Annotated in this window: 43 protein-coding genes, 5 tRNA genes and 2 other RNA genes (2 of these 50 only partly in view); 9 read left to right on the top strand and 41 right to left on the bottom strand. The window is 57.3% G+C overall.

Going from position 1 to position 57,671, the window contains the following annotated elements:
• Positions 1-895, bottom strand: the 5' portion of a protein-coding gene (locus tag NYE85_RS05640) for a LysR family transcriptional regulator (RefSeq protein ID WP_259003617.1). The gene continues 92 nt to the left of window position 1, outside the view; 895 of the gene's 987 nt are visible here — the first part of the coding sequence; it begins with the start codon at positions 893-895; the stop codon falls past the left edge of the window.
• Positions 896-994: 99 nt separating this feature from the next.
• Between NYE85_RS05640 and NYE85_RS05635 the strand changes: the two genes are divergently transcribed.
• The 3 genes from NYE85_RS05635 to NYE85_RS05625 are packed head-to-tail and all read left to right on the top strand — an operon-like array spanning position 995 to position 3,630.
• Positions 995-1,333 carry a hypothetical protein gene (locus NYE85_RS05635; RefSeq protein WP_259003616.1) on the top strand — a complete coding sequence of 113 codons (339 nt, stop codon included), beginning with the start codon at positions 995-997 and terminating at the stop codon, positions 1,331-1,333.
• A 14-nt stretch (positions 1,334-1,347) separates the two neighbouring features.
• Positions 1,348-2,292 (top strand): alpha/beta fold hydrolase, encoded by a 945-nt coding sequence (locus tag NYE85_RS05630; RefSeq protein ID WP_259003615.1) that lies wholly within the window; start codon positions 1,348-1,350, stop codon positions 2,290-2,292.
• Positions 2,293-2,343: 51 nt separating this feature from the next.
• Positions 2,344-3,630, top strand: coding sequence for a CitMHS family transporter (locus NYE85_RS05625; RefSeq protein WP_259003614.1), 1,287 nt, complete (start codon positions 2,344-2,346; stop codon positions 3,628-3,630).
• Positions 3,631-3,771: 141 nt separating this feature from the next.
• On the opposite strand, the gene NYE85_RS05620 is transcribed toward NYE85_RS05625, so the two are convergent.
• From NYE85_RS05620 to trxA, 20 genes are all read right to left on the bottom strand, one after another.
• Positions 3,772-3,901: non-coding RNA, RtT sRNA (locus NYE85_RS05620), on the bottom strand.
• 36 nt (positions 3,902-3,937) lie between these two features.
• Positions 3,938-4,014 (bottom strand) — tRNA-Pro (locus NYE85_RS05615).
• 75 nt (positions 4,015-4,089) lie between these two features.
• A tRNA-Leu gene (locus NYE85_RS05610) sits at positions 4,090-4,176 on the bottom strand.
• A gap of 46 nt (positions 4,177-4,222) precedes the next feature.
• Positions 4,223-4,298, bottom strand: a tRNA-His gene (locus NYE85_RS05605).
• Between the two features lie 59 nt (positions 4,299-4,357).
• Positions 4,358-4,434: transfer RNA gene (locus NYE85_RS05600), tRNA-Arg, on the bottom strand.
• Between the two features lie 135 nt (positions 4,435-4,569).
• Positions 4,570-5,973: an amino acid permease gene (locus NYE85_RS05595; protein ID WP_259003613.1), complete on the bottom strand. Its 1,404-nt coding sequence runs from the start codon at positions 5,971-5,973 to the stop codon at positions 4,570-4,572.
• A 279-nt stretch (positions 5,974-6,252) separates the two neighbouring features.
• On the bottom strand, positions 6,253-6,993 hold the full coding sequence (gene wecG, locus NYE85_RS05590) for a lipopolysaccharide N-acetylmannosaminouronosyltransferase (protein WP_259003612.1): 741 nt from the start codon (positions 6,991-6,993) through the stop codon (positions 6,253-6,255).
• A gap of 14 nt (positions 6,994-7,007) precedes the next feature.
• The gene (gene wzyE, locus NYE85_RS05585) at positions 7,008-8,381 is read right to left on the bottom strand and encodes an ECA oligosaccharide polymerase (RefSeq protein WP_259003611.1); all 1,374 of its coding nucleotides are present in this window, start codon (positions 8,379-8,381) and stop codon (positions 7,008-7,010) included.
• Entirely contained in the window at positions 8,378-9,463 is a 1,086-nt protein-coding gene (locus tag NYE85_RS05580; protein WP_259003609.1) for a TDP-N-acetylfucosamine:lipid II N-acetylfucosaminyltransferase, read from the bottom strand. Before NYE85_RS05580 ends, wzyE begins: the two co-directional genes overlap by 4 nt.
• Positions 9,460-10,710, bottom strand: coding sequence for a lipid III flippase WzxE (wzxE, locus tag NYE85_RS05575; RefSeq protein WP_259003608.1), 1,251 nt, complete (start codon positions 10,708-10,710; stop codon positions 9,460-9,462). Before wzxE ends, NYE85_RS05580 begins: the two co-directional genes overlap by 4 nt.
• A 1-nt stretch (position 10,711) precedes the next feature.
• On the bottom strand, positions 10,712-11,842 hold the full coding sequence (gene rffA, locus NYE85_RS05570; RefSeq protein ID WP_259003607.1) for a dTDP-4-amino-4,6-dideoxygalactose transaminase: 1,131 nt from the start codon (positions 11,840-11,842) through the stop codon (positions 10,712-10,714).
• Complete coding sequence (rffC, locus tag NYE85_RS05565) at positions 11,829-12,551, bottom strand: dTDP-4-amino-4,6-dideoxy-D-galactose acyltransferase (RefSeq protein ID WP_259003605.1); 723 nt, start codon at positions 12,549-12,551, stop codon at positions 11,829-11,831. The genes rffA and rffC overlap by 14 nt, the downstream gene beginning before the upstream one ends.
• Entirely contained in the window at positions 12,529-13,410 is an 882-nt protein-coding gene (gene rfbA / locus NYE85_RS05560; protein ID WP_259003604.1) for a glucose-1-phosphate thymidylyltransferase RfbA, read from the bottom strand. Before rfbA ends, rffC begins: the two co-directional genes overlap by 23 nt.
• 65 nt (positions 13,411-13,475) lie before the next feature.
• Positions 13,476-14,543 (bottom strand): dTDP-glucose 4,6-dehydratase, encoded by a 1,068-nt coding sequence (rffG, locus tag NYE85_RS05555; protein ID WP_259003602.1) that lies wholly within the window; start codon positions 14,541-14,543, stop codon positions 13,476-13,478.
• Complete coding sequence (gene wecC, locus NYE85_RS05550) at positions 14,540-15,802, bottom strand: UDP-N-acetyl-D-mannosamine dehydrogenase (RefSeq protein WP_259003600.1); 1,263 nt, start codon at positions 15,800-15,802, stop codon at positions 14,540-14,542. The genes rffG and wecC overlap by 4 nt, the downstream gene beginning before the upstream one ends.
• Positions 15,799-16,929: a non-hydrolyzing UDP-N-acetylglucosamine 2-epimerase gene (gene wecB / locus NYE85_RS05545; RefSeq protein WP_259003599.1), complete on the bottom strand. Its 1,131-nt coding sequence runs from the start codon at positions 16,927-16,929 to the stop codon at positions 15,799-15,801. The genes wecC and wecB overlap by 4 nt, the downstream gene beginning before the upstream one ends.
• Positions 16,930-17,013: 84 nt before the next feature.
• Positions 17,014-18,066, bottom strand: coding sequence for an ECA polysaccharide chain length modulation protein (gene wzzE / locus NYE85_RS05540; RefSeq protein WP_259003598.1), 1,053 nt, complete (start codon positions 18,064-18,066; stop codon positions 17,014-17,016).
• 19 nt (positions 18,067-18,085) lie between these two features.
• A complete protein-coding gene (wecA, locus tag NYE85_RS05535; RefSeq protein WP_071586646.1) occupies positions 18,086-19,183 on the bottom strand; it encodes a UDP-N-acetylglucosamine--undecaprenyl-phosphate N-acetylglucosaminephosphotransferase in 1,098 nt (365 codons plus the stop codon).
• Positions 19,184-19,464: 281 nt separating this feature from the next.
• Positions 19,465-20,724 (bottom strand): transcription termination factor Rho, encoded by a 1,260-nt coding sequence (gene rho / locus NYE85_RS05530; protein WP_004957310.1) that lies wholly within the window; start codon positions 20,722-20,724, stop codon positions 19,465-19,467.
• A 548-nt stretch (positions 20,725-21,272) separates the two neighbouring features.
• Positions 21,273-21,599, bottom strand: a complete 327-nt coding sequence (trxA, locus tag NYE85_RS05525) for a thioredoxin TrxA (protein WP_259003597.1) — start codon at positions 21,597-21,599, stop codon at positions 21,273-21,275.
• 131 nt (positions 21,600-21,730) lie between these two features.
• Here trxA and rhlB point away from each other — a divergent pair, with 131 nt between their 5' ends.
• Positions 21,731-23,017, top strand: coding sequence for an ATP-dependent RNA helicase RhlB (rhlB, locus tag NYE85_RS05520; protein WP_259003596.1), 1,287 nt, complete (start codon positions 21,731-21,733; stop codon positions 23,015-23,017).
• 5 nt (positions 23,018-23,022) lie between these two features.
• Positions 23,023-24,522, top strand: coding sequence for an exopolyphosphatase (gene ppx / locus NYE85_RS05515; RefSeq protein ID WP_259003595.1), 1,500 nt, complete (start codon positions 23,023-23,025; stop codon positions 24,520-24,522).
• Between the two features lie 37 nt (positions 24,523-24,559).
• Here the strand turns inward: ppx and rep are convergent, their stop codons facing one another.
• Entirely contained in the window at positions 24,560-26,584 is a 2,025-nt protein-coding gene (gene rep / locus NYE85_RS05510) for a DNA helicase Rep (protein ID WP_259003592.1), read from the bottom strand.
• A 107-nt stretch (positions 26,585-26,691) separates the two neighbouring features.
• Between rep and ppiC the strand changes: the two genes are divergently transcribed.
• Complete coding sequence (gene ppiC, locus NYE85_RS05505) at positions 26,692-26,973, top strand: peptidylprolyl isomerase PpiC (RefSeq protein ID WP_259003590.1); 282 nt, start codon at positions 26,692-26,694, stop codon at positions 26,971-26,973.
• Here ppiC and NYE85_RS05500 read toward each other — a convergent pair whose 3' ends face one another.
• The 10 genes from NYE85_RS05500 to bcsR all read right to left on the bottom strand — a co-directional run bounded on the left by NYE85_RS05500 (position 26,974) and on the right by bcsR (position 44,551).
• The gene (locus NYE85_RS05500) at positions 26,974-28,467 is read right to left on the bottom strand and encodes a pitrilysin family protein (protein ID WP_259003588.1); all 1,494 of its coding nucleotides are present in this window, start codon (positions 28,465-28,467) and stop codon (positions 26,974-26,976) included.
• A 279-nt stretch (positions 28,468-28,746) separates the two neighbouring features.
• Positions 28,747-30,036 carry a dicarboxylate/amino acid:cation symporter gene (locus NYE85_RS05495; protein ID WP_259003586.1) on the bottom strand — a complete coding sequence of 430 codons (1,290 nt, stop codon included), beginning with the start codon at positions 30,034-30,036 and terminating at the stop codon, positions 28,747-28,749.
• Between the two features lie 290 nt (positions 30,037-30,326).
• The gene (locus NYE85_RS05490) at positions 30,327-31,706 is read right to left on the bottom strand and encodes a DASS family sodium-coupled anion symporter (protein ID WP_259003584.1); all 1,380 of its coding nucleotides are present in this window, start codon (positions 31,704-31,706) and stop codon (positions 30,327-30,329) included.
• 157 nt (positions 31,707-31,863) lie between these two features.
• Complete coding sequence (hmsP, locus tag NYE85_RS05485; RefSeq protein ID WP_259003583.1) at positions 31,864-33,867, bottom strand: biofilm formation regulator HmsP; 2,004 nt, start codon at positions 33,865-33,867, stop codon at positions 31,864-31,866.
• Between the two features lie 230 nt (positions 33,868-34,097).
• A complete protein-coding gene (bcsC, locus tag NYE85_RS05480) occupies positions 34,098-37,571 on the bottom strand; it encodes a cellulose synthase complex outer membrane protein BcsC (RefSeq protein WP_259003581.1) in 3,474 nt (1,157 codons plus the stop codon).
• Entirely contained in the window at positions 37,553-38,662 is a 1,110-nt protein-coding gene (bcsZ, locus tag NYE85_RS05475) for a cellulose synthase complex periplasmic endoglucanase BcsZ (protein WP_259003580.1), read from the bottom strand. Before bcsZ ends, bcsC begins: the two co-directional genes overlap by 19 nt.
• A gap of 4 nt (positions 38,663-38,666) precedes the next feature.
• Positions 38,667-40,967, bottom strand: coding sequence for a cellulose biosynthesis cyclic di-GMP-binding regulatory protein BcsB (bcsB, locus tag NYE85_RS05470; RefSeq protein WP_259003579.1), 2,301 nt, complete (start codon positions 40,965-40,967; stop codon positions 38,667-38,669).
• A 60-nt stretch (positions 40,968-41,027) separates the two neighbouring features.
• Complete coding sequence (gene bcsA / locus NYE85_RS05465) at positions 41,028-43,631, bottom strand: UDP-forming cellulose synthase catalytic subunit (RefSeq protein ID WP_259003578.1); 2,604 nt, start codon at positions 43,629-43,631, stop codon at positions 41,028-41,030.
• Positions 43,628-44,356: a cellulose biosynthesis protein BcsQ gene (gene bcsQ, locus NYE85_RS05460; protein WP_259003577.1), complete on the bottom strand. Its 729-nt coding sequence runs from the start codon at positions 44,354-44,356 to the stop codon at positions 43,628-43,630. The genes bcsA and bcsQ overlap by 4 nt, the downstream gene beginning before the upstream one ends.
• A gap of 3 nt (positions 44,357-44,359) precedes the next feature.
• Positions 44,360-44,551, bottom strand: a complete 192-nt coding sequence (gene bcsR / locus NYE85_RS05455; RefSeq protein WP_004957267.1) for a cellulose biosynthesis protein BcsR — start codon at positions 44,549-44,551, stop codon at positions 44,360-44,362.
• Between the two features lie 203 nt (positions 44,552-44,754).
• Between bcsR and bcsE the strand changes: the two genes are divergently transcribed.
• The 3 genes from bcsE to bcsG are packed head-to-tail and all read left to right on the top strand — an operon-like array spanning position 44,755 to position 48,166.
• Positions 44,755-46,317, top strand: coding sequence for a cellulose biosynthesis protein BcsE (gene bcsE / locus NYE85_RS05450; RefSeq protein WP_259003576.1), 1,563 nt, complete (start codon positions 44,755-44,757; stop codon positions 46,315-46,317).
• Positions 46,311-46,514 (top strand): cellulose biosynthesis protein BcsF, encoded by a 204-nt coding sequence (bcsF, locus tag NYE85_RS05445; protein ID WP_259003575.1) that lies wholly within the window; start codon positions 46,311-46,313, stop codon positions 46,512-46,514. Before bcsE ends, bcsF begins: the two co-directional genes overlap by 7 nt.
• On the top strand, positions 46,511-48,166 hold the full coding sequence (gene bcsG, locus NYE85_RS05440) for a cellulose biosynthesis protein BcsG (protein WP_259003574.1): 1,656 nt from the start codon (positions 46,511-46,513) through the stop codon (positions 48,164-48,166). Before bcsF ends, bcsG begins: the two co-directional genes overlap by 4 nt.
• A 109-nt stretch (positions 48,167-48,275) precedes the next feature.
• Here the strand turns inward: bcsG and dppF are convergent, their stop codons facing one another.
• The 9 genes from dppF to NYE85_RS05395 form a co-directional block, all read right to left on the bottom strand.
• Positions 48,276-49,271 carry a dipeptide ABC transporter ATP-binding subunit DppF gene (gene dppF, locus NYE85_RS05435; RefSeq protein ID WP_259003573.1) on the bottom strand — a complete coding sequence of 332 codons (996 nt, stop codon included), beginning with the start codon at positions 49,269-49,271 and terminating at the stop codon, positions 48,276-48,278.
• Entirely contained in the window at positions 49,268-50,248 is a 981-nt protein-coding gene (gene dppD, locus NYE85_RS05430; RefSeq protein ID WP_259003572.1) for a dipeptide ABC transporter ATP-binding protein, read from the bottom strand. Before dppD ends, dppF begins: the two co-directional genes overlap by 4 nt.
• A 14-nt stretch (positions 50,249-50,262) precedes the next feature.
• Positions 50,263-51,165: a dipeptide ABC transporter permease DppC gene (gene dppC / locus NYE85_RS05425; protein WP_259003571.1), complete on the bottom strand. Its 903-nt coding sequence runs from the start codon at positions 51,163-51,165 to the stop codon at positions 50,263-50,265.
• An 11-nt stretch (positions 51,166-51,176) separates the two neighbouring features.
• Positions 51,177-52,196, bottom strand: coding sequence for a dipeptide ABC transporter permease DppB (gene dppB, locus NYE85_RS05420; protein WP_259003570.1), 1,020 nt, complete (start codon positions 52,194-52,196; stop codon positions 51,177-51,179).
• A gap of 130 nt (positions 52,197-52,326) precedes the next feature.
• Positions 52,327-53,934, bottom strand: coding sequence for a dipeptide ABC transporter periplasmic-binding protein DppA (gene dppA, locus NYE85_RS05415; protein WP_259003763.1), 1,608 nt, complete (start codon positions 53,932-53,934; stop codon positions 52,327-52,329).
• A 1,000-nt stretch (positions 53,935-54,934) separates the two neighbouring features.
• Positions 54,935-55,064: non-coding RNA, RtT sRNA (locus tag NYE85_RS05410), on the bottom strand.
• 36 nt (positions 55,065-55,100) lie between these two features.
• Positions 55,101-55,177, bottom strand: a tRNA-Pro gene (locus NYE85_RS05405).
• Positions 55,178-55,293: 116 nt separating this feature from the next.
• Positions 55,294-57,033 carry a kdo(2)-lipid A phosphoethanolamine 7''-transferase gene (gene eptB / locus NYE85_RS05400; protein WP_259003568.1) on the bottom strand — a complete coding sequence of 580 codons (1,740 nt, stop codon included), beginning with the start codon at positions 57,031-57,033 and terminating at the stop codon, positions 55,294-55,296.
• Positions 57,034-57,253: 220 nt separating this feature from the next.
• On the bottom strand, positions 57,254-57,671 hold the 3' portion of the coding sequence (locus tag NYE85_RS05395; protein WP_259003567.1) for an organic hydroperoxide resistance protein. It continues 8 nt past the right edge of the window; the window shows 418 of its 426 coding nt (coding positions 9-426); the start codon falls outside the window, past its right edge; the stop codon is at positions 57,254-57,256.

The raw sequence follows: 57,671 nt of genomic DNA, 5'->3' as shown, positions 1-57,671 counted from the left end.
CGAGCAACGACCACAATACCTGTTCGCAGTGGGATAACACCGCTTCCTGGCGCCGTATCAAAGCGATGGTGCGCACCATACGTGGTTCCACCAGCGGCAAGCATACCAGTCCCCACTCACCGCACAGCTCAATGGCCAGACGTGGCATCACCACCACGCTTGCGCCGCTGCGTAACAACCCTAAAATCGATGATAAATGTTCGACTTCGTCGAACCATGGGGCACTGATGCCGCAGGCATGCAGCACTTCGTCAATTTGTCGGCGATTGGCGCTGCTCTGGCGTAACCCCACCAATGGCCAGCCCAATGCCGAAATAAGCGGTAATTCATGCCAGGTCACCTGAGAGCGGCTACACCAGGGGTGCTGCGGCGGCACCATAACTACGTAGGGATCGGCCAGCAGCGGTTCGGCATAAAGATCGTTACTGCTATGACATAGCGTCGTCAGGCCAAACGCGACTTTGCCCGCCAGCACTTGCTGCTGTACCCGTAGGCCAGTGTCATCATGCAAGTCAATTCGCATATTGGGGTAGCGTTGGCGGAAGAGCCTTAACGCCCGGGGAAATAAGGCGAACGCGGCACTACTGATGCACGACACCGCCAATTTTCCACCATATCCCTGTGCTTGCCATGCCACTTGTTGCGTGCAGTTGTCCAACGCCTGCAGCAGGGGTAATGCTTCCTGCTGCAAGGTGCGCCCGGCACTGGTCAACAGTACCGAACGGGTAGTTCGCGCAAACAGCGGCGCCTCCAGCTCCGCTTCCAGACTGGCAATACGCCGGCTAAGCGCCGAAGGTGACAATGAAAGACTACGCGCCGCCTGTTGGAAACTGCCATGTCGCGCAACCTCGAGAAATGCGCGTAGCTGATGGATATCGTAATTTTTGTGTTTCATGCATCAATGGTGCGAAATTTTGCGATTTTAAACAAAAATAACTCCATCTACATTGGATGCACAACCGTTTATTTTTCATCCAATGTACAAGGAGTTGCCATGCCTGTAATCACCTTTCATCTTTCGCCAAGCTGGTACCGACAACACCCCGTCGACAGACACCCTTGCTTGCAGCAGGCGTGCCGCGATCTATGCGTTGAGGTGCTCGGCGCAGAGGCCGACAAGGTACAGATCCAAATGCTGATCGCCTGCCAGCCATTACTCGGCAGTCCGCTGTACGCCGAGGTGAAATACCGTCAGCAACCGCATCGCGACCACGCGTTGATGACGAAATTCATGCAGGAACTGGAACAGATCATCGATCGGCATTACCACTTGCCGACCCCGCGTATCCGCTGTTTTCCACTGGCCAATAACGCGCTGTATGCCAAAAACTGATCGGGAGAGAAAGGATGGATCTGAAAGAAATACGCAGTTTTTTCGTCGGCGGGCACGACATCAGGTTATGTGAACAACCACGGCTCCGGCAACGATTGGCACAAGGTGCTGCCGAGCGTGAAATTGACATGAATGGTGACATCGTCAGCGGCCAAATGTATGTACAGGCTTTCATACAAAACAACCCCTGCTCCAGTATCCCGATTTTGCTATGGCATGGTGGTGGAATGACCGGCGCCAATTGGGAAAGCACGCCAGATGGCCGCCCCGGTTGGCTACAGTGGCTATTGCAGCAGGGATGGAACCTGTATCTCTGCGACGCGGTCGAACGCGGCCGCTCCGGCTGGAGCCCGGTGCCAGAGGTTTGGCCGCAGCCACCGCTATTCCGTACCAAAAATGAGGCCTGGCAGATGTTCCGCATTGGCCCCAGCGACGGTTATCACCGGGATCCACAGCAGCGCCAGGCATTCAGCGATAGTCGTTTCCCGTTGCACGCCTTTGATTATTTTGCCTGCCAATGGGTACCGCGCTGGAGCGGTCACGAAGCCATTACGCTGTCGGCCTATCATGCCCTGCTGGATAGCATCGGCGGCCCCTGTATCATCATCGGCCACAGTCAGGGCGGTGGTTTTGCGCTGCAGATGGCCGTTCAACGCCCGCAGAGTGTGCTGGCGGTGGTGGCATTGGAACCCTCCGGTGCGCCGCAGTGCACTGACTTGAACCAGGCTATTCCCCCGCACCTGGTGCTATGGGGCGATCATCTGGATCAACATGCCATATGGCAACGCTACCGCAGTACGGTGGCGACCCATTTAGCCAAGTTGCACCGCCGTGGCATTCGGGTTGATGAACTCGACCTGCCACAACGCGGTATCCGCGGTAACTCACACTTTCTGATGCTGGACAATAATGCGCAACAACTCCTGACGGAAGTCACGACCTGGTTGCATACGCTCTAACTCCGACCAGCAGAACGATCGCGAGAATAATAATGATAAGAGGGATTAATCATGATCGGCATCATCGCCGTATGTACCGTACTGCTTTGCGTCATCCTGTTGATGAGCGGGCGTGTTTCACCGGTTGTCACCCTGATCCTGGTGCCGATCATTGCAGCAATGCTCGCCGGTTTTCCCATCGGGCAAATCCAGGGATTCATTAGCAAGGGGATCGTTACACTGGCACCGGTGGTCGCACTGTTCATCTGCGCTATCTTGTATTTCAGCATCATGAACGCGCAAGGACTGTTTACCCCGCTGGTGGAGAAGTTACTGCGGCTGGCGGGCAATAGCCCGACACGCATTATGATGATCAACGTTCTGGTCACCGCGCTGGCGCATCTGGATGGTGCTGGCGCGACCACCTATCTGATTACCATCACCGCTTTTCTACCGGTTTACCAACGGCTTGGCCTTAATCTGCTGCATTTGACGCTGCTGACCGGCTGTACCGCCGGCATCATGAATATGGTGCCATGGACCGCGCCGGTGCTGCGTGCAGCAAGCGTGATCAATATCGACCCCATCACGCTATGGCAACCCCTGTGGCCAGTTCAGCTGTTTGGTCTGGTCTGTTGTCTGGTAATGGCATGGATATTGAGCAAAACGCCGCGCGTTAAGCCGGTTGTCACACCGGGCCTGACCATGGAAAACGCTGGCGCGTCCATTACCGCACCACCGCGCTGGCGCTATTGGAGCAATGCGCTGCTGACGCTGGTAATGATTGTTTTACTGTTGGCCAGCGGCCTGCCAAGCCTGTTCATTTTCCTGATCGCCCTGGCATTGGCGCTGGCGATCAACTATCCCGATGCGAAAACGCAACTGCTGAGTATTCGTCAGAATGCCGGTGAAGCATTGTTGCTGGCGACCGTTTTATTTAGCGCAGCGGTATTTCTTGGCGTGTTGACCCACAGCGGTATGCTCGAACAGGTGACCAATCAGGCAATCGCCCTACTGCCGGAAACGCTGTCCCGCTACCTTTACCTGTTGCTTGGCGTATTCGCCTTGCCGCTGGGAATGATGTTCGGTGCGGATCCCTGGTATTTCGGCATTCTGCCGGTGGTAAGATCGATCGGCGAGGCGCACGGTATCGATCCCGCCTTTGTCGCCCGCGCCATGATGCTGGGAGAAAACGTCGGTTTCTCCATCAGTCCGATGGTCGGCAGCGCCTGGCTACTGGCCAGTCTAAGCGGCATCGATCTTGGCAGGCATATCCGCCATTCGCTACTGGCTATCTGGTGCGTGGCATTATTGATGTTGGCAATGGCGGTATTGATTGGCGCTATCGGTCTACCGTAGTGGCCCAACGACCAACACCGCTATCATAGGCCGTGGTGTAAGGCTCGCCCAGGGCTCCACGCAAGATATAGCGCTACCGGCTTGGTTCAAGATAAACAACAGGCGTAAAAAAACCCGCTTAAAAGCGGGTTTCTTTGAAAGTGGTCGGCGAGAGAGGATTACGCGCATCTACGATGCTTGCCCTACGGGCCGTTGCTAAAGCAACGTGGTCTCGCTACGCTCGGCTCAAACCTCCTTCGGAGGTTCTCATCCTCTTATAAAATCCGGACGAAAAAAAACCTGCTTTAAAAGCAGGTTTTTCGAATGATGGTCGGCGAGAGAGGATTCGAACCTCCGACCCACTGGTCCCAAACCAGTTGCGCTACCAAGCTGCGCTACTCGCCGATTCTGTGTTGCTGATACTACGTAATTTCAAAGCTTATGTCTATGTAAATATTAAAATTTATCAGACATTTTGTGTGGTGCGAAGAGAGGGACTTGAACCCTCACGTCCGTAAGAACACTAACACCTGAAGCTAGCGCGTCTACCAATTCCGCCACCTTCGCACTGTCACAAAATCGCTTTTACTCTTTCTTTACCCCTTGGGTAAAGTGGGGTGGCTAATGGGACTCGAACCCACGACAACTGGAATCACAATCCAGGGCTCTACCAACTGAGCTATAGCCACCATTTCTTTACTACTTCACGCGGTAATGATACCACCGCAGCTCTTGCGCACAAACTTAATGGCGCGCCCGACAGGATTCGAACCTGAGACCTCTGCCTCCGGAGGGCAGCGCTCTATCCAGCTGAGCTACGGGCGCGTAGCGCCGTTGCGGGTGGGGATACTACGGTTTTATACCAATCCTGTCTAGTGCTTTTTCGCAGAAATGTTGTGTTTGATTACGCTTTGCGCAGTCCAACGCAGGAACGGGCCATCCATAGCCTCTTTTCATCGCTTATTGCTGGTTTTCTGGCCGAATTTCAGCCTGATGCTGTTTCTTGTGCATACCGAAAACAACGTAACACAGGCTGACCAGCGCCAGGAAAATCGTTCCGACCAGCAGTGAAATACGCGTATCCGGGTTAATTCCCATGCCAACCAGCACGCAAAGCAGGAAAGCAATGGTCAGATAGTTTATGTACGGGAACATAATCGACTTGAAGGCGTGGGTTTTGATCGCCTCCCGATGCGCACGACGAAAGTAAAGCTGGCTTATCAGCACCACGAACCACGGCACCATGCCCGGCAGCACGCTGGCGCTGTAGACATAGACGAACACCTGTTGCGGGTTCGGAATAAGGTAGTTCAACGCCGAGCCCAGCAACAGACAGGCAATGGTCACGGCGATGCAGTAGACCGGTACGCCGCTGGCGGAGAGGCGGGTCAGCGCAGCCGGCAGTTGGCGGTTCCTGGCCAACGCGTACAGCATGCGCCCGCCGCTGTACATGCCGCTATTACAGCCGGACAGCGCGGCGGTCAGCACCACGAAGTTGATAATGCCGGCGGCAGCCACAATGCCGATCTTGGCAAAGGTCAGCACGAACGGGCTGCCGGCGGTACCGATGCCGTTCCATGGGAAGATGGTGACGATAACGAAAATCGCCCCGACGTAAAAAATCAGGATCCGCCACAGAATGTTGTTGATCGCGCGCTTTAACGTCACCTGTGGATTTTTGGCTTCACCGGCGGTAATACCCACCAGCTCCACACCCTGATAAGAAGCGACCACGATACACAGCGCAAACAGGAATCCCTTCCAGCCACCGGCAAAGAAGCCGCCGTGCGCCGTCAGGTTGGCAAAACCAATCGGTTGGCCGCCGTTGCCGAAACCAAAGAAAATTACCCCCAGACCCACCAGGATCATCACGATAATGGTGGTGACCTTGATCATGGCAAACCAGAACTCCAACTCGCCGTACAAACGTACCGCCGCCAGATTGGCCAGCGCCACCATCGCCACGGCAAGCAACGCCGGCAGCCATTGCGGTATTTCCGGGAACCAGAACTGTACGTAGACGCCGATGGCGGTAATTTCCGAAATGCCGACCGCGATCCACATAAACCAGTAGCCCCAGGCGGTCAGATAGCCAAAATAGGGGCTCATGTACTTATGCGCGTAAACCGCGAACGAACCGGCTACCGGCTCCAGGAACAGCATCTCGCCCATCGAACGCATGATGAAGAACACGAACAGCCCGGCAATGATGTAAGCCAGCAGCACCGAAGGCCCCGCCCACTTCAAGGTACTGGCCGAGCCCATGAACAGGCCGACGCCAATGGTACCGCCAAGCGCAATCAGTTCGATGTGCCGGGCTTCCAGCCCACGCTGTAGCCCCTGCGGTTTTTCTTTGCTTGCCATAATTCCTCTGTCGTTACTCTTTTGCCGTGTTTGCATCTGTCGTTATAGTTTTAACTGGCCTGCTGCGGCCAAAATCGTGCCAGAGCCGTGGTTTAAGGCCGAGGGGCGCGATCGTTCCGCATTTTGCCGCTATAAGCAAACCGCAATTTAAAATGTTATGAAATAAGCAGAGGGAAAGTAGTAACGAGAGGTTATAGATGTGCTGGATGTTTAGCCAAACGGCAGCATATTTAAACACCATTGCATGCCGGAGCAGCATAACCCGCTCCGGCAACGGCATTACAATTTACCACCGTAATAGTAGCCGACGAATTTCAGCAATTTGATCTGCCGGCGGATACGACTCGGTTGACTGAGCAGTCGATACAGCCACTCCAGGCCCAGGTTCTGCCACACCTTGGGAGCGCGCTTGACGTGACCGGTAAAGACGTCGTAAGTGCCGCCTACGCCCATATACAGCGCCTGTGGATGTATCGCTCGGCAGTCACGCATCAGGACTTCCTGCTTCGGCGACCCCATCGCGACGGTGACAATCGCCGCCCCGCTGGCGTGAACGCGCGCAAACAGCTCGTCACGCTGCTCCGGCTTGAAGTACCCGTCCTGAGTACCGACGATATTCACCTGCCATTGGCGACGCAGTTTGTCTGCCGTTTCCGCCAGTATCGCCGGCTTGCCGCCAATCAAGAACACCGGCGTGCCTTCCTGACCGGCACGCTGCATCAATGCCTCCCACAGATCGGCCCCCGCCACGCGCGACACCTCAGCGCCGGGGAACTTGCGGCGCATTGCCCGCACCATGCTGATACCGTCGGCGTACTTATACTCTGCGCCATCCAGCAAGGCGCGTAACTCGGCGTCCTGTTCGGCCGCCAGCAGCTTTTCCGCATTCATCGCCACCAGGGTGCCCTGCTTCATCTTGCCGCCGTCGAACAAAAAGTCCAGGCAGTGCGCCATATTACGGAACCCCCACAGGCGAAAACCGCGCAGCGTATATTGAGGAACCGAAACCTTTTTTTCCATTGTTATTGTTACCCTTACAATAATCCGTCAGCGCGCGGGGCGGCGGCCTGTTGCAGCGTTCGGGAACGCATCACCCGCGCCTTGATCAACCCCGCCGCATCAAACAGCCAGTACAGTAATTTCGCCAGCACCAGGCAGGCGCCAAAAATAAGGCAGAAGAACACCACGCGCGAGACGAATGAATCCAGTCCTTCACGCGCCAGCACAATCATGTTGAACACCGCACCGAAACAGAAGGCTTGCAGAATAGCCGCTTTATAGCGGTTCTCTTCGCTGCGCCCCAGCTCATATAGCCAGTCGAACCATTTGATGATCAAACCGACCACCACCGCACCCAGCGGAATAAACAGCGCTCCGCCCATGACTACCAGCGAACCGATCAGCGTCGGCGAGATCGCCAACCCGGAATTGTTTTCAAGTACTTCCCAGGTAAAGTAGTTGGCGGTATTCAGCACTACGTCCGGCCGACCTGGCCACAGCCAGGAAGGGATGAACACATAAAAATCACGCACGATCGGCGCCAGCCCCTGGAAATCGATTTTGTCGTAGTTTTGCAGCAACAACGCCAGGTTTTCCCACGGCGAGAAGGTGTCGCGTGTCAGGTACAGGAAGGTATAAAACGCCTCTGCGCCGCTGACGTCGAGGCTATAGCGTTTCAGCGCCAGCCAGAACATGCCGACAATACCGAACACCCCGGCCGCCGCCAGCATCCACAGCGTAATCCAGCCGCGTACGATGCCGATAAACAGGAACAGGGCAAAGGCAATGATGATGTTGGCGCGCGTGCCGCCGACGATGACGTAAGTCAGAACGCCGAACGACACCGTGGCCGCCAGGAAGAAGAACCATGAGCGTACGTCCTGTTTGAGGAAGTACACCACCAGCATTGCCGGAATAAAGAAATAGAAAAAGCGCTTGAGCGCCACGCCGGACACGTCGCTGGAGAAAATCTGGCTGTAGGAGTTCAGCTTGAACAGCAGGAAACCGTTCTGCATGAAGAAGATGCCGACGGTACCGATGGCCACCAGCGCCAACAGTACCCAGGTCAGGTTGGTTTCCACCCGGTTCATGCTAAACACCGGCTTGCGCGCTTCGCGACTGCGCTGGCGCAAACGGGTTTTGTAACTGACATAATAAATGGCATAAAAGCAGGTGGCGGACAGCAGCGCATACAGCAGGTATTCCACCGGCACGATTTCCACGTCGAACTGGAACACCAGCAGACAGCTCAACGGGAAGCCGAAGAAAAACGTCAGCAGATACAGCAACGAAAAGAATACGTTGAAGTTAAAACGAATGCGTCGAAACTCCTGATAGGTCAGAGTGAGAATAAACACCACGCCGATCAGGTAAACGACAAACAGTCCGCCAAATTGCGCTAGCGTCATGGCGTTTCTCCCGCAGCCAGCGCCAACGCCTGCTGCCAGCCATCGACGTAGTTCGGATTGAAGAAGGCGATGTCTTGCTTGTCGACCGCCGCCAATTGACGCTGGGCTTCTCGCACCACCGCTTCATCCAGCGAGTCACCGTAAAACAGCACCGGCAAGTGTTGTTCGGCCAGATCCTGCCAGAACGGGTTCTGACGGCTGAGCACAAACGGCACGCCAAACTGGATCAGCAGGCACAGCGTGCCTATCCCCTGCTGGCGATCAAAGATAAAGTACCCCAGATCGCAGCTGCGCAGCATGTTCAGGTAATCGTCGAACGCCACCTGCCGGGTCAGCAACTGCAGATTTTTGTCGCCGAACAGCTGCACGCCCGCCGCTCGAACCTGCGCGATATAGGCGTCGTTGTTGGCCGGATAGCCCATTGGCACAATCACCCGCACGCCGGCGCCAAACTGCTGGTGGATGGCGGTCAACGCTTCAATATGGCGGTTGGTACGATCGCCGGAGTTGCCTACCAGAATGGTCATCGGGCCGGCAAGGTTTTTTTCGACCTCCACGCCGGTGAGCGCCGGATCCATACGGGTTGGGAAATACAGCAGCGACGCCGGAACCCGGGCGTGGCGTTGCTGGTAATGAATCAGATCGCCGCGCGTGGCAAACACGTGCCCGACCCGCCCTTGCGCAATACGGCGCAGCAGATAGAACAGCCGGAACTTCCAACTGGTGGCGTTTTCGTACAGATCCGCGCCCCAGATGTGCCAGCTCACCTGACGCGGCGCGATTTTACCGCTCAGCAGCGCCAGCCACAGCGTGGGGTTGAACTGCCCATGCCAAAAGAAACGGCTGTCGCGGTCGGCGCCGGCACGGGCTATCACCGCCTGCGCCAGGCTTTTCTTGTCTGGGTAGGTCTCGATCGTCAACGCTGGAAACTGCCCCAACGCCGCCACGTCTTGCGCCGCGACCATAAAATGGCTCACCTGCCGGGATGGCAGGCGGGTTGCCAGCACGTCATTGAAGAAGCGCAGCACGGTCTGATTGTGATGAGGGATATCAGATCCCAGTACGTGAATCAGTATGGTCATACTCGTCTACGATAAAGAATAAATATCAGGCTACACAGCGTGAAATACACCATGTAGGTGGCCATATAGGCTTGTGCCGCGCCCAACGCCCCGTGCAGCGGGATCAGCCAATGCGCAAACGCCGTCAGCAGGGCAAACTGGCTGACCTCGGCCAACAGATAAAAACGCAGCGACGCTTTGGCAATCACCAGATAACCAAACACGTAGGCACCGACTTTCAACACATCGCCCACCAGTTGCCAGGCGAACAGATCGCGCATGGCGATAAACCTGTCCGAAAACAGCAACCAGATGGCGAAGTCGCGCAGCAGCCAGACGGCAAAGCTCGCGGCGGCCACCGCCGGCAGCACAAACTTCAGCGAGCGGACGATTTCGCGGGTAATTGCCCCTTTGTCGGTCAAACGCGACAGGGTCGGCAGCAGATAAACGGTAAACGATGCGGTGATAAACTGCAGGTAGGCATCGGAAATGCTGCTCACCCCCTGCCAGATACCCACCTCGTCCCAGCTGTAATGCGCCGCCAGCAGGTTACGCATCATGACATACGCCACCGGCAGCGTCACGGAGGTGATCAGCGCCATGACGGTGAACTTGCCCAGATGGCTGGCCAACGCCTTATCCCAGGCCAGCGCCAGGTAGCGCAGCGGCAAGTTGTCGCGCCGCCACAGCAGTATGCCTGCCGGCAGCACCACCAGCGCCGGCACCAGCGCCAGTCCGGCCAGCGCCCCCTCGTAACCGCCCAGTTTAAAACAGATGACAAAAGCGACAACGCCAATCAGGCTGCCGCCGATCACCGCGGCGGCGTTACCCATCGCGTCGCGATAGCCCTTGAGAATGGCTAAAAACAGATTGGCGTAGGCGATGCCCATCTGAATAAACGCCACCGCACGCACCACGTTGACGTATTGTGCATGACCAAACAGCCCAATGCTGATGGGTTGTGCCGCAAACAGAAACACCAGCGCCAGCAGCGTCGAAAAGCCGAGCACAATGCTGGACGCGGTGCCGACCGCCATACGCAGGCGCTGCGGATCCTGGTGAAACTCCGCCACGTATTTGGTGACGCCATTAAAAATCCCGGCGCCGGACAGTACGCCGAGCACGGTAATCAACTGGCGGAAGTTACCCGCCTGGCCAACGCCGCTGGGGCCGAACGCCACCGCCAGCAATTTGACCACCAGCAGCCCCACGCCAATTTTGATCAGCGTAGAGCCAGCGGTCCAGACCGATGCTTTTGCCAACGACATATCAGGCGAGGTAGCTCAACACGGTGTTGATGACCGTACGCTGATTGACGTCAGACAGGTTATAGAACAACGGCAGGCGCACCAGGCGCTCGCTTTCCTTGCTGGTGAAGCGATCGTCACCGGCAAAACGGCCAAACTTTTCGCCGGCCGGGCAGGCGTGCAGCGGAATGTAGTGGAACACCGTCATGATTTCCGCTTCTTTCAGGTAGTCGATAAAGGCAGAACGGTCGTTGATGTCCTTCAGCTTGAGATAGAACATGTGCGCGTTGTGCACGCAGCCCTGCGGGATAACCGGCAAATCGATGCGCCCGGCATCGGCCAGCGGCTTGAAGGCGTCATAATAACTCTGCCACAGCCGCAGGCGACGCTGATTGATACGCTCGGCGGCTTCCAGCTGCGCCCACAGATAGGCGGCCTGCAAGTCGGACATCAGGTAGCTGGAGCCGATATCGCGCCAGGTGTACTTATCCACCTGGCCACGGAAGAACTGGCTGCGGTTGGTGCCTTTTTCACGCACGATTTCCGCCCGGTCAATCAGCGTCGGATCGTTGATCAGCGTGGCCCCGCCTTCACCGCCGGCGGTGTAGTTCTTGGTTTCATGGAAACTGAACGCACCGATGTGACCGATGGTGCCCAGCACCTTGCCCTTATAGGTCGACATCACCCCCTGGGCCGCGTCCTCCACCACGTACAGGTTATACTTGTTGGCCAGCGCCATGATGGTGTCCATTTCGCAAGCTACGCCGGCGTAATGCACCGGTACGATAACGCGGGTTTTTTCGGTGATGGCCGCTTCGATTTTGCTTTCATCGATGTTCATGGTGTCCGGGCGCACATCAACAAATACCATCTTGGCACCGCGCAGCACAAAGGCGTTGGCGGTGGACACAAAGGTGAAGCTCGGCATGATCACTTCGTCGCCCGGCTGAATGTCGAGCAGGATGGCGGCCATTTCCAGCGAGGCGGTACAGGACGGGGTCAACAGCACTTTCGGACTGGCGAAATGCTGCTCCATCCATTGCTGGCAGCGGCGGGTAAAACCGCCGTCACCGCACAGTTTTCCGCTGCTCATCGCCGCCTGCATATAGTCGAGTTCAGTGCCAACAACCGGTGGTGCGTTAAATGGGATCATGTTTTCCTCGGTATAACCAATACGCGGTGCTTTCAATAAAAGCACCGTGCCGTTGATAGAGCCGTAGCGCGGCGACGTTACTGATTTGCGTCGCCACCCACAGGCGCTGTATCCGCCGCTGTCGGCACCAGTCGATGGCTGCCGCCATCAGCTGTGCCCCAATGCCCTGCCCGCGAGTACCAGGCAGCGCCGCCAACAGGCCGATGCGCGCCTGTCCTTCGCCGATATCGCGCAGGCTGACAAAGCCGGTCGGCTGCCGCGCATCGTTTAACGTCAGCAGGCATTGATGGTCAAAGGTGCCCAGCACCGCTTTTTCGATCCAGGTGGCATAAAATCGCCCACTGTCCTGTGCGGCATACCATGGCATGCGAAAGCGGCTGGTGGTAAAGACGTTCTCTGCCGCCGCCCGCAGCACGGGGATATCCGGCGGTGTTGCGACCCGCAACAGCGGGTGCGCAATAGAAGCACATTCCGTGCCAATAGCTAGCGCAAGGTCAATCTCGCCCTCCGCCAGCTGAAAACCGTAAGCCGCCAGCGCATCGGCCAGATCCAGCCGTGCGGCAGGGATTTTGGCCTGTACCAGCGCATAGGCGTCCAGCGCGTCGCTGCTCAGCAGCGGCGCGGCGTGGTCAAAATGCAGTTTTGCGCTGCGGCGCTGGAAGTAGTCGCTCTCCCAGCTCAGCGGTTCAATACTGGCGCGGACGGACATGCAGCAAATCCAGCAGATATTTGCCGTAACCGGTCTTGGACAGCGCCTGCGCGGCACGTCTGACGCCTTCATCGTCCAGCCAGCCATTGCGCCAGGCAATCTCTTCCAGGCAGGCAATCTTGAAGCCCTGACGCTTTTCCACCGTTTGCACGAAGGTACTGGCCTCGATCAGGCTGTCGTGAGTGCCGGTGTCCAGCCAGGCGAAACCGCGTCCCAGCAGTTCAACGTTCAACTGGCCGCGCTCCATGTACATCTGATTGATGGTGGTGATTTCCAGCTCGCCTCGCGCTGACGGCTTGACCTGCCTGGCAAAATCAACCACTTGATTATCATAAAAATACAGGCCGGTTACCGCCCAGTTGGACTTCGGTTGCTGCGGTTTTTCCTCGATGGACAGCGCGCGGAAGTCCTCGTCAAACTCCACCACGCCAAAGCGTTCCGGATCCATCACCTGATAGCCGAACACCGTCGCACCCTGGTTGCGCGCCACCACGCTTTTCAGTTTTGGGCTAAAGCCCTGGCCGAAATAGATATTGTCGCCCAGCACCAGGCAGCTCGGCTCGCCGCCGATAAATTCCTCACCGATCAGGAATGCCTGCGCCAGTCCGTCCGGGCTCGGCTGCTCGGCGTAGCTAAGATTGATGCCGAACTCCGCCCCGCTGCCCAGCAGGCGGCGGAACGATGGCAGATCTTCCGGGGTGGAAATAATCAATACGTCCCGAATACCGGCCAGCATCAGTACCGATAACGGGTAGTAAATCATCGGCTTGTCGTAAATCGGCAGTAATTGCTTGGAGATGCCGCGCGTGATGGGATGCAGACGCGTTCCTGAACCACCGGCGAGAATAATACCTTTCATAATGCCCTCCTGAACTGACGACAATGGCGCCGCCGCAACGCCCGCGGCACCCTATCGATATGAGGTTACTGGCTCAGGCCCAGCCGTTCGCCGGCATAGGAACCGTCCTGCACGCGGCGCCACCAGGTTTCGTTGGCCAGATACCAGGCTACCGTTTTGCGGATACCGCTTTCGAAGGTTTCCTGTGGGCGCCAACCCAGCTCGCGCTCGATTTTACCGGCGTCGATGGCATAACGCATATCGTGGCCCGGACGATCCTTAACGTAGGTGATAAGGTCGCGGTAATGCGCCACGCCCTGCGGCTTGCTCGGGGCCAGCTGTTCCAGCAGATCGCAAATGGTCTGTACCACCTCGATATTCTTGCGCTCGTTGTGGCCGCCGATGTTGTAGGTTTCGCCCACTTTACCAGTGGTCGCCACCTGATACAGCGCCCGTGCGTGATCTTCGACGTACAGCCAGTCGCGTACCTGTGCACCGTCGCCATACACCGGCAGCGGCTTGCCGGAAATCGCGTTCAGAATCACCAGTGGGATCAGCTTTTCCGGGAAATGATACGGCCCGTAGTTATTGGAACAGTTGGTGATCAGCGTCGGCAAACCGTAGGTACGCAGCCAGGCGCGCACCAGATGGTCACTGGAGGCCTTGGAAGCGGAATACGGGCTGCTCGGCGCATATGGCGTGGTTTCGGTAAACAGATCGTCGGTGCCGTGCAGATCGCCGTACACTTCGTCAGTGGAAATGTGGTGGAAACGGAAATCCTGCTGCCGCGGCGTGGCCAGTTGCTGCCAGTAATGACGTGCCGCTTCCAGCAGGGTGTAGGTGCCCACCACGTTGGTTTCGATAAACGCCGCCGGGCCGTCGATTGAGCGATCGACATGGCTTTCCGCAGCCAGATGCATCACTGCATCCGGCTGGTACTGGGCAAACACCCGATCCAGCGCAGCGCGATCGCAGATGTCCACCTGCTCGAACGCATAGCGTTCGCTGGCGGCCGCCGGTGCCAGCGACTCAAGGTTGCCGGCATAAGTCAGTTTGTCCACCACCACCACGCTGTCCGTGGTGGCGCCAATGATATGCCTTACCACGGCGGAACCGATAAAACCTGCGCCGCCGGTGACCAGAATACGACTCAACGCCACACTCCTTTGGTATCGACAATCCAGCTTTGCTTGATGTCTTCAGGCGCAATCGCCTTGAACTCGTTGTGATCAACCAGCATCACCAGCACATCCGCCTGTTGCAGCGCACCGGCGATGTCTTTCAGCGTAACGTGGCCGGCCAGCGCCTTCGGCAATTGCTCGACGTTCGGCTCCACCACCAGCGTTTCCCCCTGATGCCATTCGGCAATCAGATGTGCCACTTCCACCGCCGGGCTTTCACGCAGATCGTCGATATTGGGTTTGAATGCCAGGCCGAAACAGGCGATTTTTACTTCGGAGGCGCGTTTGTCGGTCGCTGCCAGACAATCCGCGACTGCGGCCTTGACGCGGTCGACTACCCACAGCGGTTTGCCGTCGTTTACCAGACGGGCAGTGTGGATCAGCCGCGCCTGCTGCGGGTTCTGCGACACGATAAACCACGGGTCGACCGCGATGCAGTGCCCGCCTACGCCCGGACCAGGTTGCAGGATATTGACACGTGGGTGGCGGTTCGCCAGGCGAATCAGCTCCCAGACGTTGATCCCTTGATCGGCGCAGATCAGCGACAGTTCGTTGGCAAAGGCGATATTAACGTCGCGGAAGCTGTTTTCGGTCAGCTTGCACATCTCGGCGGTGCGCGAATTGGTGATCACGCAGTCACCTTCAAGGAAAATCTTGTACAGCGCGCTGGCGCGCTCAGAGCATTTTGGCGTCATGCCGCCAATAACCCGATCGTTTTGAATCAGTTCGACCATTACCTGCCCAGGCAGAACGCGCTCGGGGCAATAGGCAATATTCACGTCGGCTGCTTCGCCGGCGGCCTGCGGGAAGCTCAGATCGCTGCGCGCTTCGGCCAGCCACTGCGCCATCTGTTCGGTCGCGCCCACCGGCGAGGTCGATTCCAGAATCACCAGATCGCCTTTCTTCAATACCGGCGCCAGCGATCTGGCCGCCGCTTCGACATAGGCCAGATCCGGCTGATGATCGCCTTTGAACGGCGTCGGCACCGCGATCAGGAACGCGTCGGCCGGCAGCGGGCTGGTCACCGCCTGCAGGTAGCCGCCATCGACGGCAGTTTTCACCACTTTGTCCAGATCGGGCTCAACGATATGAATGGCACCGCGATTGATGGTGTCCACCGCGTGCTGGTTAACATCTACGCCCACCACTTTTTTCTTGCGCGAAGCAAACGCCGCTGCCGTTGGCAGGCCGATGTAGCCCAGGCCGATTACTGAAATAGTGTCAAAACTCATAGTGTCACCTGATGATTCTTCAAAGCTTCGAGGATACGCTGGCAGGCATGCCCGTCACCGTATGGGTTATGCGCACGGCTCATGGTGTGATATTCGTTGTCATCCGTCAGCAGACGGCTCACCGAATCGACGATCGTCGCCACGTCAGTACCGACCAGGCGTACCGTACCGGCATCAACCGCCTCCGGCCGTTCGGTAGTGTCACGCATTACCAGCACCGGCTTGCCCAACGACGGGGCCTCTTCTTGAATGCCGCCGGAGTCGGTCAAAATAATGGTGGAATGTGCCATCAGATAGACAAACGGCAGATAATCTTGCGGATCGATCAGCATGATGTTGCCGATGCCCTTCAAAATGCGGTTAACCGGTTCGCTGACGTTCGGGTTGAGGTGCACCGGGTAAACTACCTGTACCTCAGGGTGCTGGCGGGCAATTTCTGCCAATGCGCTGCAAATGCGCTCGAAGCCGCCGCCGAAGCTTTCACGCCGGTGGCCGGTCACCAGGATCAGTTTTTTACTGACGTCGAGGAACGGATAGCGTTGCTCCAGGCTGTCGCGCAGCGCCGCATCGTTCATGATGCGATCGCGCACCCAGAACAGCGCATCGATCACCGTGTTACCGGTGACAAAAATACGCTGCTCCGGCAGCGATTCACGCAGCAGGTTTTGCCGCGAATTTTCCGTTGGCGCAAAATGGTACATCGCCAGATGACCGGTAAGTTTGCGGTTGGCCTCTTCCGGCCACGGAGAATAAAGATCGCCGGTACGCAACCCGGCCTCGACGTGGCCAACCGGAATACGTTGGTAAAACGCCGCCAGACTGGTCGCCAGCGTGGTAGTGGTGTCGCCATGAACCAATACCACGTCCGGTTTGAACTCTTCCAGAACCCCTTTCAGGCCCTCCAGGATCCGGCAGGTGATTTCGCTCAGCCCCTGGCCGGGTTTCATGATGTCCAAATCGTAATCGGGAATGATTTCAAATAGCCGTAATACCTGATCCAACATCTCACGATGCTGTGCCGTTACGCAGACTCTTGATTCAAAGGCCTCGTCCTTGGCCAAGGCATGTACCAGCGGTGCCATTTTAATGGCTTCAGGCCTGGTGCCGAAAACAGTCAACACTTTCACAGCGAATCTCTTTTGGTCGGTTAATCGCAGGCGTACCTGCAAATAGGGCGCTTATGCGCCCATCAGAGAATTATTATAATGGTTTTACTTTTTCGGCCGCCGCGTCAAGGCGACGCCAGCGCCAATCAGGCCACCAATTGCGCCCCACAGGATCAACCAGAATACACGCCTTGGGCTATCACGTTTTACCGGTTCTTCCGGCGTTCGCAAATAGCGGTAAGTCTGAAACTTGTCATCCAGCGTCGGCCCGACGTTCAAGGTAGTCAACATGGCACGGTTTTGGTCGTAATCCAGATCGTAGGTTGGGCCCGAGGCCTGCAATCCTTCCAGACGCGCCTGCAACATCGGCTTGCCCAGCAGGAACAGATCGGAGTCCGGCAACTGTTCGGCCGGCGTATCGGTCTGCGTACGGCCAATACCCTGCTTTTCGGCGATTTTCAGCGCCTGCTGGACGGTATTCATCTGACGCTTGTAGACCGCATCCGCTACCGCTTCCTGCCGCTTGACCTGTGCCTTCATCGAGGTGGTACGAGCAGCCCAGGCGCCCTGTATTTCTTCATTCAAATGCAGGGCGGCGCGGTGGCTGGCAAAGGCCACGTACTGGCGCAACAGGCGATTAGCGTCCGTCGAGGTTTCAGCCGTCAGTTTGACCCCATCGTTCGGCGTTTTCTTGTCATCACGCGGCGTAAACTGGATATTGGCGATCAACTCGTCTAGCAGCGCGGCGTCGGCACGCGCATCGCCTTCCTGACGCTGCTTGTAGTAGTCACTCTGCAACCAGAAATCCCGACGGGTATCATACGCCGCCAATTGCATAATAAATTCATTATAGGCTTCGTCGGCGATGCTCGGCTGATCGGTCGTCACCGCCGGCATGGTCCGGACATCCAGGTTACGCAAAAACTGCTGCTGAGAATAATAGCCGCCCAGCGCGTTAACCGTTGGCCTGTCGGTGATGGCCGTAGCGCTCCATTCCTGTTTCACCAGATAAGAAACGATCAGCGCAACCGCGGCGAACAACACCGCAATGCCGACAATCCACGGTTTGCCGCGCCATAGGGTGCGGCACAGACCTCGAATATCAAGCTCGTTATCCATTGTCGGGGTGTTCTTGTCAGTCGTTGTCTCTGGAATCATCTCTGCCCAAAAGCCTCTTTTATAATACCTGCTTATCGCCCGTCGAGCGCCGGATGCGGCGTTTGACGCGCTTGATATAGCGAGCAACGCGCCAGGCGCGTTTGATGCAATAACCGTAGAAGAAAAAAGCAAGCAAGAACAGTGCCAACATTACCCACTCAGGGATAAATGTTAACCATTCGCCCATGACGCCGATCGCCGCCAGGATGGCCGCCGCCAGCGTGATTAACACAAATGCCTGCCGAGGCGTGAAGCCGGCTCGCATGATCAAATGGTGGATGTGCTGCCGATCCGGCGAGAACGGGCTCATACCCTTGCGCAGACGACGATACATAATGGCAATCATGTCCATCAGCGGTATGGCGATAATCCACAGCGCCGTCACCGGTTTGATCGGATGGCTTGGCCCCTGAGAACTTTGCAGCAGCAGCCAGATGGCGGTAAAGCCAATCAAGGTACTACCGGCATCACCCATAAAGACTTTATAACGACGGCCAAGGATACCGAGGTTGAGCAGGATATACGGCACGATCGCAGCCAGCATGGCGAAACACCAGAAAGCCAGTTCCGTATGACCACTGCCATACAGCAAGACGCCCAACGCGCCAAACGACACACAGGACAGCCCGCCGAGCAGACCGTCGATGCCATCGACCATATTGAAGGCGTTAATGGCGGCCCACACCGCGAACAGCGTCACCAGATAGCCAAACGGCCCCAGCAGCATTTCCCAATTACCGAACACGTAGCCGAAGCTGCGCAGATAGAGACCGGCAAATACCATCATTGCCACGCCAACCAGCGCCTGAATGGTGGCACGTATTTTTACGCTAATGTCAAAACGGTCGTCCAGAGCACCAACGAATACCAAACACCCGGCACATGCGAGATATAGTTTACCATGCGCAATCGTTTGGTCGGAGATAAGGAAGGCGAAACACAGACCGGCGTAGACGGAAATACCGCCGACCAGAGGGATTAACCCCTGATGACGTTTGCGATAATTTGGCTTGTCAACCAAACCAATACGTTTTGCTACCTTACGGGCAACAAACAGAAAAGCCAAAGAAAACAGGAAGACAAATAAAATTTCAGTACTCATAGTGAGTAAGTTCACAGTTAACAGGTCTCTCTTGAGGATGAGGTAGCTTATCACGGTCGAAATTTTGCACCATAAATACCACTACCTTTCAGTCATTTCCTATGACGACAGGAATTCATTCTCATTTGGCCAACCCTACCGATAATGCAACAACGCAAATCAATAAATGCCGCAATAAGATGGATTCTCAATAAGTCGCTAGAACAACTTACGTTTCCATTACTTCAATGTATCGTATCCGCCAAAAGCAAAAAACGCCACGGCAAAGGCGTGGCGTTTTTTAAATTTTACTAAAACTATGAGCGCTTCATCATATCGAAGAACTCGTCATTGGTTTTGGTCATTGCCAATTTGTTGATGAGGAATTCCATCGCATCGATTTCGCCCATTGGGTGAATAATCTTACGCAGGATCCACATTTTCTGCAGTTCTTCAGAAGTGGTAAGCAGTTCTTCTTTACGGGTACCGGAGCGATTGTAATCGATCGCCGGGAATACACGCTTCTCGGCGATTTTACGCGCCAGGTGCAATTCCATGTTACCGGTACCTTTAAATTCTTCGTAGATGACCTCGTCCATCTTCGAACCGGTATCAACCAGTGCGGTGGCGATAATGGTCAGGCTACCGCCCTCTTCCACGTTACGCGCGGCGCCGAAGAAGCGTTTTGGACGGTGCAGGGCGTTGGCATCAACACCACCGGTCAATACCTTGCCGGACGCCGGTACCACGGTGTTATAGGCACGAGCCAGACGGGTGATCGAGTCGAGCAGAATGATAACGTCTTTTTTGTGCTCAACCAGGCGCTTGGCCTTTTCGATAACCATTTCCGCAACCTGCACGTGACGGGACGCGGGTTCGTCGAAGGTTGACGCGACCACTTCGCCCTTCACCAGACGCTGCATTTCGGTTACTTCTTCCGGACGCTCGTCGATCAACAGCACCATCAACACACAGTCTGGGTGGTTGTAGGCAATGTTCTGCGCGATATTCTGCAACAGCATGGTTTTACCGGCTTTTGGCGGCGCAACGATCAGGCCACGCTGGCCACGGCCAATCGGTGATGCCAGATCCAGTACGCGAGCGGTCAGATCTTCGGTCGAGCCGTTGCCGCGTTCCATCCGCAGACGCGAATTGGCGTGCAGCGGCGTCAGGTTTTCAAACAGAATTTTGCTACGGGCGTTTTCCGGCTTGTCGTAGTTGACTTCGTTCACTTTCAACAGGGCAAAATAACGCTCGCCTTCTTTTGGCGGACGGATCTTACCGGCGATGGTATCACCTGTACGAAGGTTGAAACGGCGGATTTGGCTAGGAGAAACATAGATATCGTCGGGACCGGCAAGGTAGGAGCTGTCTGCGGAGCGGAGGAAACCAAATCCATCCTGCAATATCTCCAGCACACCGTCGCCGAAAATATCTTCTCCACTTTTCGCATGCTGCTTGAGAATGGAGAAGATGATGTCCTGCTTACGCAGGCGGGCAAGGTTTTCCAGCCCCATATTTTCGCCGAGAGTAATCAGCTCAGAAACCGGCGTGTTCTTTAATTCGGTAAGATTCATAATGGTGGGTTCTTAAACTCGGGGTATGTCTCGAACTTATAACGTGAATGGTATGGCAGCGTGAGGTACCCGTCATCGGGGTCTTCGTGCCTGTTTACTGGACGTTCGATCACCGGGCCGGAGCCGTCGAGGTAAGAAATGGTTTACCTGGGACATGCGTGCTGGCGGTTTAAGATCGAAGGTGCCTTAAAATTGATTTTTGCAAAACCGTTTGATTGTCAAAACCTTGATTGTCAAAAACACGGGCCGGGCTCAGGTTGATGGCAACGCCAGTGGTTTGACACAGAGTAACGCTTTAGATTCAAACTCTTTAGATTTAAAACTTCGGGCAAGTTCTATATGCAGTATGGTTAAACTTAACACGCTTCTTGGCAGGCGTCTATACCCTTCATCATCGAAGCCGTATCCAGCTGGCCGGCGCACACTCCCCCGATATGCAGAACGCCAGGGGAGCACACTCGCTGCACGGTGGCAGCGCCGGTTAACGGGGTCTGGCGGTGAATATGCTTCGCCACCAGCACGCCGTGCTCCCGAGGCACCCTGCCCGATTACAGATTCGCGTTCAGGAAATCTTTGAGCTGGCCCTTGGACAGCGCGCCGACCTTGGTCGCCGCCACTTCACCGTTCTTGAACAGCAACAGCGTTGGAATCCCACGGATACCGTATTGCGGTGCGGTGGCCGGGTTTTCGTCGATGTTCAGCTTGCTGATGGTCAACTTGCCGTCGAACTCATCGGCAATTTCATTCAGGATCGGAGCAATCATCTTGCACGGACCACACCATTCAGCCCAGAAGTCGACCAGGATTGGCCCTTCGGCTTGCAAGACCTTGTCAGCGAAGCTGTCGTCTGTCAGGTGAATAATTTTATCGCTCATGTTCTACTCCACAGGATTATGTCTACCTTGTTGGTGTAGCATCAACCAACACAAGGTGATTCTCTTTCACCGCGTTTATTTCAACGGATGTGCTTTCGTAAAGCAATAGTTAGCTGATATTCTACCACACTATGAGCAAAACACACTTGACCGAACAGAAGTTTTCCGACTTCGCCCTGCACCCGTTAGTCCTTGAAGCCCTTGAAAAAAAAGGGTTTCACAATTGCACGCCCATTCAGGCGTTAGCATTGCCGCTCACGCTCGCTGGGCGTGACGTTGCGGGTCAGGCGCAAACCGGTACCGGAAAGACGCTGGCATTCTTGGCGTCTACTTTTCATTATCTCCTTTCTCATCCGGCAAAACAGGATCGTCAGACCAACCAGCCGCGTGCCTTGATCATGGCACCAACGCGTGAGTTGGCGGTGCAGATCCACTCCGATGCACAGGCGCTGTCCGACACCACCGGTCTCAAGCTGGGGCTGGCCTACGGCGGCGACGGCTACGACAAGCAGCTGAAAGTGCTGGAGAGCGGCGTTGACATCCTGATCGGCACCACCGGTCGCCTGATCGACTACGCCAAGCAGAACTACATCGATCTGGGTGCAATCCAGGTAGTGGTGCTGGATGAAGCCGACCGGATGTACGATCTGGGCTTTATCAAAGATATTCGCTGGCTGTTCCGCCGCATGCCTGCGGTCGATCAACGTCTGAACATGCTGTTCTCCGCCACCTTGTCCTACCGCGTACGCGAACTGGCCTTCGAGCAGATGAACAACGCCGAATACGTGGAAGTTGAACCGGAACAGAAAACCGGCCACCGCATCAAAGAAGAACTGTTTTACCCGTCCAACGAAGAAAAAATGCGTCTGTTGCAGACCTTGATCGAAGAAGAGTGGCCGGATCGCGCCATCATCTTCGCCAATACCAAGCACCGCTGCGAAGACATCTGGGGCCATCTGGCCGCTGACGGTCACCGCGTGGGCCTGCTGACCGGCGACGTGGCGCAGAAAAAACGCCTGCGCATTCTGGACGACTTTACCAAAGGCAATCTGGACATTCTGGTCGCCACCGACGTTGCCGCACGCGGCTTGCACATTCCTTTGGTTACCCACGTCTTCAACTACGATCTGCCTGACGACTGTGAAGACTACGTTCACCGCATCGGTCGTACCGGTCGTGCTGGCGAAAGCGGTCATTCCATCAGCCTGGCCTGCGAAGAATACGCGCTCAACCTGCCGGCGATCGAGACCTATACCGGTCACAGTATCCCGGTGAGCAAGTACAACAGCGACGCGCTGCTGACCGATCTGCCGGCACCGAAACGTCTGTCGCGCCCGCGCGGCGGCAATGGCCCGCGTCGCAATTCATCGCCGCGCCGCGGCGGCGCGCCACGTAACAACCGTAAACGTTCAGGCTGATATTCATGCTCAGTTCCAGCACGCTATATGCCGCTATCGATCTTGGTTCCAACAGTTTCCATATGTTGGTGGTGCGCGAGGTGGCTGGCAGCATCCAGACCCTGGCGCGCATCAAGCGTAAAGTTCGCCTGGCGGCGGGGCTGGATCATGACAATCACCTATCCCATGAGGCAATGCAGCGTGGCTGGCAGTGCCTAAAGCTGTTTTCCGAACGGCTGCAGGACATCCCGCGCGATCAGATCCGCGTGGTGGCCACCGCAACGCTGCGCCTGGCGTCCAACGCCGGTGAATTCCTGCACACCGCCGAGCAGATCCTCGGCTGTCCGGTGCAGGTGATCAGCGGCGAAGAAGAAGCGCGTCTGATTTACCACGGCGTGGCGCATACCACCGGTGGCCCGGACCAGCGCCTGGTGGTCGACATCGGCGGCGGCAGCACCGAACTGGTCACCGGCACCGGCGCCCAGGCCGCCCAGCTGTACAGCCTGTCGATGGGTTGTGTTACCTGGCTGGAGCGCTTCTTTAGCGATCGCAACCTCGGGCGGGATAACTTCGACCGTGCCGAACTGGCCGCTCGTGAAATGGTGCGGCCGTTGGCGCCACAGCTGCGCGCGCATGGCTGGCAGATTTGCGTTGGCGCATCCGGTACCGTTCAGGCGTTGCAGGAAATCATGGTGGCGCAGGGTATGGATGAGCGCATCACCCTGCCGAAGCTGCGTCAGCTCAAACAGCGGGCGATTCAGTGCGGCAAGCTGGAAGAGCTGGAAATCGAAGGACTGACGCTGGAGCGTGCGCTGGTCTTTCCAAGCGGGCTATCGATCCTGCTGGCGATTTTCCAGGAATTAGGTATCGAAAGCATGACGCTGGCCGGCGGCGCACTACGCGAAGGTCTGGTGTACGGCATGCTGCATCTGCCGGTTGAGCAGGATATCCGCAGCCGCACCATTCGTAATTTGCAGCGCCGTTATCTGCTGGATACCGAGCAGGCGGCGCGGGTCAGCCAACTGGCCGGCAATTTTTCGCAGCAGGTGGCCAATGAATGGCAACTGGATGCGCGATGTCGTGAATTGCTGCATGCCGCCTGTCTGATTCACGAAATCGGTCTGAGCGTTGATTTCAAACAGGCGCCGCAACATGCCGCCTACCTGATTCGCCATTTGGACCTGCCCGGCTTTACGCCGGCGCAGAAAAAACTGTTAGCCACCCTGCTGCAAAATCAGAGCAACCCGCTCGATTTAACCCTGCTGAGTCAGCAAAATGCCGTTCCGCCGCGTATGGCGCAGCATTTGTGTCGCATTCTGCGTCTGGCGATCATCTTCGCCAGCCGCCGTCGTGACGATACGCTGCCGGCCGTCAGGCTGCGCGCCAACGCCAATGACGAAGCGTTGCATGTCATTCTGCCGCGCGGCTGGCTGGAACAGCACCCGCTGCGCGCCGAAGCACTGGATCAGGAAAGCCACTGGCAGAGCTACGTCCACTGGCCGCTACTGCTCGAAGAACAATCTTGATGGCAGCGGATTCGGCCTGCCGAATCCGCTCTTTTGCTTAGCCACCGCCTTTGGCTTTTGCCAGCATCGCGCGAATATTGGCCACGTTGCTTTGCCCTTTCTGCATGCGCTCCTGCGGACTTATCACCTTGCGCTCGGTTTCCCATGCCAAATCGTCCTGCGGCAGCTCCAGCAAAAATCGGCTCGGCTCCGGGCGCACCAGTTCACCGTACTGGCGTCGTTCACGGCACAGGGTAAAAATCAGCTCTTTCTGGGCGCGGGTTATCCCCACGTAGGCCAAACGCCGCTCTTCATCGACATTATCTTCGTCAATGCTGCTCTGATGCGGCAATAACCCCTCCTCCATCCCCACCAGGAACACATATGGGAATTCCAACCCCTTCGAGGCGTGCAGCGTCATCAGTTGAACCTGATCCAGCTCTTCGTCACTTTCCCCACGTTCCATCATGTCGCGCAGGGTGAAGCGGGTCACCACCTGGGACAGCGTCATCGGCTCGTCCAGTTCGCTGCCTTCGAGCATTTCGGTCATCCAGCCGAACAGCGTATTGACGTTTTTCATCTGCATTTCCGCCGCCTTAGGGCTGGTGGCAGTTTCAAACAGCCAGCTTTCGTAATCTATGCCATGGATCAGATCGCGCACCGCCGCCACCGGTTCACGCTCCGCCAGTTCGGCAATACCTTTCAGCCAGCCGGTGAAACGCTGCAAAGACTCCAGCCCACGGCCGGACAGGTGCTGGCCAAGGCCAAGATCGAAACTGGCGTCGAACAGACTCTTGCTGCGCAGGTTGGCCCACTCCCCCAGCTTTTGCCGCGTCGTCGGCCCGATTTCACGCTTGGGGGTATTTACGATGCGCAAAAAGGCGCTGTCGTCATCAGGGTTGGTCAGCACCCGTAGGTAGGCCAGCAAATCCTTGATTTCCGGTCGGGAGAAAAACGAGGTACCGCCAGAGATCTTGTACGGAATGCGGTTCTGCATCAGCATTTTCTCAAACACTCGCGACTGGTGGTTGCCGCGGTACAAAATCGCATAATCGCCGTAATTGGTTTTTTTGACAAAGTGGTGGGCAATCAGCTCGCCGACCACCCGTTCTGCTTCGTGGTCCTCGTTATTGGCGGTGATCACTTTCAGCGCCTCGCCGTAACCAAGTTCGGAAAACAGTTTCTTTTCGAACACGTGCGGGTTATTGGCGATCAGAATGTTCGCCGCTTTCAGGATGCGTTCGCTAGAGCGGTAGTTCTGTTCCAGCTTGATCACCTGCAACGCCGGAAAATCTTCCTTCAGCAGCACCAGGTTTTGCGGCCGCGCGCCGCGCCAGGAGTAGATCGACTGGTCATCATCGCCGACCACGGTAAAGCGTGCGCGGTTGCCCACCAGCAGCTTCACCAGTTCATACTGGCTGGTATTGGTATCTTGATATTCATCCACCAACAGATAGCGGATACGCTGTTGCCAGCGTTCGCGCACTTCTGGATCACGCTGCAGCAACAGCGTTGGCAGCAGGATCAGATCATCAAAATCCAGCACGTTACACGCCCGCATGTGCGCGTGGTACAGGCCATAGCAGTGTGCAAAATGCTTGTCGCGCTGCGAACGCGCCACTTCCATCGCCCGCGCCGGATCGATCAGGTCGTTTTTCCAATTGGAAATGGTGGTGATCAATTGCGCCAGCAGCGTCTTGTCTTCTTCCAGAAATTGCTTGGTCAGTTCCTTCAGCAGCGCCAGCTGATCGCGGTCGTCGAACAGGGAAAAGTTGGATTTCATGCCCAGCGCCTTGTATTCGCGCTTGATGATGTCCAGCCCCAGCGTGTGGAAGGTCGATATCATCAGTCCACGCGCTTCCTTGCGACCCAGCGTTTGCGCCACGCGTTCTTTCATTTCGCGCGCGGCCTTGTTGGTGAAGGTAACCGCCGCGATATGACGCGCCTGATAGCCGCAATGGTGGATCAGGTGAGCAATCTTGTTGGTGATGACGCGCGTTTTACCCGATCCGGCACCGGCCAAAACCAGGCACGGTCCAGTAACGAATTCGACGGCTTGCTGTTGGCTGGGGTTCAATCGCATGGCGCTTTATGGCTCAACTGTCTAAACGTGGGAGGGAAGTGTAGCAGAAAGCGTTAAGCGGTATAATCGCCGCTATTCTTGCAAAACATCACGAAGGCACTCAACCCATGGCAAAAACCGCGAGCGCGCTGCATATACTGGTAGATAACGAAAAGCTGGCCAACGAGCTGCTGGCCAAACTAAAGCGTGGCGTCAGCTTCGATACGCTGGCACGCAAATACTCCAGTTGCCCCTCCAAACGCAACGGCGGTTCGCTGGGGGAATTCAACAAGGGCACCATGGTGGCGGCGTTTGACAAAGCGGTATTCAGCATACCGCTGCTGAAGCCGTATGGGCCGGTCAAGACCCAATTCGGCTATCATATTATCAAGGTGCTCTACCGCAATTGACTACTGCGCGCCGGCTTCCGTCGGCGCAGCGCCTTCCACCGGTTTCACCTCTTCTGTGACCACCGCCGGTGCCGGCATCATGATGCGATTATAGTTTTCCTGCAGTTGCTTCATGTTCACTTCCGGCTCGCCTTTCGGCTGCAGCAACACCAGCGTGGCATCTTGTGAAAGCTGCAGTTTCAGCTCCTGGTTCAGCGCTTCCAGCGTCAACCCCGACAGGAACGCCTGTCGCAACTGCTGGTACTGCTCAGGTGCGATGTCAACCACGCCGCTTTGCTGCGAACGCAGGCGCTGGCTCATCAACACGTCGGTATCGGTACGTGCATAAGTGGCGAACAGCTTGCTCAACTGCGCGGTTTTCTGCGCCAGCAGGCTGTCAAACTCTTGCTGCGTCAGGCCGTTGTTGCGCACGTTGGCCATTTCACCGGCAACAAATTCCAGTCCAGGATTCAGATTGGCGTTTGGCGTTTCCAGGTGGATGGCGCATTGCGCACGCTGATACTGCACGCGGCAATCAAAGCCCAGCTTGGCGTCTTTCTGCGGGCTTTTTTCCAACGCCTGCTGCAAGTGCCAGAACAGCGCCTCACGCGCCAGATCGCTGCGCCAGTAGCGGCTCAGATTTTGAGAATCGCGGATCGGGTGCCATGGCGTATCCCACATGATCGACAGCGTATCCTGCTTGACCGTCTCGCTCATCAGGCTGACCGGCTGCAGTGGCAACGGCGTCAGCGTCGGCATGGTGGCCGGGGTTTCGCGCTTGCCTTCCAGCGACGAAAACGCCTTGTTGATCTGTTCACTCAGGCTGCGGCTGTCCACTTTGCCGACCACATACAGCGTCATCACGTCTGGGGTATACCACTGCTGGTAGAATTTCTTCAGCTGTTCGATATTCACCGGCCGCTTTACCGGCTGACCAGGATCGTGCGCCAGCAGCGTCGAGCCTTTCAACCGGTAACGCCACCAGGGATCTTGCGGATTAGGCGGGAAAATGCCGATCGGATCGACGCTGGAGTTCATCACCGCGCGTACCGTATGCTCGTCAATCGCCAACCTGCCGGTGGTATCCGACAGCCAGGCCAGCGCTTCTTTCAGCAGATCCGGCCGGTTGTTCGGCAGGCTGAGGTTGTACATCGTGAAGTCATAAGACCCGATCGCCGGCGGCAACGGGCGGTCGTTGTCCACGCCCTGCTGCCATAGCGAACGTAGCTGTGCCGGGGTAAAGCTTTCGCTGCGCGCCATTGCCAGGCGTGGCAACAAATGGGCAAAACCGATCTGCTGGGAAGATTCAACCAGCGATCCGGTGTTGACCATCAACCGCAGTTCGACGCGATCGCTCGGCCGTTGCGGCGTATCAAGAATCTGCCAGGAAAACCCGTTGGCAAGCGTACCCTGCTGCCAGGCAGGATCGGGTTGTAGCGCTTCAGCCTGCACGCTGCTGCTGGCCGCGGCCAGCAATAGCCCACCAACCATAAGATGAATTCTGGTGCCCTGCATGTGAACCCCTACTTAATGACTATCCAATTTATTTATGCAAATACCGGTATTCCATTCAATGGAATCATAAAAATACGCCCTGAGTTTCACAGTGGGGCGGAAAGCAGAAAGTGTACCACTGTGTTTGACCACATGCCTGGCCGGATGTCACTGGTTGAAGCGAAAAATAATCATTAGCAGGATTTTTAGTAGAGAAAAAACGCATGGAGGGAAAGATAATAGCCTCGGCTGCCGCAGCAGCCGAGGTTTTATACTGATATTACTTAAGCTTTGTCAGTCTCAGGACAACGTACGCGTCTCATCAACCCGCTCGCCCTTCTTGTTGTTCAGCGTAGCATGCAGCTGTTTGGCGTCCAGCTGTTTACACCACTTGGCCACCACCACCGTCGCCACGCCGTTGCCCACCAGGTTGGTCAACGCACGCGCTTCCGACATAAAGCGGTCAATCCCCAGGATCAGCGCCAGGCCAGCCAGCGGCAGATGGCCCACCGCCGAAATGGTTGCCGCCAGGACGATAAAGCCGCTGCCAGTCACCCCTGCCGCGCCTTTCGACGACAGCAGCAGCACCACCAGCAGCGTCACCTGATGCATTACGTCCATATGGGTATTGGTGGCCTGAGCGATGAACACCGCCGCCATCGTCAGGTAAATCGAGGTGCCGTCCAGGTTGAATGAATAGCCGGTGGGGATCACCAGGCCTACCACCGATTTCTTGCAGCCCAATCGCTCCATCTTGTCCAGCATGCGTGGCAGCGCCGACTCGGAGGACGAGGTGCCCAGTACGATCAACAGCTCTTCCTTGATGTAATTGACGAACTTGAAGATGCTGAAACCGTTGGCACGGGCGATCGAGCCCAGCACCACGACCACAAACAGGATGCAGGTAACATAGAAGCACAGGATCAGCTGGCCGAGCTGCACCAGCGTGCCAACGCCATATTTACCAATGGTAAACGCCATGGCACCGAAGGCACCCAGCGGCGCCAACCGCATGATCATGTTGATAATACCGAAAATTACGCTGGAGAAACTTTCGATCACATTGAAGATCAGCTGCCCCTTGTCACCCAGGCGGTGCAAGGCAAAACCGAACAGCACCGCAAACAGCAGCACCTGAAGAATATTGCCGCTGGCGAAGGCACCGATCACGCTGCCGGGAATGATGTCGAGCAAGAACGGAATGATACCCTGTTGCTGTGCCTGTTCGGCGTAAACCGCCACCGCTTTGGCGTCCAGCGTTCCCGGATCGACGTTCATGCCGGCGCCCGGCTGCACCACGTTGACGATCACCAGACCGATAATCAGCGCGAGGGTGCTGACGATTTCAAAATACAGCAACGCAATGGCGCCGGTGCGACCCACCGCCTTCATGCTTTCCATACCGGCGATGCCGGTCACCACGGTGCAGAAAATCACCGGAGCGATAATCATTTTGATGAGTTTAACAAAACCATCGCCCAGTGGTTTCATTTGAGCGCCGAGGTCAGGATAAAAATGCCCAAGCAAGATGCCCAACGTAATCGCGGTCAACACCTGGAAATAGAGGCTTTTAAAGATAGTTGGTTTCATAAGTACATCCTATGGGGGAGCCGCGCAACAGAGTCAGATAACGATTTTCCCACTGCTCTTCGCTTGCGCGGAAAATAACACCCGTATAACAACATGGAAATAATTTGTTGCTCCCCTCGGGATTAACGATGTGTTTTTAAGAGCCGAATCGCTTCAGTAGAGATGCAAGGATGTAAATTACGTAAGCCTTTCTTTGCACTACCTCAATGGAGGTAGCAAAGACTCGCGCTTTTCGGACATTGACCAACGGGGAGGTTACCGGCGACCGCAGCAGCCGCCGGTAAAGGAGGTTAGCGCCAGACGAACCAGGCAAACAGCGTCACGACCAGCACGCAGATAATATTCAGCCAGAAGCCGACTCGCACCATTTCACGCTGGCGAATTTCGCCGGTACCGTAAACGATGGCGTTTGGCGGCGTTGCCACCGGTAGCATAAAGGCGCAGGAGGCACCGATACCGATCACGATTGTCAGCAGCGCCGACGGCATCCCCAACGCTTCCGCGACGGTGGCGAATACCGGCACTAACAGCGCGGCACTGGCGGTATTACTGGTGAATTCGGTCAAGAAGATGATAAAGGTCGCCACTGCCAGGATGATGATGAACCAGTGGCTGGCGCCGAACAGCGAGGCCATGCCTTCCGCCATCACCGCACTGGCGCCGGAATCCTTCAGGATGACGCTCAGCGTCAGGCCGCCGCCGAACAGCATCAGCACGCCCCATTCGGTATTTTGCTGAATCTGCGACCAGCTGGCGACACCGCTGATGCCGATCAACACCGCCGCACCCACCGCCACCAGGGTATCAAATTGCTTGATGCCGCCCAGCAGTCCGCTGAGCTGGCTACTGAAGATCCAGCAGAATACCGTCAACAGGAAGATGCCAAGCGTAACCCAGCGCGACTGGGTCCATGGGAAGTTTTCCAGTTTGATGTCAAAGCGGTGCTTCATGTTCGGCCGCAACAGCAGGTATAAGGTGCCGACCATCAGCGGCATTAGCACCACCATTACCGGGATGCCGAACTTCATCCAGCCAACAAAGTCCAGCCCCAGCTGCGCTGCGGCAATGGCGTTTGGCGGGCTGCCGACCATGGTGCCCAGGCCGCCGATGCTGGCGCTGTAGGCAATGCCGAGCAGCAGAAACACGTAAGTGTTGTGGTCACGTTCGCGATCCAGATTGCTCAGGATCCCCAGCGCCAGCGGCAACATCATCGCCGCCGTCGCGGTATTGCTGATCCACATCGACAACACCGCGGTTGCACCAAACAGCATCAGGGCCGCCAACAGCATCTTACCGCCGGCCAGCATCAGCAGACGGTTGGCGATCAGCCGATCCAGCTTCTGAATATGCAGCGCCGTCGCCAGAGCAAAGCCGCCGAAGAACAGGAAAATGGTCGGGTTGGCAAAAGACGCCAGCGCCTTGTCCACGTTCAACATGCCGCACGCCACCGCCATGATCGGTACCAGCAGTGCGGTAATGGTGACGTGAATGGCCTCGGTCAGCCAGAGAATACCGATGAATGCCAGCAGCGCCAGGCCGGTGTTTTCCTGTGGGCTAAAAGGCAATGTCTTCAGCAACACCGCGAACAGAATAATGTCGGCAACCAGGATTAGCAGCCCACGACGCGTTGCCGGCGAAGCCGTAGAGGGTGTCAGAGGAGTATCAGCCATGATTATTGTCCCTAGCGCGTGACCTGGCGCTCTTGTAACAAAATGTACCAGAAGGGATCTAGGATAAGGTTTGATGAACGATTTGTTGAGAAAAAGATGTTATTTATGCGAGCGATAACACGTCGATAACAGTTTAACCCCGCACAACGGACAAAATTCAACCTTGGGGGGCAAATTGCGCTTCAAACGTCTCGCGTGGCAGCGGGTGGGAAAACAGGAATCCCTGACCGTGATAAATGCCATGCTGCAACAGCCAGTCGCGCTGTGCGGCGGTTTCCACGCCTTCAGCCATCACCGGCAGGTTCAACACGTCGGAAATCGCGCTGACAATGCGCACCATCGCCTCGTCGCCCGGCAGGCCATGGATAAAGCTTTTGTCGATCTTGATCAGAGCGATCGGCAACCCTTTCAGGCGATTGAGATAATTTAGGCTAGAGTAGCCCATGCCAAAATCGTCCAGCGCAATCGACAGGCCGAGTTCATGCAGTTCCCGCAGCAGCGCCAATGCATGGTCAAGGTCATGAATACGTACCGTTTCGGTAATTTCCAACAACAGCTTGCCCGGATCGATCGCGTACCGTTGCAGCAACAGCTTCAGGTGTGGAACGAAATCGGCATCCTGCATTTGCAGTGCCGACACGTTGACCGCCAGCGGCAGCGCAATACCCCGCGCCTGCCAGTCGGCCAGAATGCGGCACGACGCTTCCAGCACCCAGTTGCCGAGCGGCACAATCACCCCCAGCTCTTCGGCCAACGGGATCACATCGGCCGGCAGGGTAATACTGCCGTCGTACTGCCGCCAGCGCAGCAGCGCCTCGGCGCCAATCACCGCGTTGGTGCGCATGTCGATTTGCGGCTGCAGATACAGGGTAAACTGATCCCGTTCGATACCTTGCAAGATCTCGCTTTCCTGCGTCAGGCGCTTTTGCGTACGGTCGGTCAGGCTGGGCTCGAAGAAAAGAATGTGGTTTTTGCCGTCGCGGTGCGCCGACATCATGGCCGACATCGCACTGCGCAACAGCTGTTCGGCGCTTTCGCCTTGATCGAGATAATGTGCAATGCCAATACTGGCGGTCGGCCGCAGCGACATCTTTTGAATCTCCAGCGGCGCGTTGATTTGCGCCATGATGCGCTGCGCCAGCTGCATGGCATTAAATGGCCGTTCAATGCCTTTGGCCAACACCGCAAACTCGGCGTTGGTCAACTGCGCCAGCACGCTGTCCTTGTCCAGACATTGGCGCAGCTTTTCCGTTAACTTGCGCACCAGCATTTCACGTTGCGCCGACGTCAGTACGCCGCTGGCTTCATGCAGCGTTTCAATGCCGATCACCAGCAGATTGAAGCGTTCCGGCCGCAGGCTGGAGGCGATATGCTGCTCCAGCAACGCCGTCAACAGTACCTGATTGGGCAGGCCGGTAATCGAGTTACGGGTGCTGAGGCGGCTCATATCGGCATGGGCGCGGGCCAGTCGCTGCTGATTACGGTTATAGTTGCGCGCCAGCAGGCCAAGCTCGTCATCCTGATGCAGCGACGGCAACATCAATTGATGATACGGCGCATCCTCCTCGGAGATGTTTTCCAGTTCCCTCGCCATGGCACGCAGCGGATAGACCATCAGACGGTTCATGCACCAGGTGATGGCTATCGACAAAATCAGCGCCAACAGCAGATAGGTGGACAGCATGGTCGACACCGCGCTGAGAATGAACTGATACATGCGGAACGAATCGGCCTGTAACACCAGATAGGCCAGTGGCTGCGGATTGGCGGGCACCCGCTCGAGCGAATACAGCGGCACGGAAATTTGCACCGGCAAATCAAAAATGCGCCCAATCAGCGACGGTATCGGCCGTTCCGGCGGGAAGTTGGCGTGCAGGGCCTGAAACTCGTTCGGCAGCACGATATCGGCACGGGTCAAAATGCCGACCGGCAACAGCGAATTCAATACCCGTTTGGTTTCCGGTACATCCATGCGCAGCACCGCTTCCGCCAGAGGCTGGCGTACCGAATGGGCAATATTCTCCAACTGCTGGGCGTAGTCATCCCTGCGCTGCTGCACAAAGTGGAATAACTGAATGACGATAAAAATGCAGATCGTGACCAGCGCCACCCCGGACACCGTCGCCATCTGCTTAATCGTGAGTGAACGCCTGACCCGCAAACCTGCTCTCCGTTAATCGGGCTAAAAAAATGACCAGAGCTGAAAACAATGCCACGCCCGTGTTCGAATCGGTGTGAGTATACGCGATTGCCTCGTGTTTTTACCTTGCCATAGCGATGGAAGAAGTAAGAAAAGCGCGGGTTTCAGTCTTTTCCTAGCCGAATACCCCTAGGGTAACAAAACTACCCCAGGGACGACACTCCGAAAACTGGTGGGAAAAAACCGGCTCCCTATTTGAAATCGGCATACGGCGTCAGCGGTTGCGGTGGCAAATCCAGATCGCCCTGCCAGCCCGCCAGCGAATAACGGACATAAATCAGAGCATGACTCGGGGTATAGTCCTTCGCCTGCTGAATATCGATGCCGGCCCCCAGCGTCCAGTGAGAGCTCAAGCGGCGCTCGACGATCGCGCGCAGCGTATAACCGACGCCGGTCGACGAACCGCCGTCTTCGATCGCCAACCTGTCCGGTAGGGTAGCGGGGATCAGCCCCTGCAACGGGTAGCGCCGCTGACTGTCGGTTTTAGCATGTGAGAGCGAAACCGAGCCGCCCACCTCAAACGACCAGTTCTCGGTACGTTGGCGATAATTGACCGGTATGGCCAGCGACATATATTGCTGCGGACTGTAATAACCGCCCTGACCCAGCGAGTAACCGCTCAAATCTTTTTGATAGTGCCATAGCATGGTGTTCACACCGACGGTGGCGCGGCGGTTATCCTCATTGATCAGTTTGTAATAATAACCGGCCATCAACCTTTCGCGCTGATTGTCTTCCACGTTCTTGCCGCTGAGCTGGTGCGCACTGAGATCGGCCCACACGCCATGTGCCCCACCGCGATCGTAGCTGGCGCTCAGGCTGACGCCGGTGGCGCGCACGCCCCCCCAGGTGATGCCGGTGTTCGGATCCCGGGTACCGCCAAACGCCAGCAGCGAGCTGGACATCGGCCGGCGCGATGCGCCAAGCGTCCAGCCAATGTGTTGCCAATCGCCGCTGTAGGCCACGCCGCCGACCCAGTCAACCACCTCGAACCCCATCGGCGTGGTGCCAATATCGGTTTCCCAGCGATCGTTTTTCCAGCCTACCGCCACGCTGGTGCCAGTCGTTTTTTGCCGCTCATCGCCGCTGCAACCCTGGGTATTACAACTGCCAAAGGTCTCGTAATATTTGCCGTCGCCGTCAGTGGAAAATCTACCGGCATTGAGACGCACGGTGTCGGTGCGGAAAAACGCCCGCCCGTCATACAGCGGCATATCCACCTGCAACATGGTGTCGTGCGCCTGATAGTCCGACACGCCGCCGGTACCGCTGGAGCCCCAATAGTCATGGTCCAGCGTGACGTTGACATCCTGCTGACGATACAGATCCGCCGCATCGGCGCGAATGCCGCGCTTTAGCCAATCGTCGCCGACGCTATTGCGCGTCAGGCGGGTGTATTGGTCATTATCCTGCGGCAGCGTCGGCGTGATGCCGCTGGCGACCATCGCCTGCTGGAAATCCTGCTGTGCCAGTGCCGGCCGTGACCGATCGCGTTCCAGACGCGCCGCATCACGATAGACCAGCGCCTTGCCTTGTCCGGCCGGTTCCTGCTGCGCCGCCGTTTTCAGACGATTGAAAATATCGGCGGCCCTATCCGGTTCGCCCACGGCCTGCCAGGCATTGGCTACCCGTCGCTCACCGTTAATCGAAGCGGCGTCCTGCGGCGTTGCGGTTTGCAATCGCTGCCGCGCCGCCGACATATTGCCCTGCGCCAGGTAGGCCTCGATTTCGCCCAGGCGTGCATCCGGGTTATTTGGCTCACGCGCCCGCACCCGCTGATAGTCTGCCAGCGCACTGGCATAATCGCCGTCGGCCAACGCCCAGTCGGCCAGCGTCAGATCGATACGCGTATCCGCGCCCTGGCGTTGCAGATAGGCCACCGCCGCCGCCGGATCGCCGTCGGCACGCAGCCGTTCGGCCTGCGCCAGCGTGGCCTGCAAGCGCAGTCGCTGCGCCAGTTCGCGCATATTGTCATTCCACTGCGTGCGCGGCAGCGTGGCCAGATGCGCCAGCGCCTGCGAGTCACGATCGCTGGAGGACAGGTACAGCGCATAGGCGTAAATCTGTTGCGGATTGCTGCGCTGCTTTTGCACCAGCGCGTTGAACAGCGCATCTGCCTGCTGCGGTTGACCGGTCTGGCGCAGCACTTGCGCATAACGATAGGTCAGCCACACGTCGTCGGGGTCGAGCAGCCGTGCCTGACGGTAAGTTTCCGCCGCCTGGTGCCATTGCTGCCGTTGCGCCAGCGTCTCCGCCTGCTGTTTCAACATGTCAAGTTGCAGCCCGTCGAGGGTGTCGCGCATCTTGCTGCGCTGGGCCGGCGGCAGTCCGTTGAGGTAAGCCAGCGCTTTTTGCGGCGACTGGCGCTGATAGATATTGGACAACCCGCGTACTGCGCTACCGCTCGCGGGATCGAGCCGCTGCGCCTGTTGATAATAACGCTCCGCCGCCGCGTCGTCGTGCCGCGCTACTGCAACGTCGCCCAGGCCAATCAGCGCGTCGGCATCGGCGTTATCGATTTGCCGTGCCTGTTGATATTTCTGCTGCGCCAGCGACAGATTATTGGCCTTCAGCGCCTTGTCGCCCTCGTCGATCGCCAGCCAATAGCGGTTGGTCTTGATCAGGCTCTGCCATTTGCTGGCGCCGTAGCCATTCTTGTCCGCCTGCTGCGCCCGGCGAAACAGCGCCAGCGCCTGCGTCCGGTTGCCGGATCGGGCATAGGCCAGCCCCAACGCGCCAAGCACCTCGGGGTCGTCCGGCGTCGCCGCCAGCGCTTTGCGCAGTTCGGGGATCGCCGTACGGCTGCCGCCTTTATCCACCTGCGCCAGCCCGCGAGCTCGCGCCTGGAAGGCCGGATCGGCCAGCAGCGTTTGCTGGCGTGCCAGCTCTTCGCGTGCGCTGACCGCCTGATCGCCGGTGACGAAGACGCCAAGAAAACGCTTGAGCGCCGCCACGCTGGCCACGCTGACCGGTATTTCCTTGATTTTTTCCAGCCACAAATCGGCAGCATCGCTGCGCCCACTCGGGTCAGCCGCCGCCTTTTGCAGCTCCTCATACGCCAGCGCGTCCTGTTTCTGGCTGAACAGCAAACGTGCCAGCAGCATGCGCAACGGCACGCTGCCGGGATAACGTTTATCCAGCGCCTGTAATTTCCCGATGGCGGCAGATTCCTGGCCCGGTAAACGCGCCACCAGCCGCCAATATTCCACCGCCAGATCGAGCGTCGGCGGCTCGCCCTTGAACAGCGCATCATAGGCCGTCTTGGCCTCGGTCAAACGCCCGGAGGTCGCCATCAGCCGCGCCTGCTGCAATTGCTGCCGCGTTTCCGGCTGCGTCAGCAACAGGCTCATTTCTGCCTGCCGATAGGCAGCAGACTGCGGCGCAATACCTTTCAGCTTGTCCAGTTGCTGCTGCGCCAGCGCCTGATTCCCCTGACGCAATGCCAATCGCATACGGGCCGAAATCACCTCCGGATTGTTGGGATCCATCAGTTCCAGGCGATATAACGATTGGCTCACCAACTCTTCTTTATGGCTGGCTTCACCGACGCGCACCTGCTCCAGCAGCCACTGTTCCGGCGACACGGTTTCTGCGCCCTGCGCCGCGGGCGCCAGCAACAGGCCAAGCGGCAACAGTCGCAGCCAGTTTATTCCAAAGTTGTGCATTGGCTGCCCCAGGCGGGTTGAAGTTCACCCTGACGAGTAAAACGATAACGTTGCTGATCCCATCCCTGGCCAAACAACGTCAGCGAAGCGCTGAAATAGGCGTCGTTGCCCGGTGGGTTGTCGTTGACACGCTGGCGTTGCACCGCCAGCGCATCGGGTTGATCGGCCAACAGCGGCAACAGTGCGGCGGCGAATCCCACCGGACCGTCGCCACGGGTTGTCCCGGTGGCAGTATCGGTTTCTTCCGGCGGCACGCCCTGCCGTGCAGTCAGTTGCGTCATCGGCACAAAGCGGTTCAGCAACGCGGCACGGTGCGGATCGTCGCTCGCCAGCATGCCGGCCCACAAATAGACGCGAATGGCATCGTAGCTGCCGAGATTGGGTTTCGCGCTGTCCGGCTGCCAGCCCCTGTCACGCTGCCACACCACCCAGTCGGGTGAAAAACCGTGCGGTGCGGTTTCCAGCAACATACGCTGATTAACCTGCTGCATCGCCTGCCATGGCCCGTTCAGCGACGCAAAGCGCGCCAGCAGTTGGGGTGGCAGATAACTCGGATTGAGCCGCCAGCGATGCTCGTCGACAAAGCCTACCTTGCCCGGCAGCAGCATCGGTCCCAGGCCGGGAATATCCGCCACTTCTTCTCGCGCGATGCGTTGCAGCAACAGGGTACCCAGCGTGAGGTAACGCCGGCTTTGCCATAAGCGGCCCGCTTCCAGCAGGCTGTAGGCGATCCACAGATCGGCGTCGGACGCGGAATTGTCGTCCAGCACCAGCCAGCGCTGCTTATCATCCTCCCCCCAAAGCCAGGCGGGAAGGTGGGCGCTGAGGTCGCCCTTCGCCAGATTATCTTCGGTCCAGCTCAGCAGCCGATCGAAGGTCGGTCGGTCGTTGGCAACCAATGCGAAAAACAGCCCGTAACTTTGCCCTTCCGAGGTGGTAATGCGATTCGGACTGCTGGGGTCGATCACCCGGCCACCTTCGCTGATGTAAAACTGCCGGTACTGCTGCCATGCCGGCCACGGGCAGGCCGCCGTGGCGCCGAACGCGCACAGCAGCAGCAGGGTCAAGGTCCATCTTACCCTCAGACGCATGGCGTTAATCCCGATCTTCCGGTGACAGGCGACGGCGGCTGAAGGCCTTCAGGCCACGCCACAGCATCAGCGCCAGAATCACCACCACGATAACCGCCAGCACCGCCAGCAGTACCGGGTGCGTCGACAGCGCATGCCAAACCCGCTCCCACCACGGCAAATGGCCTACGTAATAAATATCACCAACGCGCAGGCTGTTAACCCCTGATTCACGAATAACCGACACCGAGCCAAACATCGCGGCACGCTTGCCGCTGTCGAGCAGGGCGTTGCCCAGCAGCTGATAACCGCGCGGGCTGTCGGCCAGCAGCGCCACTATGCTGCGCTGCTCGTTAAACGGGGACTGAACGCCGATGATCGCCGCCATCGCTCCCTCGGAACCGATGGCGGTTCTGCTGTCCGGCTTGCTGTCGTCAGCCAAAACCTCCATGCTCGGCAGGGTCGGCTGGCGCCGCGGCTGTTTCACCCAGCTTTCGGTGGCGTCGACCAACAGGCTGACCTTTTTGTCGTCACGCAGCTCGGGGGGAATGGTACCAATCATCAGAATGTCGGCATCTTTCTCTTTGGCCTGCGACCAGTCATCGCTCAGGCTGACCGCCAGCGCCGGATAGCCGGTCTGCGCACCGATATTGCCCAACGCGTCGAGCAAGGCGCTAACCTGCGCCGGTTGCGGCTGTTTATTGACCAGCACCAGCGTTTGCGACAGGTCCGCCAACCGGCTGAACGGGAACGCCGCATTGGCAAACGCGCGCAGATCCGGCATCGCCATAAAGTGACGATAGCCAGAGAAGTCGATGGTCGAACTGCCGTCGATCACCGCATGGTTTGGCGTGAAGGAATAGGTTTCACAGCGGCCTTCCGCCCCGCTGGCCAGCAGCGTGGTGTAATCAAAGTCAAAGCGCAGCTGATTGACCGCACCGAGCCGCAGCGCTGGAATGGTGACGTTTCGGTCAGAATCGATCAGCCCCTGGGTCAACGGCAGGCGCAGCAACTGCGCGCCCTGTTCATGTTCCGGTACCAGCGAATAGGCCTGGATGAACTGATTGTTCAAATTGACGTTGAGGCGCGAACCGTCCTGGATGCGCGGCGGCGTATAACGGTATTTCAGCCGCATATCAATGCCGGTACTGCGGATCAGGAACAGATCCGGTGGCAGATTCATGGTCAGCGAAATCGGGCTGGGCTCAATGCCGCTGGTTTGCAGCTGTTCGGCGTACTGTTGCAACTCGGTGAAGGTCATCGGCCGGTCGGTACGCACCCAGTTTGGCGCATCGTAAGGCTGACGCGGTGCCAGTTGCTCGACCTTGTCCACCGTGACATTCTGGCCACGGAACAGGATATTGCCCTGCGCGATGCCTTTGACCGCGGTCACCAGATCGTCGTCGTCACGCCCTTGAATCAGCAACAGTTTGACGTAAGGGTTATCGGGGTGGCTAATCATTTCCACCGTCGGGCCGTTGACCGCCGGGTAGTCGCGCAGGAAGGCCGGGCGCCGTTGGTTGGTGGCGAACACCACCGCGTGCCGGTCTGGCAACGTATCAAACATCGTCGGGAATGACTGTCCACGCCACTGGGCCTTGCTGCCGAACCACGACGCCAGAATGCCCGCCGCACGCTGCTGGGTGATGTCCGGCTGGCCGGCAAAGACCATCGGCAGCGTCAGCGGCCGGTTATCGCGGCTATCGAAAAACGGTTCCGGGAAGTGCGACAGTTCGTTCTTCAGCGGCAGCGTCTGATAACGCAGCTTCAGCGTGCTGGATTTACCGATCTCCAGCCACAGCGTGCTACTGGCCGGGTTTTCGCAAATATTTTGATAATGACCGACAAACACCAGCTTAAGGCGATTAAAATCGGTGATATAGCGCGGATCGATCGCCATCTCGATATGATTGGGCTTGCCCAACTGCTCTTTGGCGATAGTGGTGACACCCATCAGTTCATCATTCAGATACACTTTGAGGTGCGACTCTACCGGGATCAATGACGGTGACGGGGTAAATGACAGATCGAGCGTTGCCTGCGACACGACTTCGTCACTGCGTACGCCGAATTCAATCTGGCCGTCCGGGCGCGTGCCGCGCAGGGTGAAGGTACCCGGCGGCGGCGCGATCTGCGCAAACGGCAACTGTACGTCGCGCACCGGCGCATCTGGATCCTGCGGCGCAGCCGGGTTCACCGGCACGACCAATGGCGCGTCGGCGCTGGCCGACGGAACGGCGGCGGTAGCTCCCGGGGCGGTTTCAGCCTGGGACAACGTACTGATGCCTAAGGCCAACGCGGTAAACCAGGTTAATTTTCTTGTCATCGTATCATCATCAAAGTTAGTGCCAGTTCACCCTGCGGTGAGCGGCAGTGGAAACACGGCCTACACCACGGTCTCTTTTGGGCTTAATGCCGGGTTCTGCCCCACGCTATGCGGAATGAAAGACAGTCCCCAGGCTATCAGTGTGGTAAACCCGACCAATATGCTGCGCACCAACGGCGGCGCGTAATCCACCAGGCGAAGATAGCCGCGGAAGCCCAGTGCCAGCACGTCACGCAGGCTTTCGATCGGCTTATCTTCCGGGAAACCGTCCTGCCATAGCGCCCAGGTATCGGCACGGGCAAAGGTGCACTGTATAAAATCAATATGTTGCCGCGTCGTCATGTCGACCATACGCAAGCCGACCTTGGCGCCGAAGGCGCGGGTTACCTGGCACGGGAAGCTGTATTCCTGCTGACCACGCTTCAGCAACAGCGCCACCCGATCGCCGTCTTGCAGTTGATCCGCCACGCGCATTTCAACGCCTACCCCGCCGTCGGAATAATCGCGTAGCGTACAGGGGAACAGATGGCCATCGGCGCGCGCCAGCGCGGCTGGCAAGGCGATTTCGACCCGGTGCGCCTGGCGCACCTGCTTGGCCTCCACCGCCACCGCCACCGCGCCGCCCAGAATGGTCATGTTGTACAGTACCCACACCAGACTGACGATCACCGTCATGATTTCATCGGTCGGGCCATGCATGATACGCCAGACCCCAAAGCACAGGCCCGCCAGATTGAGCAGCACCAGTACCATATACGGCCGGGTAATCACCCAGTCGACGTGTTCTTCCTCCACCAGCCCGCCTTTGGCGGTGACGTTGAACTTGCCCTTGTGCGGGTTGAACAGCGCCACGGTGGTCGGCCGGGCGATATACCAGGCCAGTACCGTTTCGTAGATTTCACTCCAGAACGAATGGCGGTATTTGCCCTGGATACGCGAGTTGGTCAGACTGGAGTGGATCATGTGCGGCAGTACATACAGCGCGATAGCCAGCGCCGGTGCGAAGATGATGTATGCGTGCAGCAGCAGAAACGCCAGCGGCGCGGTCAGGAAGATCAGCCGCGGAATGCCCGATAAAAAGTGCAGCATGGCGTTGGCATAACACAACCGCTGCGCCAGTTTCAGCCCTTTACCAAACAGCGGGTTATCCAGCCGGAAAATCTGCACCATGCCGCGCGCCCAGCGGATACGCTGGCCGATATGCGCCGACAGGCTTTCGGTGGCCAATCCGGCCGCCTGCGGAATGCGGATATACGCCGAGGTATAGCCAAGGCGGTGCAGTCGCAGCGAAGTGTGGGCATCTTCGGTCACGGTTTCCACCGCTATACCACCGATTTCGTCCAGCGCGCTGCGCCGCAGAATGGCGCAGGAACCGCAGAAAAAGGTAGCGTCCCACATGTCGTTGCCGTCCTGCACCAGTCCGTAGAACAGCGTGCCTTCATTGGGGGTCTGGCGGAAGCGCCCAAGGTTGCGTTCAAACGGATCCGGCGAGAAAAAGTGGTGCGGCGTTTGCAGCATCGCCAGCTTGCCATCTTTAAAGAACCAGCCCATGGTGAGCTGCAAGAATGAACGCGTCGGCACGTGGTCGCAGTCGAATATCGCGACAAACTCGCCGGTGGCCTGCTTCAATGCATGATTGATATTGCCGGCCTTGGCATGCTCGTGGGTCGGCCGCGCGATGTACTTCACCCCCACCTCGTCGGCAAAAGCGCGAAATTCTGCGCGGTTGCCGTCGTCAAGAATATAGATGTTGATCTTGTCCTTCGGCCAGTCGACGCCCAGCGCGGCGTAAATGGTCGGCTTCACCACGCCCAGATCTTCATTATAGGTCGGCACCATCAGATCGATGGTAGGCCAGCTGTCGCTGTTGTCGGGCAATGGCACCGGTTGGCGGTTGAGTGGCCAGACGGTCTGGAAATAGCCCAGCACCAGCACCACCCAGGCATAGGTTTCCGCCACCAGCAGCAGCAGACCGCACACCAGGCTGAGCGGGTCATCCCAATTGAGGGTCGCAGTGTAACGCCACCACAGATAGCGGCAGGAGACGGTGAGTGATAGCACGATCAGCATCAGCGCTGGCAGCCGCCCCGGCACCCGGCGCACCACCATCGCAATGCCCCACAGCAGCAGCACAAACACAAACTGCGCCGATAGATCAAACGGCTGTGAAATGCATAACAGTGCCAGGATCGCCGCCACGATGCCGCAGCCAATAAACAGCACGCGGCGCAGGGTGCGGTTCATGCTGCCCAAACGCTCGACGGTACGCTGCTCGACGTCGGCATCTTGCAATCGGTGCGGCAGCCGTTGCAGCCAGTTAACGTAGCGCAGCTGCAGCTTGCGCCAACCGGCAAAGGCGTAACGGCCACGCGGCACCCGACCGCTGCGAAACATCAACAGCCACAACGCCTGTACCAGATAGCGCAGGCCGTCCGCCAATCGCGGGCGCAACGGGGAAATATGCGGGAACCAGTAGCTGCGGCCAGCGCGGATACGCTGCCAGGCCGGTGACTCGAAGCGCAAGAATATCCAGCCGCCGGCCACCAGCAGCGTGGTAAAGAAGGCCGTCAGCACCGAGGAACCGTTGCGGCGATAGGTGCGATAGCGACGCTGCACCGCCACATGGGCCGGCGGCATCAGCAGCAGGCTCATCACCCGGCTCATTGTCCGGCATCCCGCAGGTTGAGCAGACACCAGTTCGCCAGCGTCAGCACTTCGTCAGCAGCCAGGCTGTCCGGACGGTACTCACCCAGCGGCTGTTTCACCGCCATGGCTTCAGCCAGCGCCTCGTCGCGGTGAATGACCATCGGCAGCAGGCCGTTCAGCGTTTGCAGCCACAGCTGATGCAAATCCTGCTGTAGCTGGCTGGCAGACGAGTAATGGTTAATCAAAAAATGGCCATTGCCCGGCAGCAACTGCTGATGCAGACGGGCGTGGCAGTTGGCGTCGGGCGTCAGCAGGACAAACACCCGATCGGCGGCGCTCAGCGCCTGGCGCGTCTGTGCATTGTCAACCGCCGGTACGTCCAGCAGGATCCAGCGATGCTGCCCGCTGTGTTGCAATTGCTCCAGCCGCCGAGCCCAGGATATGTCAGAGTTTTGGCAATGTTGTTGACGTTCTACGGCATCCAACTGGCCAAAGGGCAAAAAGTCGAGCTTTTCGCAGTAGCGCATCGCCCCCTGACGCCAGTCGGCACCGTCCAGCTCTGCCCGCGCCCAACCTCGCGCCAGCGAAAAGGGGGTGTTGAAATGTAGGCGTAATAAATTATCCGGCGACGCATCAATGGCCAGCGTTGTTTCACCTAATTGCCGTAATGCCCAGGCCAGCGCCGCCGTTACCGACGTCGCGCCAATTCCGCCTCGAATCCCTTGTAGCGCAATCACCGGCATATATTAGTGACTCCCTGATTTCTGGGATAATTCTTCCAATAATGGCCAACGCGCCATCATTTGCGCCAAACGTTCCTGGCGGGAAATATCAATATAATGTAATTGCGGTAGGGCGAAAACGTGGCGCAACGTTTCTAGATCGTCCGGTGCCTGTGAGGCCAAAACCGCGTTTAAGCGCGTTGGTTGATTATTCATCCTGCCGCCTCGAAAATAGGCTAGTGTTATATAACTATAGCAATAGTATGTAAAAAAATAGCCAATAAGATGAATCCTAACGGATATTATTACACAATGCCGGTTGTTTGTTATTATTGGCTGCAATGTTACAATCGTTTATTCGGTAATTCTAGTTTCCAGATATTGACCCGCGGCCTTCTCAACGAAAGTAGAAAACACCTATGGCGCACGCTTTCTCATTAGGAATTCGACAGATTTGGGAAGAACTTTCTGTCATGCAATCCCCGGGATTTTATTGGGTTAATATCGATCGCCAAAGAGACGCCGAGCTCCTGTGTCGGCAAATAATTTCCGCGCAGCCGGAATCCGCTCGAGCGGCGCTGATTTGCAGCGGCGAAAAGCCGGATAAGGTGCTGAATTCTCTAACCTCCGCCAGATTAAACAAACTGCCGCTGTATACGCTGCCGGAGCAAAAGGCCGCGCTATTGCATTTCAGTGACGATCTGATGCGCACGCTGAAACCGCAGAACCGATTGTTGATCCTGCTGGCGCATGCCAGCCTGTGGCAGACCTTCACCCGCGAGGAGATCCAAAGCTGGATAGCCAGCCTTGGCCGTTGGCTACGCCGTCAGGGATGTACCCTGGTTACCCTCAGCCACGGCAGCGGCGTGAATAAATTACGCGGCCAGCTCGGTAGCCAGCATCGGTTGCTGGACGGTTTGGCCAACCTGCAATGGCAGCAGGACAGCGCGCAATACCTGGTTAACTGGTGGAGCACCGCCAATGGCATCAACGCCAATCAGTTAATCACGCTGTACCCCGCAGAGCACGGCTGGCAAGGCGAAGATGAAAACAGCAAGCCGTCGCCGAGCGTAGCGCACAATGACGATCACCTGTATTTGGCGGAGCACAGCATTCTGGAAGGCGCACCGCCGCTGTCTGCCCACTGGCAATTGCTGGAAAGCAACGCGTTGCTGGCGCAACACGGCATGCTGACCCTGTCGGCGACGCTGATATTTTCGTTATACCAGAGCGATCAGATCGACGCGCTGGCGCATCAGATTCACAATCTGCGCCGCAGTCGCGGTAACGGACTGAAAATCGTGGTGCGCGAAATGAACGCCAGCCTGCGTTACAGCGATGAGCGCCTCCTGCTGGCCTGCGGCGCCAATCTGATCGTGCCGCACGTGGCTCCGCTGTCGCGTTTTCTGACCATGCTGGAAGGCATTCAGGGCCAGCGCTATTCGCGCCACGTGCCGGCGGATATCGACGCCCTGCTGGCCGGTCTGCGGCCGTTGCAGTTGAAGGGCTATCTGCGATCCGATGATTTCAGCCAGGCGGTACTGTCATTGATGGGCAACACGCTGCTGCCGGAAGACGGTAAGGGCGTGATGGTCGCACTGCGCCCGGCACCGGGCCTGCGCGCCGAACAGGCAATGACGCTGTGCCATATGCGACGTTTCGGCGACGTGATGACCGTGGCGCAAGGGCGGCTGTTCCTGTTCCTTTCCACCTGCCGCATCAACGATCTGGATACCGCAATGAAGCATATTTGCCGCCTGCCGGTGAGCGAAGCCTTCAGCAATCAGCTGGTTTGGCATATGGACGTTGATATCGTGGCGGAAATCAAGCGCCTGGCCCACGGCAACGCCATGGCCGCACGGCAGGAAGCGCCGCTGCTCGCCAAGCCGATCGCCGCTGCTGCCGTTGCCAGCCCGGCGACGCGCCGCCAGCCGGTTGCGTTCAACCTGATTGACGGCAGCCAGGAGGATTCGCCATGCTGAACCTGACCGATATCGTGCAGTTGATAATACTGTGCGCGCTATTTTTCATTCCGCTGGGCTATGCGCTACATCGCCGCTACCCGCACTGGCGGCAACGCTGGCAAAATCTGCTGTTCTCACCGCGTTATTTGAAATCGGCCGGCCTGTGGGTGCGCGACGGCTCCTCTTTCCAGATTAAGCGCAAAAAACAATCATGAATGATAAAAACAATACGCAAAACGATAATGCTCTGTGGCGCTACTGGCGTGGGCTGGGTGGCTGGAACTATTACTTTTTGGCCAAATTCGGCCTGCTGTGGTTCGGCTATCTGAATTTCCACCCGTTGGCCAACCTGGTGTTTATGGCCTTCCTGCTGATGCCTATCCCGGCCATGCGCCTGCACCGCTGGCGGCACTGGCTGGCGCTCCCGATCGGTCTGGGGCTGTTTTATCATGATACCTGGCTGCCGGGGATCAGCAGCATACTCAGCCAGGGGTCGCAGCTAACCGGCTTTAGCACCGACTATCTGCTTGAACTGGTGAACCGCTTTATCAACTGGCAGATGGTGGGAGCCGCCTTCGTGATGCTGGTGGCCTATCTGTTCCTGGCACAGTGGCTGCGGGTCACGGTATTTACCGTCGCGGCCATGGTGTGGCTGAACGTGCTGGCCATCGGAGGTCCGGCGATTTCGCTGTTGCCTACCACCACCACCGCCGCCACGCCAGATCCGGCCACCGCTCCGGCACCGACCGCCGCCGCCGGCAGCAACCTGCCAGCGGCCAGCGGCCCGCCGACCAACGCCAACCTGACCGCCTATCTGAATCAGTTTTACGATCGCGAAAAGGGCCGCACTACCGCTTTCCCAACCGCGCTGCCGGACGACGCCCAGCCGTTCGACCTATTGGTGATCAATATCTGCTCGCTGGCCTGGTCGGATATCGAAGCCTCCAAGCTGGAAAACCATCCGCTGTGGGCGAAGATGGACATCATGTTCGACAACTTCAATTCGGCCACCGCCTACAGCGGCCCGGCGTCGATACGCCTGCTGCGCGCCAGCTGTGGCCAACCGTCGCATCGCGATCTGTATCAACCGGTGAATCAGCAATGTTATCTGTTTGATAATCTTTCAAAACTCGGCTTTAAACAACAGCTGATGATGGACCACTCCGGGGTGTTCGGCAATTATCTGAAAGAACTGCGCGAGCAGGGTGGCATGCAGGCTCCACTGATATCGCAAGCCGGCGTCAGCAATGAACTGGCATCGTTTGACGGCGAGCCGATTTTCAACGATCTGGAACTGCTCAACCGCTGGCTGGATCAGCAGACCAAAGCCGGCGACAGTCGCAGCGCCACCTTCTTTAACATCATCCCGCTGCATGACGGCAACCGGTTTGTCGGCTCGAAGAAAACAGCCGAATACGCGCCTCGGGCGCAAAAACTGTTCGATCAGCTCAATACCTTCCTCGACGAACTGGAGAAATCCGGACGCAAAGTGATGGTGGTGATCGTGCCGGAACACGGCGCGGCGCTGGTGGGCGACAAAATGCAGATGTCCGGCCTGCGCGATATCCCAAGTCCGAGCATCACCCATATTCCGGTCGGCATCAAGCTGGTGGGCATGAAGGCGCCGCATCAGGGCAGCCCGTTGCAGATCAAAACGCCAAGCAGCTATCTGGCAATTTCGGAGCTGGTATCTCGCCTGGTGGACGGCAAGGCGTTTACCGCCTCGGCCGTCGATTGGCAAACGCTGACCCAAAGCCTGCCGCAAACCGCGATTATTTCGGAAAACGACAACGCCATCGTAATGCAGTATCAAGGCAAGTCGTATATCAGGCTGAACGGCGGTGATTGGGTGCCTTACCCGCAATAATCCCTCACCACGGGCGGTTCCCATCGCCTGACGCCGGATCATACCGATAAAAAATGCCGCTCGGGTTTAACCGAGCGGCATCACGCTACCACCACCATCAATCAAAACGTCAGGCGCTTTGCTGCTCCTGTTCATCCTGATCGACGGCAAAGCAGGCCACCATTTGATCGCCGTACTGTCGCAGCTGCGGCTGCAACTGGCTACAGGTGCCGAACGCGCGACGGCAACGGGCGTTGAACGCACAGCCCGGTGGCGGGTTCATCGGGCTTGGCAGTTCGCCGGTCAGCTTGATGCGTTCGCGCCGCATATCCGGGTTCAGGCGCGGCGTCGCAGACAACAGCGCCTGGGTATACGGATGACGCGGATTGTTGAAGATGGCATCTTTGCTGCCCTTCTCCACACAGCGGCCGAGGTACATCACCATCACTTCATCGGCAATGTGCTCCACCACCGACAGATCGTGCGAAATGAACACGTATGACAGGCCAAGTTCCTGCTGTAAATCCATCATCAGGTTCAGCACCTGCGCCCGCACCGATACGTCCAGCGCCGACACCGGTTCATCGGCAATCACCACGTCCGGGTTGAGCATCAGCCCACGCGCGATGGCGATACGCTGCCGCTGACCGCCGGAAAACATGTGCGGATAGCGATCGTAATGCTCGGTCTTCAGGCCGACCTTGGCCATCATCGCCAGGGCTTTTTCTCGCCGCTCGGCGGTGCTCAAGGTGGTGTTGATCAACAACGGTTCCTCGAGGATCTGTCCAACCTTCTTGCGTGGGTTGAGCGATCCGTAAGGATTCTGGAACACAATCTGGATCTTCTGACGGCGCAGTTTTTCTGCGGTGACGTCCGGTTTCAGCAGATCCTGGCCTTGATAATACAGTTCGCCGCCGGTCGGCACTTCGATCATGGTCAACAGCCGACCCAGGGTTGATTTCCCGCAGCCGGACTCCCCCACCACCGCCAGCGTTTTGCCGCGTTCGAGATCAAAGGAAACGCCATCCAGCGCTTTTACCAGCCGTTCCGGCGCAAACAGCCCCTTCTTGACCGGGTAGTGTTTTTTCAGGTCAATGGCCTGCAACAAGGGTTGATTCTGGCTCATACGGTCGGCCTCCCCGCATCATCCAGCGGTGTGTGACATTTAACCTGGCGACCGGGAATGCTGCGCAGTTCCGGCTCCTCTTGGCGGCAACGCTCGGTGGCATACGGGCAACGCGGATTGAGCAAACAGCCACCTGGCCGGTCATATTTGCCCGGTACCACGCCCGGCAACGACGCCAGACGCGCCTTGTCGGCCGCGAATTCCGGCAGCGCGCGCAACAACGCCTGGGTGTACGGGTGGCGCGGCGCGCGGAAGATTTCCGCCGCCTTGCCGGATTCCACCACCTGCCCGGCGTACATCACAATAATTTGATGCGCCGCCTCGGCCACCAGAGCCAGATCGTGAGTGATCAGCAGCAGCGCCATATTTTCACGCTGTTGCAGCTCAAGCAGCAGCTCAATGATCTGCGCCTGAATGGTCACGTCGAGCGCGGTGGTCGGCTCATCGGCAATCAGCAATTTTGGCCGACAGGCGATCGCCATGGCGATCATCACGCGCTGGCTCATACCACCGGAAAGCTGGTGCGGATACACATCCAGCCGCGAAGCCGGATCGGGGATACCCACCTGGTTCAGCAAGTCGATGGCGCGTTGGCGACGGGTACGACGGTTGCCGCCCTGATGTACCTTCAGCGCTTCCATGATTTGGAAACCGACGGTGTAGCACGGGTTAAGGCTGGTCATCGGATCCTGGAAAATCATCGCCACTTCGGAGCCCACCAGTTGACGACGCTCTTTTTCGGAGATCTTGCGCAGGTCCTGCCCGTTGAATTCCAGCTTGTCGGCCATCACTTTGCCGGGATAGTCGATCAAGCCCATGATGGCCAGCGAACTGACCGATTTTCCGGAGCCGGATTCGCCGACGATGCCGACCACCTGCCCCTGTTCCACGCTGTAACTGATTCGGTCTACCGCGCGAAACGGCGTGCCTTCGTCACCGAAGTGCACCGAAAGCTTGTCTACATTCAATAACGCCATGTTCGGGTCCTCGGTTACTGCTTGAGTTTGGGGTCGAGGGCATCACGCAGGCCGTCCCCCATCAGGTTAAACGCCAGTACCGTCAGCAGGATCGCCACGCCGGGGAAGGTCACGACCCACCAGGCGCTTTGTGCGAACTGCAGCACGTCGGAGAGCATAGTGCCCCATTCTGGCGTTGGCGGCTGTGCACCCATGCCGAGGAAGCCGAGAGCGGCCATATCGAGAATAGCGTTGGAAAAACCCAGCGAAGCCTGCACGATCAGCGGAGCCAGACAGTTCGGCAAAATGTTGACGAACATCTGGCGCAGCGCGCCGGCCCCCGCCACGCGGGAAGCGGTAACGTAGTCACGGTTGACTTCCACCAGCACCGCCGCGCGCGTCAGGCGCACATAGTGCGGCAGGGCGACGAAGGTCAGCGCCAGTGAAGCATTGACGATAGACGGGCCAAATACCGCCACCAGCACCAGTGCCAGCAACAGGCTTGGCAACGCCAGCATGATATCGACGATGCGCATGATAATCGCATCCACCACGCCGCCAAAGTAGCCGGCCAGCAGGCCGAAAATCACCCCCATGATCAGCGACAGCACCACCACCAGACAGCCGACCAGCAGTGATAGGCGGGCGCCGTACATCAGACGCGACAGCACGTCGCGCCCCACATCGTCGGTGCCGAGAATGTATTGCCAGCTGCCGCCGTCTTGCCAGACCGGGGGCTTGAGCAATGCGTCGCGGAACTGCTCGGCCGGCGCGTGCGGCGCCAGGAAGCCCGCGCCGATGGCGATCACGAACATCAGAATAATGTATACCAGGCCGACAACGGCCCCTTTATTGCGCTTGAAATAGTGCCAAAACTCCTGCAATGGGGTCATTGGCTTCGGCGCGCCGGTTACTACCGGCTCGGTCACTTGAGTCATCGCGGCGCCTCTTATTTCTTGTGACGAATACGTGGGTTGACCACGCCGTAGAGCACGTCTACCAGCAGGTTAACCAGAATGATCATACAGGCGACCAGCAGCACGCCCCCTTGCACCACCGGATAGTCTCGGCGTTGCAGCGCATCCATCAACCAACGGCCGAGCCCCGGCCAGGAGAAGATGGTTTCGGTCAGGATCGCCCCGGCCAGCATGGTGCCGACCTGCAGGCCGATCACCGTCACCACCGGCAACAGTGCGTTACGCAGCGCATGTACCACAATCACCCGCATGCGGCTTACGCCCTTGGCGCGCGCGGTGCGGATGTAATCCTCGCCCAGCACTTCCAGCATCGAGGAACGGGTCATACGCACGATCACCGCCAGCGGGATGGTACCCAGCACGATGGCCGGCAGAATCATGTGCATCACCGCGTCGAGGAAGTCGCCCGGTTCACCCCAGAACAGGGTGTCTATCAGCATAAAGCCGGTCAGCGGCATGGTGTCGTCAAGAAACACCGTATCGCTGATGCGCCCCGACACCGGCGTCAGGTTGAGCTGTACCGAGACCAGCATGATCAGCATCATGCCCCACCAGAAAATCGGCATGGAATAGCCGGTCAGTGAAATGCCCACCGCCGTGTGATCGAAGATGGAACCTCGCCGTACCGCCGCCAGCACGCCGACCGGTATGCCGACAATCACCGCGAAAATCATCGCGCAGATGCCCAGCTCCAGCGTCGCCTTGAAGCGCGGTACGAACTCGTCCCAGACGGAAATACGGCTCTTGAGGGACGTCCCCAGATCGCCATGCAGCACGTTGGTGACGTAAGTGAAGTATTGTTGATAGAGCGGCTTGTCCAGCCCCATCTCGGCCATGATCTGCGCATGGCGCTCTGCGGATATCCCGCGTTCCCCGGCCATGATGGTCACCGGGTCACCGGGGATCATATGGACGAATGCAAAAGTCAGCAAGGTAATGCCGATAAACGTTGGGATAACTAACCCCAAACGTCGGAGTATGAACTGCAACATATCCCGAACTCTCTGTATAGTTGCCCGGCGGCTCGTGGGCCGCCAGGCTTATTAAAGCTCACATACTTCCGATGTTTCCGCTGAGGCGTAAACCCCTGCGTCGATGTCGGCCCGGTTGGCGGGCCGCTGATCAATCGACTGAAACGTTCTCAAAGTGATGTTTACCCAGCGGATCCACGACGTAACCTTTAACTTCTTTACGCACTGGCTCATAAACGGTCGAGTGGGCGACAATCAGCGCTGGCGCCTGATCGTGCATCACCACCTGCGCCTGCTTGTACAGCTCGATACGCTTGTTGTGATCGGATTCGGCACGCGCCGGCTGGATCAGCGCTTCAAACGACTTGTCGCACCAGCGAGAGTAGTTGGAACCGTCTTTGGCCGCCGCACAGCTGAACAGCGTAGCGAAGAAGTTGTCCGGATCCCCGTTGTCGCCGGTCCAGCCCATCATTACCGTCTGGTGCTCGCCGTCTTTGGCGCGCTTGAGGTATTCACCCCACTCATAGGAAACGATTTTGGCTTTCACGCCGATCTTCGCCCAGTCGGACTGAATCATCTCGGCCATGCGGCGGGCATTCGGGTTGTACGGACGCTGTACCGGCATCGCCCACAGGTCGATGGAGAAACCGTCCGGCAGACCCGCTTCCTTCAGCAGTTCCTTGGCTTTGGCTGGATCATACGCGTAGTCTTGCACCGCGTCGTTATAGCCCCACATGGTTGGCGGGATCAGGTTTTTGGCCGCCTGGCCCGCCCCCTGATACACCGCTTCAATGATCGCCTGCTTGTTTACCGCCATGGTCAGCGCCTGACGCACTTTCACATTATCCAGCGGTTTCTTCTCGACGTTGAACGACACATAGCCGACGTTCAGCCCCGGTTGTTCCATCAGATTGATGTTTTTGTCCTGCTTCATACGCGCGATGTCAGCCGGGTTCGGGTACGGCATGACCTGACACTCGTTCTTTTGCAGTTTGGCATAACGCACCGAGGCATCCGGCGTGATGGAGAACACCAGACGATCGATCTTCGGCTTGGTACCCCAGAAGCCGTCAAACGCCTTGTAGAGGATTTTGGAATCTTTCTGGTATTGCAGCAGTTGGAACGGACCGGTACCGACCGGATTCAGATCCACTTTTTCCGGCGTGCCGGCTTTCATCATGTTGTCGGCATATTCCGCAGACAGGATCGAGGCGAAGTCCATGCCCAGATCGGCCAGGAACGGTGCTTCCGGACGGGTCAGGGTGAAACGAACGGTATTGTCGTCCACTTTTTCGATCTTGGCGATCAGATCCTGCATGCCCATGCCCTGGAAGTACTCATAGCTGCCGCCGGACACCTTGTGGTAAGGGTGCTTTGGATCCAGCTGACGTTCGAAGGAGTACACCACGTCATCAGCGTTGAAATCACGGGTAGGTTTGAAACCTTTGGTGCTTTGCCACTTCACGCCCTTGCGCAGGTGGAAGGTATAGACTTTGCCATCTTCGCTGACGTCCCATTTTTCCGCCAGGCCCGGCTGTAATTCGGTGGTGCCGATCTTGAATTCGACCAGACGGTTATAGATAGGTACCGAACTGGCGTCATAGGTAGTGCCGGAGGTGAACAGCTGCGGGTTAAAGCCTTCCGGCGAACCTTCAGAACAGTAAACCAGCGTTTTTGCCTGTACGCTGGCCGCAACGGTCAGCGCAACCAGCCCAATGCCGAATTTCAGAATCCCCGATTTTGCCAAGGAACTTGTCATCATTAGTGCTCCGTTAGTGTGATGTGTGTGTAAACCCTTTAGCTGTCACCGCGCAGGTGGGTTGGCTGCCCTAGCCCGCCGCGCTCGCTTACCGAGGTAAGTACCGGGGACTCGCCGGGTTGCCGCTTTCCTGCAGCGTGACGTCTATTGGGTTATTCCCGCCAGCCCTGTATTTTTTATTGCGTGGTCTGTGCGGCAGTTGCCCGAAGGCAGAAGAGTTGAGCGCGAAGAACCGGATGGAACGCATCCTTGTGTGGGAGTTTGAGCGCGTGGTAGTCACTCAAACAGCTCTCGCTCTACCCATGAGGCTAACAAATTGCCAACTGTTTTGGGTGGCGTCAATATAACCAGTAGGGTTTTACGCAGTCTGTGAGAAACAGCAAACAAACATAAAAAAAACCTTTTTTTAACAGATGCAGCATGAAAACTTATGCTATGCGCTTTAACTTGGTTCAATACACTGCGGGCGTAGTTTTGACCGGAGTTATACTCCGATAAAAAACTAAAAAAGTTTGTTGCTGAATGATGAATATCTGAACGGTTATTTTTGTGATCGCGGTTAAAGACAGGACGAAATGCTGACCCCTTACTCGAAAGAGTGAGTCCGAAGTGCGTTTAATGCGGCAGCGCCTGTAACAATCTATGCTACGTAAAAAAACTTTTAACTATTAAAAAGCCGAGAGCAAAACGATATCTCTCGACAACGTTTGGCGACCGATTATTGCGACGCAGCGCTACAGGGCAGGGATACGGGCAACGCGTTGCCTTTGGCGGGCATTTCGTGGCCGGCAAAACAAGCTGACCAACGGGCGTAAAAAAACCGCTTAAAAGCGGGTTTCTTTAAAATGGTCGGCGAGAGAGGATTACGCACATCTGCGATGCTTGCCCTGCGGGCCAACGCCAAAGCGTTGTTCAAAACTGTTCCCGACAGTTTTGTCTGCATCCTCTTATAAAATCCGGACGAAAAAAAACCTGCTTTAAAAGCAGGTTTTTCGAATGATGGTCGGCGAGAGAGGATTACGCGCATCTGCGATGCTTGCCCTACGGGCCGTTGCTAAAGCAACGTGGTCTCGCTACGCTCGGCTCAAACCTCCTTCGGAGGTTCTCATCCTCTTATAAAATCCGGACGAAAAAAAACCTGCTTTAAAAGCAGGTTTTTCGAATGATGGTCGGCGAGAGAGGATTCGAACCTCCGACCCACTGGTCCCAAACCAGTTGCGCTACCAAGCTGCGCTACTCGCCGATGCGGGGCGCATCTTACTGCTGGCGTACCAGAGCGTCAATCACTTTTTTATTCCCCTACGCCAAGTGGTGATAAAAGCGCCGCATTAGCGAAAAAACCGGCGCCGGAAGGGAAAATTACGGCTTGGCCACTGCGGCAGGCGCCGGTGCCGACGGCGCTGGCGACGCCTTGGCCGATTCCGCAGCCGCATTCGGGTTATGACACCAGTTGTTCCTGGCGACGATGCCGCCATCCGGCGAGGTATAACCCAGACAGCCGAGAATGGTATCGAACAGTTCAACGTGGCGATGGCTCTTGCCAATCCGCTGCTGCGCCTGCAACTGTTCGAACGCGCTGCGGTGATTCGCATCCTCCAGATACTTGTCGGACGCCCACACGATCATCGGTACGCGGAACTGTTCGGGCGGTGCCATTTCGCGCGGCGTGCCGTGCAGGTGCGAGTTCTCACCGATCGACTCGCCGTGGTCGGCCGCGTAGAACACGATCGCTTTCTTGTCACGCACCTGGTCGATCACCTTATCGATAAAGGTATCGGTATACAGCACGGTGTTGTCATACGCGTTGATCAGCTGATTTTTCGAACAGAAATCATCTACGCCCATGCATTCTGGCTGGTAACGGGCGTATTCGCGCGGATAACGCTGTGAATACAGATAATGTGAGCCTTTGGTATGTAGAATCACCAGGTGCTTGCCTTGCGGGTAGCGCTTCAGTGACTCCTTCATCTCATTCACCAACAGCATGTCATCAACCGACTTGCCGTCGTTACGCTTTTCGGAAGCGATCATTTCACGGAAAGAGTAATTGTTGACGTCGGTGTTGTTGTAGAACCACACCTCGCTCTGCATGGCGAACAGCTCGGAAGTGAAACCAAGCTCTTTCAACACTGCAAAAATATTCTGCTCTTTCAAGGTACGCTGCGGGTTGTCGGAGGTACCGCCTTCACGCACGAACATGCAACGCAAGGAGAGTTTGGTCGAGGTATCGCAGGATTCGCCACGGAACGCCACCAGGTTCTTCTCTTTGGACAGCTTCGGCGTGGTATCACGATCGTAGCCCAGCATGCCCATGTGATCCCAGCGGGTGGTTTCGCCAATGATAAATACTACATAGGTATCGTCGATGCCCGGCGGCGCCACATAGGTGAAGTTCTTGGCTGGATCGAACATGTTGGCGGCATCCTGGCTTTCATCGTAGCGGGTGTAGGCAAACAGCCCCAGCGCCGAAATCCAGTTGGATGGCAGGTATGAGTGCGCCACCACCCCGCCGTAGCTCGGCAGATCGATATTGGTGATCTTTTCCTGCGCGCTCTGCTCTTTATCCAGCGTACGCAGTGGCAACCACACCAGCGCCACCACCGCCAACAGCACCAACAGCGGCTTCAGGCGATGGCCCGGGGTTTTCAGCTGTTCAATCAGCGTATAGCGCAGCGTGTTTTTCCAGATCAGCAGCAGCGGCAACGCGCTGACCACGATCATCCACAGCGCGAAATGCATGCCGATCACTTCTTTCGACAAATCGATGTCGGTGGTCATTACCGAAACGATAATGCCGTAGCCAATCACCACGTTGAAGAAGGTCATGTAGTAACTGGCGGCGACCGATATCAGCACCAGCAGCGAGGCGACGATGCGGTAAAACAGCCGGCCACCAAGCGACACCAGCCGCATGATAAAGAAGGTGAATAGAACGATGGCGATAACTTCCGTTACCGCGGAAATAACCTTGATCCCCTGAATGCCGTGCGTAAATGAATCAAAACGACGATAGAAAACGGACAGGTTTAAAAATATGCCGATATAGATCGCTAACAATAACGATAAATTCTGCTGTGATAGCGATTTAACTTTGTTCATGTAACGCGGTGGCTCCGGGGACTTTTTAACAGTTCTGAAACAGTCAGACACTCGATGCGGCGGCAGGTTCAGCCGATCGGCAATAAGCGCTATTTTTGAGGCAAGAATCAAGAGATTTCTCAAAAAATCGGCATTTTTTAGCGTTTTCTGTAATGACGATTGCCGAGCAGATGAGAGAGAAAGGGAGGGTTGCCCCTCCCGATGTCTTTGGACGAGCGGTTTATTTTACGTTCAGCGTGACGTCGATATTGCCACGGGTGGCATTGGAGTACGGGCACACGACGTGCGCTTTCTTCACCAGATCTTCCGCTACGCTACGCTCAATGCCCGGTAGGCTGATATCCAACTGCACTTCGATACCGAAGCCATTGGGGATTTCGCCAATGCCGACGGTGCCTTCGATAGCCGCATCGGCCGGGATTTTAACCTGTTCCTTAGACGCAACAAACTTCAACGCACCCAGGAAGCACGCAGAATAACCTGCGGCAAACAGCTGTTCCGGGTTGGTAACTTCGCCGCCGGCGCCGCCCATTTCCTTCGGCACGCCGAGTTTGACATCCAACACGCCGTCAGATGACGTCGCACGGCCGTCACGGCCACCGGTGGCTTTTGCATGAGCGCGGTAAACGACTTTTTCA

The sequence above is a fragment of the Serratia sp. AKBS12 genome (genome assembly GCF_024793895.1).
Classification (GTDB): Bacteria; Pseudomonadota; Gammaproteobacteria; order Enterobacterales; family Enterobacteriaceae; genus Serratia_F.
The sequence above is the reverse complement of the archived record's forward strand: the minus strand, read 5'-3'. Positions and strand labels throughout refer to the sequence as shown.

Bases quoted from the DNA above. Each gene is read 5' to 3' on its own strand.
- NYE85_RS05635 (WP_259003616.1), top strand. From the start codon at position 995: ATGCCTGTAATCACCTTTCATCTTTCGCCAAGCTGGTACCGACAACAC.
- NYE85_RS05630 (WP_259003615.1), top strand. From the start codon at position 1,348: ATGGATCTGAAAGAAATACGCAGTTTTTTCGTCGGCGGGCACGACATC.
- NYE85_RS05625 (WP_259003614.1), top strand. From the start codon at position 2,344: ATGATCGGCATCATCGCCGTATGTACCGTACTGCTTTGCGTCATCCTG.
- NYE85_RS05595 (WP_259003613.1), bottom strand. From the start codon at position 5,973: ATGGCAAGCAAAGAAAAACCGCAGGGGCTACAGCGTGGGCTGGAAGCC.
- wecG (WP_259003612.1), bottom strand. From the start codon at position 6,993: ATGGAAAAAAAGGTTTCGGTTCCTCAATATACGCTGCGCGGTTTTCGC.
- wzyE (WP_259003611.1), bottom strand. From the start codon at position 8,381: ATGACGCTAGCGCAATTTGGCGGACTGTTTGTCGTTTACCTGATCGGC.
- NYE85_RS05580 (WP_259003609.1), bottom strand. From the start codon at position 9,463: ATGACCATACTGATTCACGTACTGGGATCTGATATCCCTCATCACAAT.
- wzxE (WP_259003608.1), bottom strand. From the start codon at position 10,710: ATGTCGTTGGCAAAAGCATCGGTCTGGACCGCTGGCTCTACGCTGATC.
- rffA (WP_259003607.1), bottom strand. From the start codon at position 11,842: ATGATCCCATTTAACGCACCACCGGTTGTTGGCACTGAACTCGACTAT.
- rffC (WP_259003605.1), bottom strand. From the start codon at position 12,551: ATGTCCGTCCGCGCCAGTATTGAACCGCTGAGCTGGGAGAGCGACTAC.
- rfbA (WP_259003604.1), bottom strand. From the start codon at position 13,410: ATGAAAGGTATTATTCTCGCCGGTGGTTCAGGAACGCGTCTGCATCCC.
- wecC (WP_259003600.1), bottom strand. From the start codon at position 15,802: ATGAGTTTTGACACTATTTCAGTAATCGGCCTGGGCTACATCGGCCTG.
- wzzE (WP_259003598.1), bottom strand. From the start codon at position 18,066: ATGATTCCAGAGACAACGACTGACAAGAACACCCCGACAATGGATAAC.
- rho (WP_004957310.1), bottom strand. From the start codon at position 20,724: ATGAATCTTACCGAATTAAAGAACACGCCGGTTTCTGAGCTGATTACT.
- trxA (WP_259003597.1), bottom strand. From the start codon at position 21,599: ATGAGCGATAAAATTATTCACCTGACAGACGACAGCTTCGCTGACAAG.
- rhlB (WP_259003596.1), top strand. From the start codon at position 21,731: ATGAGCAAAACACACTTGACCGAACAGAAGTTTTCCGACTTCGCCCTG.
- ppx (WP_259003595.1), top strand. From the start codon at position 23,023: ATGCTCAGTTCCAGCACGCTATATGCCGCTATCGATCTTGGTTCCAAC.
- rep (WP_259003592.1), bottom strand. From the start codon at position 26,584: ATGCGATTGAACCCCAGCCAACAGCAAGCCGTCGAATTCGTTACTGGA.
- ppiC (WP_259003590.1), top strand. From the start codon at position 26,692: ATGGCAAAAACCGCGAGCGCGCTGCATATACTGGTAGATAACGAAAAG.
- NYE85_RS05500 (WP_259003588.1), bottom strand. From the start codon at position 28,467: ATGCAGGGCACCAGAATTCATCTTATGGTTGGTGGGCTATTGCTGGCC.
- NYE85_RS05495 (WP_259003586.1), bottom strand. From the start codon at position 30,036: ATGAAACCAACTATCTTTAAAAGCCTCTATTTCCAGGTGTTGACCGCG.
- NYE85_RS05490 (WP_259003584.1), bottom strand. From the start codon at position 31,706: ATGGCTGATACTCCTCTGACACCCTCTACGGCTTCGCCGGCAACGCGT.
- bcsC (WP_259003581.1), bottom strand. From the start codon at position 37,571: ATGCACAACTTTGGAATAAACTGGCTGCGACTGTTGCCGCTTGGCCTG.
- bcsZ (WP_259003580.1), bottom strand. From the start codon at position 38,662: ATGCGTCTGAGGGTAAGATGGACCTTGACCCTGCTGCTGCTGTGCGCG.
- bcsB (WP_259003579.1), bottom strand. From the start codon at position 40,967: ATGACAAGAAAATTAACCTGGTTTACCGCGTTGGCCTTAGGCATCAGT.
- bcsA (WP_259003578.1), bottom strand. From the start codon at position 43,631: ATGAGCCGGGTGATGAGCCTGCTGCTGATGCCGCCGGCCCATGTGGCG.
- bcsQ (WP_259003577.1), bottom strand. From the start codon at position 44,356: ATGCCGGTGATTGCGCTACAAGGGATTCGAGGCGGAATTGGCGCGACG.
- bcsR (WP_004957267.1), bottom strand. From the start codon at position 44,551: ATGAATAATCAACCAACGCGCTTAAACGCGGTTTTGGCCTCACAGGCA.
- bcsE (WP_259003576.1), top strand. From the start codon at position 44,755: ATGGCGCACGCTTTCTCATTAGGAATTCGACAGATTTGGGAAGAACTT.
- bcsF (WP_259003575.1), top strand. From the start codon at position 46,311: ATGCTGAACCTGACCGATATCGTGCAGTTGATAATACTGTGCGCGCTA.
- bcsG (WP_259003574.1), top strand. From the start codon at position 46,511: ATGAATGATAAAAACAATACGCAAAACGATAATGCTCTGTGGCGCTAC.
- dppF (WP_259003573.1), bottom strand. From the start codon at position 49,271: ATGAGCCAGAATCAACCCTTGTTGCAGGCCATTGACCTGAAAAAACAC.
- dppD (WP_259003572.1), bottom strand. From the start codon at position 50,248: ATGGCGTTATTGAATGTAGACAAGCTTTCGGTGCACTTCGGTGACGAA.
- dppC (WP_259003571.1), bottom strand. From the start codon at position 51,165: ATGACTCAAGTGACCGAGCCGGTAGTAACCGGCGCGCCGAAGCCAATG.
- dppB (WP_259003570.1), bottom strand. From the start codon at position 52,196: ATGTTGCAGTTCATACTCCGACGTTTGGGGTTAGTTATCCCAACGTTT.
- dppA (WP_259003763.1), bottom strand. From the start codon at position 53,934: ATGACAAGTTCCTTGGCAAAATCGGGGATTCTGAAATTCGGCATTGGG.
- eptB (WP_259003568.1), bottom strand. From the start codon at position 57,033: ATGAACAAAGTTAAATCGCTATCACAGCAGAATTTATCGTTATTGTTA.